Here is a 57671-nt window from a genome sequence, read left to right as displayed (position 1 = left end):
AGGGTTATCACCAACTCATTGTTGGTGTTTTCAACATACGTCAAACTGGTTGTTCCCATTTTAACCGAACTCGCAGTGAGTTCATTGGCAAAATCAAACGTGATGGTATTCATATTTGACAGTGCGGTGTAAGTAGTTGTCACTTTACCGGTGATGAATTTTGCATTCGGATTAATGGTAAACTCCAATTTATGATAGGTAATATCATAGTTCTGAGTATTGGCATTGATTTGAAGATTCATTGTTTTGGACGCCGATTTCATTTCAGCTTCCGCAATGGAGTGTGAAGTGATTTCTCTTTTTTGGGCAAAAGCCACATAAACGCAAAGACAAAACAATAAAACGTAATTTTTTCTCATGGTATTTTAGAAATTTTTGCGAATATACTAATAAAGCACTGTAACAATTATTAAAATTGTGGTAAAATAACCCCTTATAAACAGATTCATAATAATTTACCCTAAAGACTAAGTTTTCAGGCAACTGAAAGGTTTTATCAAACATTTCATTAAATTTGCCTCCTTATAAAGAAAATGCCATGTTACAAATAAGTTACATCAGAGAAAATCAGGAAAAAGTGATTGCCGCTTTGGCCAAAAGACATATGGATGCGAGAGCCTTAGTGGAAACCGTTATCCAATTAGACGAAAACAGAAGAAGCACTCAGGTTGCGCTCGACAATACTTTGGCGGAAGCCAACAAACTATCGGCCTCTATCGGTGAAATGATGAAAAGCGGAGAAAAAGCCAAAGCCGAAATTTTAAAACAAAAAACCAGTCAGCTCAAAGAAACCAGCAAGGAACTTTCGGAAAAACTGGAAGCCTTTGCGGCAGAATTGCAACAAAACATGTACTTGCTGCCCAACCTTCCTGCAGATATCGTACCCGAAGGAAAAACTCCGGAAGAGAACCTGAATGTTTTTCAGGAAGGCGAAATCCCTGTATTGCACGAAGGAGCTCAACCGCATTGGGAATTGGTGAAAAAATACGACATCATCGACTTTGAATTGGGGGTAAAAATTACCGGAGCAGGTTTCCCGGTTTATAAGGGCAAAGGCGCCAAATTACAACGCGCTCTGATTGCTTATTTCTTAGACAAAAATACAGAAGCAGGTTATCAGGAAGTACAAGTGCCGCATTTGGTTAATGAGGCTTCGGGCTATGGAACCGGTCAGTTGCCTGATAAAGAAGGCCAAATGTACCATGTAGGCTTAGATGATTTATACCTGATTCCGACTGCCGAAGTACCGGTTACCAATTTATACCGCGATGTGATTTTGCAGGAAAATGAACTGCCTATTTTGTGCACCGGATATACCCCTTGTTTCCGCAGAGAAGCCGGTTCTTACGGAGCACACGTACGCGGTTTGAACCGTTTGCACCAATTTGACAAAGTGGAAATTGTTCGCATTGAACATCCTGATAAATCCTACGAAGCCCTTGACGGCATGGTAGAACACGTAAAAAGCATTTTAAAAGAATTGCAATTGCCTTACCGAGTACTACGCCTTTGCGGTGGCGATATGGGATTTGCCTCGGCATTGACCTATGATTTTGAAGTATTTTCAACGGCACAAGATCGTTGGTTGGAAATCAGTTCGGTTTCTAACTTCGAAACATTCCAGGCCAATCGTTTGAAACTGCGCTTCAAAGGCAAAGACGGTAAAACCCAATTGGCACATACCCTGAACGGAAGTTCGTTGGCATTGCCGAGAGTTTTGGCCGGCATCATTGAGAATTACCAAACTCCGGAAGGCATTGTAATACCTGAGGTTTTACGTCCTTACACCGGATTTGATATCATTAACTAAAAAAGTTAATCTTTAGCAAACAATGTACTAATCGAGCACAAAAAGTGTTACTTTAGTACATTGTTCGTTTTAACGGAAATTATGAAAAAACTCTTCCTCACCCTATTCTTGTTGGTATCATTTTGGGCTCAGGCTCAAAGCGAGCAGTTGGCCAATAATTATTTTGACCGAGGTGAATTTGAAAAAGCCTTGGTGAGTTATGAAGAATTGCTTAAAGGTCAGGAAGGCAATTTTAATTATTTCCAAAGAGTCATTGAATGTTACCAACAACTGCAACAATTCGAAAAAGCGGAGAAAGCCCTAGAATTGCGTTTAGACAAATACAAACAAAGCAATCTTTTGGTAGAACTGGGGTTTAATTACCAACTGCAAAAAAATCAGGAAAAAGCCAAAAAATATTACGACCAAGCTATTGACAAAATCAGGAAAAATGCCAATGAGGTATACGGTATTGCCTATGTTTTTGAGAAAAAGGCTTTGTTTGATTACGCTTTGCTGGCTTATAAAACCGCTTTGGAAAAAGAACCCCGCATGAGTTTCGGGTTTCAAATGGCAACGCTTTACGGTCAGCTGGGAAATACCGATTTGATGATTGAAACTTTTTTGGATGAATCGGTAAAAAATCCGCAAAACCTGCCTATTATTCAAAACCAATTGTCCCGTTTCATGACCGAAGAAACGGATGCCAGTTTTAACGAAGCGCTGAAAAAGTCTTTACTGATCAGGGCTCAAAAAACCCAAGACATCATTTGGAACGACTTTTTGAGTTGGTATTTTGTGCAAATCAAAGAATACGGCAAGGCTTTTATTCAGCAAAAAGCCATTTATAAACGAAACCCCGATTCTTTTGCCAATATTGTCAATTTGGGCCAAATGGCTATAGAAGACAATGACGAAGATTCAGCCAAAGAAATCCTTACTTTTGTTTTAGACAATACCCAGGATCTGGAGTTGTTGATACAATCGCATTCCTATTTGCTGGAAATGAAAATCAATCATGCATTGGCTAAAGATTATCCAGCCATAACACAGGAATTGGATAATCTGATCAAACAATTCGGCCCCAGCCCCTATACGCTTTCTTTACTGGAACTGCAGGCAAATTTTACGGCCTTTCATTTAAACAATCCCGAAAAAGCCAAAACCATTTTAAAAAATGCTATGGAAATGCCCATTAACCGCTACCAAATGGCAGAGGTAAAAATGGCCTTGGCCGATATCTTTTTGTTTGAAGAAAAATTCAATCAGGCCTTGATTTATTATTCGCAGATAGATGAAGAAATGGGTGGAGACGCCATCGGTCAGGAAGCCAGTTTGAAAACAGCCAAAACCAGTTATTTTAAAGGCGATTTCGAATGGGCTTCACATCAGTTGAAAGTTCTAAAATCAGCACCTTCACAATTGATTGCCAACGATGCTTTGGATTTATTTTTACTGATCAGTGACAATACGGTGGAAGACTCAACCCAAGTAGCCCTGAAGAAATTTGCCCGGGCTGATTTTCTTTTATACCAAAACAAAAAAGCGGAAGCTTTAGCCGGATTTCAATTGATTTTAAAAGAAAATAAAGGCGATGCCATTGAACCGGTCACTTTGCTGCGGATAGGTAAAATTTATGAAAAGATGGGAGATTTTGTCAAAGCTCTTGAGAACTACAACGAAATCATCAGCAAGCACAAAGACTGTATCTATATTGATGAAGCATTATATTATTCGGCTGAAATTTACAACCTTAATCTGAACGATCCGGAGAAAGCCAAACCGCTTTACGAAGAAATGATTTTCAAACACGAAGACAGTATTTATTTTGTAGACTCGAGGAACAAATACCGAAAACTGCGCGGCGACACTAATCTTTAGTAATCGTTTTTGAGCCATAAACTTAAACCCTAAATTTTTTAAAATGATATTATACAACGTTACCATCAACATACACGAAAGTGTTCATGACCAATGGATGCAATGGATGCAGGAAAAACACATCAAAGATGTACTGGCTACGGGGAAATTCTCATCGGCGCGAATGGTAAAAGTTTTAGTCGAGGAAGAAATGGGCGGCACTACCTATTCTATTCAGTACTGCACCGATTCTAAAGAAACATTACAAAAATATTACGACGAAGATGCACCAAGGCTTCGCGAAGAAGGACACCGATTATTTGGCGACAAAATGTTGGCTTTCCGAACGGAATTGGAATTGATTTCGGATCATTAACACCGTGATTGTCATTCCCGCGCAGGCGAGAATCCACTAAACAAAAGCAAAATAAAATGCAATCACTTCGTCAATACTGTGTTTACATTTTAGCCAGCAAAAAAAAAATGGTACCCTATATATTGGAGTAACCAATAGTATTGAAAGAAGAATTGAAGAACACAAAAACAAACTAAACTCAAACTGTTTTACAGCAAAATATGACGTAAAATTGTTGGTTTATTATGAAACATTCCAATATATAAACGATGCTATTGACCGAGAAAAACAACTCAAAAAATGGAATCGTCAATGGAAAATAAACTTGATTGAAGCAGAAAACAAAGACTGGAAAGATCTTTCTGAAAATTGGATTAATTAAAATAGATTCCCGTCTGCAGGGGAATGACAAACAGACTACAATGAGCCAAGTAAAAGCCAAAAAACACCTCGGTCAGCATTTCTTAACCGATGAAAATATTGCCAAAGACATAGCCGACACTTTGGGGTTTCAAGGCTATGACAAGGTACTGGAGATAGGTCCGGGGATGGGAGTTCTTACCAAATATCTGTTGGAAAAACCGGCCACAACTTATGTCATTGAAATTGACACTGAATCTGTTGAGTACCTGAATGCCCATTATCCGAAATTACACGGCAAAATCATTTCCAAAGATTTTTTAAAATACGACATCAACGAGGTTTTTAAAGGCGAGCCGTTTGCCATAACCGGGAATTTCCCTTATAATATTTCTTCCCAAATCGTATTCCGTTGCTTGGATTTACGCATGCAGGTTCCGGAATTTACAGGGATGTTTCAAAAAGAAGTGGCAGAACGCATTTGTTCCAAAAAAGGCAATAAGGTTTACGGCATATTATCGGTTTTGGTACAGGCGTTTTACGATGCCGAATATTTGTTTACAGTCAATGAAGATGTGTTCAATCCGCCGCCTAAAGTAAAATCGGGGGTGTTGCGCTTGTTGAGAAAACCAAATTTCCATTTGCCCTGCAACGAAAAACTATTCTTTAACGTGGTCAAAACAGGCTTTCAACAACGCCGGAAAACCCTTAGAAATAGTTTAAAATCCTTCAACCTTTCGGATAATTTAAAAGAAGACACTATCTTTGACCTCCGTCCGGAGCAGTTATCTGTAGAACAGTTCATCGAACTTACTCAAAAAATAGAAGCCCATGCAGTTTAATATCAGCAAAGAACTCTTAACGCAAATCGAGCAACTCATTCATCAAAAAAATGACCAGGAATTGGCTGTTTTGTTGAATGACATGCACCATGCCGATATTGCGGAGATTTTTGATGAATTAAATATTGAAGAAGCTACTTATATTTTCCGAATTCTGGACAGCGAAATCACCGCTGAAATTCTGCCCGAGCTGGAAGAAGATGTACGTGAAAAAATCCTTCAGGGTCTTTCCGCCAAAGAAATTGCGGAAGAGCTTGATGAATTAGATACCGATGACGCCGCGGATATTATTGCCGAATTGTCGCAAAGCAAAAAAGAAGAGGTAATCTCGGAGCTGGAAGACGTAGAGCACGCCAAAGACATTGTGGATTTGTTGCGCTACAGCGAAACCACTGCCGGAGGTTTGATGGGGAAAGAAATGGTAAAGGTCAACGAAAACTGGAATGTGTTGACCTGTGTTAAAGAAATGCGCATACAAGCCGAAAATGTAACCCGGGTACACTCTATTTATGTTGTAGACGATGACGGAAGACTGAAAGGAAGACTTTCCCTTAAAGATTTATTGACTACTTCTACCAAAACACCCATCAGCGAAGTATACATCAAAAAAGTGGACTACGTAAAAGTAGACACCCCTAACACAGAAGTAGCCCGTATAATGCAAAAGTACGATTTGGAAGCCATTCCGGTCGTAGACGAATTGGGTAGATTAGTAGGTCGCGTCACTATTGATGATATCGTAGACGTAATCAAAGAAGAAGCCGATAAAGATTACCAGATGGCGGCGGGGATTACGCAAGACGTAGAAGCCGGCGATACCGTATTCGAATTAATAAAAGCACGTTTGCCGTGGCTTTTGATTGGCATGGTAATCGAAATTGTAGCCTCTTTTGTTCTAAAAAACAACGAATCGGCATTTCACAAATATGAAACGCTCATCATTTTTGTTCCCTTACTGTCTGCAACAGCGGGAAACATTGGAGTCCAAGCCTCGGCCATCGTAGTACAAGGTTTAGCCAACGGATCTTTAAAAGAATTTAGTCAAAACTACTTTAAAAAAGAATTATTGGTGGCCATGCTTTCCGGAACTATAATTTCACTCTTTCTGTTGGTTTATCATTCTGTAATGTATCAACAATATCAAGTAGGATTAGCTATTTCTATCTCTATTATCGTTGTCATTCTATTTGCGGCCATGTTAGGCACCTTGGTTCCTCTGTTTCTTCACAAAAACAAAATTGATCCTGCCATTGCAACCGGGCCATTTATTACAACCACAAATGATGTATTTGGTATTATCCTTTATTTTGGAATTGCCCGCATGATTCTTGGATTTTAATATTTAACAAATAAAAAAAACCTCTCATTGCTGAGAGGTTTTTCTTTTAGTACCCGGAGTGGGAATCGAACCCACACTCCTAAGAACACGAGTTTGAGTCGTGCGCGTCTACCAATTCCGCCATCCGGGCAATAGACTTTTGGTGTTTTGTGGGTGCAAATGTAAATAAATTTTCTTCAAACTATCAAAAAAATACTTAAAAATATCCTTTCAGACTCGGATTTAATTTCTAAATTTGCACCGCGTTACAGCAACACACAACTAACTAACTACATTCGAGGCGATTATACAGTTGACGGTCTGAATAAAAAAATTCGGTCAAATCGGATAAACACCGCGAATCAAAACAACAAATTACAATGTCGCAACTAGAACCAGAAGCAAAAATTTTTGCGTGTTCGCAAAGCGTCTATTTAGCGGAACAAATTGCCAGTCACTATGGTGTTCCACTAGGTAAAGTTACGTTCTCAAAGTATAGTGATGGTGAATTTCAGCCTTCGTTTGAAGAGTCTATAAGAGGTTTACGCGTTTTTATTGTCTGCTCTACTTTTCCGAGTGCCGACAATTTAATGGAGTTATTGTTGATGATTGATGCCGCCAAAAGAGCCTCAGCCCGACACATCACTCCCGTAATTCCTTATTTTGGATGGGCCAGACAAGACCGAAAAGACAAACCCAGAGTTCCGATTGGAGCCAAGCTGGTAGCCAAGTTGTTGGAAACCGCCGGTGCCACCCGAATCATGACGATGGATTTGCATGCCGATCAAATACAAGGGTTTTTCGAAAAACCGGTAGACCACTTGTTTGCTTCAACCATCTTTTTGCCTTATGTAAAAAGTCTGCAGTTGGAGAATTTGACCATAGCATCACCAGATATGGGAGGTTCCAAAAGAGCCTATGCCTATTCTAAATTTTTGGAATCGGATGTGGTGATTTGTTACAAACAACGCAAAGCCGCCAACGTGATTGACACGATGGAGTTGATTGGAGAAGTAAAAGGGCGCAACGTGATTTTGGTAGATGACATGGTCGATACTGGAGGAACTTTGGCCAAAGCGGCAGATTTAATGATTGAAAAAGGTGCTATAAGTGTGAGAGCCATTTGTACACACGCTATCCTTTCGGGAGATGCGTATGACAAAATAGAAAATTCACAATTGAGCGAATTGATAGTCACCGATTCTATTCCGTTAAAGAGAGAATCGAAAAAAATAAGAGTGGTGAGTTGTGCGCCGCTTTTTGCAGAAGTTATGCACATGGTGCAACACAACAATTCTATCAGTGGTAAATTCCTGATGTAAATCAAGTTGTCGGTTGATGGTTGATGGTAAAATATTAATCGCCAACAACTGTAAACCAACAACTAACAACTAAGTATTTTATTTATTAACTATATATTTTTACAATGAAATCGATTACGATTAAAGGACAAGAAAGAGAAAGCGTAGGCAAAAAAGCTACAAAAGCCTTACGTGATGCTGGAATGATCCCTTGCGTTATTTACGGAGGAGACCAACCAGTACATTTTGCAGCAGAAGAAAAAGCATTTAAAGGATTGGTGTACACTCCAAACGCTCACACTGTTGTAGTTGATTTGAACGGAAAAACTAACAATGTAATCCTTCAGGACATTCAGTTTCACCCGGTATCAGACAAAATTTTACACATTGATTTCTTCCAGTTGAACGACAACAAAGAAATCATCATGGAAGTTCCTGTGAAAATTACAGGTACCTCTCCAGGTGTATTGTTAGGAGGTGATTTACGTTTGAACCAAAGAAGATTAAAAGTAAAAGCTTTACCAAAAAATCTTCCGGATTATGTTGAAGCCAACATCTCTGAATTGCAAATGGGTAACAAATTGTACGTTACCAAATTGGAGACTAACAACTTCAAATTGATGCACCCGGATAACACTGTGGTTTGTCAGGTGAAGATTTCACGTGCCGCTATGAAAGCCGCTCAAGAAGCAGCCAAAGCAGCCAAAGCTCCTGCAAAAGGAAAGAAAAAATAATTCATTTCCAAGTTATAAGAAAAGCCTCGTTGAAAAACGGGGCTTTTTCATTTAGGAGCGACAGGTTCGAGCCTTCTTGGATTCCGTGTTCCCGCCATCCGCACTACGCGGTAGTTACTCCTGTCGGGGCTAAAAACAAACCAAAGGCGCTTTATAAACTTTTGGACACAAATTTTCAAATTAACTCATTTTCAAATTTTCAAATTAGCTACTTTTGCCCCATGAATTGGTTTACCAAATTATTTACTAAAAATATAGTTTCAGAAAATACAGAACCTATGAAAAAGTTCCTCATTGTCGGTCTTGGAAATATTGGTGCCGAATATGTAAATACCCGTCACAATATTGGCTTCAAAGTATTAGACTATGTGGCCCAACAGGAAAACCTGACCTTTGAAACCGCCAAATTAGGAGCCGTAGCCGAATACAACCTTAAAGGAAGAAAACTCATTCTTTTAAAACCCAATACCTACATGAACCTTAGCGGTAAAGCCGTTAAGTATTGGATGGAAAAAGAAAACATCGCCAAAGAGAACGTATTGATTATTACCGATGACTTGAACTTACCCTTCGGCACCATTCGCATCAAAGGCAAAGGCAGCGACGGCGGGCACAACGGACTTAAAAATATCCAACTGCTGCTGAATACCTCCGAATACCCGCGCTTTCGTTTCGGCATCAGCGACGAATTCAAAAAAGGCCAACAGGTAGATTACGTTTTGGGCGAATGGAACGAAGAAGAAAAAGCCAAACTCCCCGAGCGGTATAAAATATCCAAGGAAATCATCGAATCGTTTGCACTGGCCGGATTAGCCAACACCATGAATTCCTTTAACGGAAAATAAGCCCTTGTTGTTTCTGTAAAAAATGTACCTTTGCACCGAATTCTTCCATTTAGAATTCACAACATAATTCTCACTTAACGTTTATAGCATGCAACTGTATAACACTTTAAGCGCAGAAGAAAGAGCCGAGCTTATTGACCAAGCCGGCAAACAAAGACTGACTTTGTCTTTCTATGCGTACGCCAAAATCGAAGACCCACAACAATTTCGTAACGAATTATTCCTTGCCTGGAACGCACTCGATGCGCTGGGTAGAATTTACGTAGCCCATGAAGGCATCAATGCTCAGATGAGCGTACCGGCCGAAAATTTTGAAGCCTTCCGAGACACCTTGGAAGTCTATGATTTTATGAAAGGCATCCGCCTGAATGTAGCCGTAGAACACGATGATCATTCGTTTTTAAAACTCACCATCAAAGTGCGCCACAAAATTGTAGCCGATGGTCTGAACGATGATACTTTTGACGTAACCAACAAAGGTATTCACTTAAAAGCCAAGGAATTCAACCAAATATTGGAAGACCCTAACACCATAGTGGTCGATTTCAGAAACCACTACGAAAGTGAAGTGGGCCATTTCAAGGGTGCCATTACCCCTGATGTGGAGACCTTTCGCGAAAGTTTGCCTATCATCAACGAACAACTGAAAGATTTCAAAGAAGACAAAAATCTGGTGATGTATTGTACCGGAGGTATTCGTTGCGAAAAAGCCAGCGCCTATTTCAAACACCAAGGTTTCAAAAATGTCTACCAATTGGAAGGCGGTATCATTCAATACGCCAAACAAATCAAAGAGGAAGGACTCGAAAGCAAATTCATCGGAAAAAACTTTGTATTCGACAACCGTTTGGGTGAACGCATCACTGAAGACATTGTATCTCAATGCCACCAGTGCGGCAAACCGTGTGACAATCATACCAATTGCGCCAACGACGGTTGCCATTTATTGTTCATCCAATGCGACGAGTGCAAAGCCTTGATGGAAAACTGCTGCTCAACCGAATGCCTTGAAATTACCCATCTGCCATTGGCCGAACAGGTTAAATTGAGAAGAGGCAAACAAGTAGGCAATAAAATCTTCCGCAAAGGCCGTTCGGAAAACCTGCGCTTCAAACACTCGGGAGCGTTGCCTGATGTTCCTTTGGCGAAAGTTCAGGAAACAAAAGACATCCGTCAAAAAATACGAATCAAAAAAGTTTTGGTTGCCCAAGTTGAACATTACTATGTAAAAGCACAAGTAGCCTTATTCATCATAGAAAATCAGGAACTGCAATTGGGAGATAAAATACTGATCTCCGGACCAACTACCGGCAATCAGGAATTGGTTTTAGAACAAATGTTGGTCAACGGTCTGGAAAAAACTCTGGCAAAACCAGGAGATAAAGTAACGTTTCGAGTACCATTCCGTGTTCGTTTGTCAGACAAATTATTTAAAATCACCAGCTAATGACTACTTCAGGAAGAATTGAATTGATGGCTCCTGCCGGAAACTTTGAATCACTCCAAGCTGCATTAGATAACGGTTGTGATTCGGTTTACTTTGGCGTTGAACAATTGAACATGCGTGCCCGTGCCACGGTAAATTTCACATTAGATGATTTACCCGAAATAGCCCGCAGATGCAACGAAAAAAACGTCAGAACCTATCTGACCTTAAATACGATTATTTACGATCACGATTTATCGATTGTAAAAACACTTTTGGCGAAAGCCAAAGAAGCCGGAATTACCGCGGTAATTGCCTCTGACCAAGCGGTAATCATGACCGCCCGGACTATGGGACTGGAAGTGCATATTTCTACTCAATTGAATGTCACCAACATCGAAACGGTAAAATTCTACGCCTTATTTGCCGATACTATAGTCTTGTCAAGAGAACTGAGTTTGCGTCAGGTAAAGAAAATTACGGCCGATATTGAAAAGGAACAAATCAAAGGCCCAAGCGGGAATTTGGTTGAAATTGAAATCTTTGGCCATGGGGCACTTTGTATGGCGGTTTCGGGCAAATGCTATTTGAGTTTGCATTCGCACAATTCTTCGGCCAATCGCGGTGCCTGCAAACAAAACTGTCGTAAAAAATATACCGTTATCGACCAGGAAAGCGGTTTCGAAATTGAAATTGACAACGAATACATGATGTCGCCCAAAGATTTGTGTACCCTTGATTTCTTGGACCAAGTGATTGATTCGGGCATCAAAGTTCTGAAAATTGAAGGAAGAGGACGGGCTGCCGATTATGTTGCCACTGTAATTAAAACCTACAGAGAAGCTATTGATTCGTATTACGAAGGCACATTTACCAAAGAAAAAATCAGTGGTTGGATGGAAACTTTGGCTACCGTTTATAACAGAGGTTTTTGGAGCGGGTATTATTTGGGTCAAAAGTTGGGCGAATGGTCTGATAACCCAGGCTCGAGTGCTACCCAAAAGAAAGTTTACATTGGCAAAGGGATGCACTATTTTCCAAAAGCCAGCATAGCTGAGTTTAAAATAGAGGCCTACGACATCAAAAAAGGCGACAAAATACTCATTACCGGGCCCAGCACCGGAGCTCAGGAAATGGTAGTCGAAGAAATGATGGTAAACGATTTAGCATTAGAAAAAGCCACCAAAGGCGACAGTTGTACTTTGAAAGTGCCGTTCCGCATTCGTCTTTCGGACAAGATGTATAAAATTGTAGAAAACTAATGGTTGTAGTTACCCTGCAGAGAGACAAATGCATTGGTTGCAATTACTGTGTAGAAATGGCTCCGGCTCAATTTCAAATGTCAAAAAAAGACGGAAAATCGGTGTTGTTAAAATCCGTCAATGCCAAAGGATTTTACACCCTAAAATCGGCTGACCATACCATAGTTGAATCCTGCGAATTGGCCGAAAAAGCCTGTCCGGTGAAAATCATCAGTGTTAAAGAAACCTGATATTCGAGGTTTTTTTAAATAAAAATGTACTTTTAAAAAATCTTTCCGATAAAGACATCATGGATATCTATAAAATTCTAAAATTCAATGCTTTCATCAAAAGTCACCGAATCAAATTCTTTGGCTTGTGGCTGTTGAGCATTTTAGACAAACGATATCTGGCCATTCAGTTTGACCCCGTTTTGGCGTGCAACCTGCGATGCAAAATGTGTTATTTTACCGATGACGCCTATGTTCGTGCCAACATGAAAGGTATGTTCAAAGAAGAGGATTTGGAAGCTTTGGCCAAAGTCAATTTTAAAAATGCACTCAAGCTTCAAATTGGCTGCGGTGCCGAACCGACTCTTTTCAAACACAACACCAAACTGATTGAAATTGCCAAAAAGCACAGAGTGCCGTACATCAGCATGGTAACTAACGGGAATTTATTAGACAAAAAAGACATTGCTGATTTTGCCAATGCTGGTCTGAATGAATTCATACTTTCTATGCACGGCGTGACCCAAGAAACTTATGAAGATCTTATGGACAAAGGTGTCTATGAAAAATTTCACGAGGTATTGCAAAACATCACCGAACAAAAGAAACAAAATCCAGGCCTGAAATTGCGCATCAATTATACCTTTAACGAAGATAATTTTCATCAACTGAAAGACTTTTTTACCGTATATGGCCATTATGAAATCGACATTATTCAGCTAAGACCTATTGACAAGATTGGAGAAACAACTTATGCCAATTTCAGTTTAAAAGCCATTGAAAAAGATTACGCTGAAGTTTCGGGTTTTATGAAAAATGAATCGGCCCGAAGAGGCATCACACTTCTCTTTCCTAAAACAATTTTGAGAGAAGAAAACCAGTCGTTGATTGTAAACACCGGAAACAACAGCTCGTATCTGCTGCCTTATACCTACTGTTATGTTTCTCCGAAATTTTACTGGAAAGACGATTTTAACTGGAAAGAGGAAACCTTTGCCGACTGGAAAAGAAGAAACCGATGGAACAGCCTGTTGTTCAGAAACATTTTTGTTTCCAAAAGAAATTTGGAAAAACCCAACCGAAACATGCTAAACTACAGTGTTGAGCTGAATTAATTGCAGCAAAATTCTTTTGAAATTTAAACCAACAAAATACTATCTTTACACTTTTAACGTTTAGGACTAGTAGTCTCGCTGTTGATATACCCGAGACGATCAATATATATTCAATTTATGGCTTGTACAAGTTGTTCAACATCTGATGGCGGAGCGCCTAAAGGATGCAAAAATAATGGGACTTGCGGCACCGATAGCTGCAACAAATTAACCGTTTTTGATTGGTTGGCCAATATGAGTCTGCCCAATGGTCAGGAACCTTTTGACTGCGTGGAAGTGCGTTTCAAAAACGGCCGAAAAGAATTTTACCGCAATACCGAAAAACTGACATTGAGCATCGGAGACATAGTAGCTACCGAGGCATCTCCCGGTCATGATGTGGGAATTGTTACGCTCACCGGCGAATTGGTCAAAATTCAAATGAAGAAAAAAGGGGCAAATTACAACAGTAACGAAATTCCGAAAATATACCGAAAAGCATCTCAAAAAGACATTGACATTTGGAGCGAAGCCCGCGATAAGGAAGAGCCCATGAAGGTAAAAGCCCGCGAGTTGGCTATTGCGCACAAACTGGAAATGAAAATTTCAGATATCGAATATCAGGGTGACGGCTCCAAAGTAACGTTCTATTATACTGCTAATGACCGCGTTGATTTCCGTCTTTTGATTAAAGATTACGCGCGCGAATTCAGCACCCGTATCGAAATGAAACAAGTAGGATTCCGTCAGGAAGCTTCGCGTTTGGGCGGTATCGGTTCTTGCGGAAGAGAATTGTGCTGTTCGACATGGCTGACTGATTTCAGGAGTGTAAACACCTCGGCAGCGCGCTACCAACAATTGTCATTAAACCCGCAAAAACTAGCCGGGCAGTGCGGAAAATTAAAATGCTGTCTGAACTATGAATTAGACACGTACATGGATGCGCTGAAAGATTTTCCTGAATTTGAAACCAAATTAAAAACCGAAAAAGGCGATGCTATTTGCCAAAAACAGGATATTTTTAAAGGGCTAATGTGGTTTGCCTATACTGATAATTTTGCCAACTGGCATGTGTTGAAAATAGAGCAAGTACGCGAAATAGCAGCACAAAATAAACAGGGCAAAAAAGTAAGTTCACTTGAAGATTTTGCTGTTGAAACCACCTCTGAACCGGAAAAAGATTTCAACAATGCTATGGGACAAGAGAGTTTGACCCGTTTTGACCAACCCCGCAACAAAAAGAAAAACAGAAACCGTAACAAAGCTAAAGCCCCGAATCAGAACGGAGATCAAAATAAAGGACAAAACCAAAAGCCACAAGGAAAGAGACCTGTAATCATCAAAAAGAATGAAGATAAAAAATAGTATCCTTTTTGTTTTGCTTCTTTTTTTAGTCATTTCCTGCGACAAAAAAAGAGTTTTTGACGAGTATAAATCTGTTGGCAATGCCTGGCACAAAGACAGCGTGGTTACTTTTGAATTGCCAAAATTAGATGCCGCTAAAGCATACAATATGTATGTTAACATCAGAGATAATGATGATTATCCGTTCAATAATTTATTTCTGATTGTGTCTTTGGAACAACCGAATCACAAAGTAAAAGTAGACACCTTAGAATATCAGATGACCAATCCCGACGGAACATTGTTAGGTGATGGCTTTACTGATATTAAGGAAAACAAACTCTTTTACAAAGAAAATGAGCGTTTTACCCAAAAGGGGGTTTATAAAATCCACATCAGACATGCGGTCAGACAAACCGGAAAAATAGAAGGACTACCCACTCTACCCGGCATAACCGACGTTGGTTTCCGAATTGAATCTACAGAATAAAAATATGGCACAAAAAAATAATACAACCCTCAAAGACATCAACTACTACAAAAAGAAATTTTGGAAGTTGTTTTTTTATGGCCTTGGAATAATGGTTTTGTTTTTTGCTTTGGCCTCTTGGGGCTTTTTTGGAGCAATGCCTTCCTTTGAAGACTTAGAAAACCCCGAATCCAATTTGGCCACCGAAATCATTTCTTCTGACGGAGTGACCATTGGTAAGTTTTATAACGAAAACCGAACGCCAATCAAGTTTGAGGACTTGCCTCCTCATTTGGTAAAAGCCTTGGTCGCTACTGAGGATGAACGTTTTTATGAACATTCAGGTATTGATGCCCGAAGAACGTTTGGTGCCGCCTTAAAACTAGGGTCTGATGGTGGAGCGAGTACCTTAACCCAACAATTAGCCAAGCTGTTATTTCACGGGGAAGGTTCCAGTTTTAAACCATTCCGTATCATTCAAAAAGTGAAAGAGTGGATCATCGCCATTAAATTGGAACGACAATATACCAAAAACGAAATCATTGCCATGTACCTCAACAAGGCTGACTTTGTAAACACCGCTGTCGGAATCCGTTCCGCTTCTAAAGTATATTTCGGAAAAGAACCTCGTGATTTAACCATCGACGAAGGAGCTATGTTTGTGGGGATGCTGAAAAATCCATCCTTGTACAATCCGTTGCGACGTTTAGAAAAAGTACGTCTGAGAAGAAACACCGTGTTAGGCCAAATGGAACGAAACGGTATTCTTGACGAGCAAACTAAAAATAAATTAGCCCAGCAGCCTATCGTTTTACACTTTCACCCCGAAAGCCATAAAGAAGGGACCGCAACTTATTTCAGAGAATACCTCCGCGAGTACATGAAAAATTGGGCCAAAGAAAACAAGAAAAGCGATGGTAGTGATTACGACATTTACAGTGATGGTCTAAAAATTTACACCACCATCGACTCCAAAATTCAGGAACATGCTGAAGAAGCCGTGCAGGCTCACATGAAAAACCTGCAACAGGAGTTCTTTGCCCAGCAAAAAGACAACAAAAACGCTCCTTTCATCAACATTACCGAAGCCGAAACCAAAAGAATCATGGATAAGGCAATGAAAACCTCAGAGCGTTGGAGGGTAATGAAGGATTTAGACAAATCAGACGAAGAAATCATAGCCTCTTTCAACGTAAAGACCAAAATGAAAATCTTCTCTTGGAAAGGAGAAATCGATACCACCATGACTCCAATGGATTCGATTCGCTACTACAAACATTTTTTACAAGCCGGACTAATGTCGATGGAACCACAAACCGGTCATATCAAAGCTTGGGTGGGCGGTATCGATTATAAATACTTTCAGTATGACCACGTAGGTCAGGGAGCCCGTCAGGTAGGTTCAACTTTCAAACCGTTTGTATATGCTACGGCTATTGAACAACTAGGAATGTCGCCTTGTGATTCTATTATCGACAGTCCGTTTATGATTCACAAAGGGCGCCACAACGTAACCGAAGATTGGGAACCGAAAAACTCCGATCGCCAATACCGAGGGATGGTTACTCTTAAAAAAGCTCTGGCTCTTTCCATCAATACGGTATCTGCCAAACTCATAGACAAAACAGGACCGGAAGCTGTAGTAGCATTAACAAAAAAATTGGGCGTAAAATCAGACATACCGGCACAGCCTTCTATAGCTTTGGGAGCTGTTGAAATTACGGTTGAAGATATGGTAGCAGCTTACAGCACCTTTGCCAACCAAGGAGTGTATGTTAAACCTCAGTTCATCAGTCGAATAGAAGATAAAAACGGTGTGGTGCTTTACGAACCCGTACCCGAAACTCACGACGTACTCAACAAAGACATTGCCTATGCCGTGATTAAATTATTAGAGGGAGTTACCGAAACCGGATCGGGTGTACGTTTGCGCACACAAGGCGGCGGTAACGGCGACAACCGTTGGACAGGTTATCCGTATATGTTTACCAATCCTATCGCCGGAAAAACAGGAACTTCACAAAATCAGTCCGACGGTTGGTTTATCGGTATGGTTCCTAATTTAGTGACCGGAGTTTGGGTAGGTTGTGAAGACCGTTCGGCCCGATTCAAAGGGATTACTTACGGACAAGGAGCTACCGCAGCTTTACCTATTTGGGGCTACATGATGAAAAAATGCTACGAGGATAAGGATCTGCAAATTTCAAAAGATCCGTTCCAACGACCGGATAATCTTTCGATTAAAGTGGATTGTTACGAACGCAAGAAAGTAGAGGTTGACTCCAACGCCGTTCCGACGGAAGAAGAGCAAAACCCTGACGAATTCGGATTGTAATTCAATTTTAATTCCGATAAAAATATCCCGTTATCCAAACTAACGGGATATTTTATTTTTATTTCAGATTAGTAACATTAATGACTTCTCCCCCTGAAAAATATCAGCAAAATCAAAGAATCTGAAAAAACTGCTATACACTATCGAAAGTACTGTCTAAATAGAAAAAACCACTGAATCTCTCTTGCAATTCGCTCTGTTTTTCCATTTAATTCCTAAATTTACGGCACTAACAAATTACACAACATGATTAATAAAAAAGTAAACTCGGTTCAAGAAGCACTGCAAGGTATCGAGGATAATATGACCATCATGCTCGGTGGTTTCGGTCTTTGCGGTATACCGGAAAACAGCATCGCCGAATTGGTAAAAAAAGGCACAACAGGATTAACTTGCATTTCCAACAATGCGGGTGTTGATGATTTTGGTTTGGGCCTGTTACTGCAAAAAAGACAAATCAAAAAAATGATTTCTTCCTATGTAGGCGAAAATGCTGAATTTGAACGCCAAATGCTTTCGGGCGAATTGGAAGTAGAACTGACACCACAAGGCACTTTGGCAGAAAAATGTCGCGCCGCACAAGCCGGAATTCCGGCATTTTTTACCCCTGCCGGTTACGGAACTGAAGTAGCCGAAGGAAAGGAAACCCGTGAATTTAATGGCAAAATGCACGTGATGGAACTGGCCTACAAAGCCGATTTCTCTATTGTAAAAGCGTGGAAAGGTGATGAAGCCGGCAACCTGATTTTTAAAGGAACAGCCCGAAACTTCAACGCTTGTATGGCAGGTGCTGCCAAAATAACCGTAGCCGAAGTAGAAGAATTATTACCGGTAGGTTCGCTCGATCCCAATCAAATTCACATTCCGGGAATTATGGTACAGCGCATCTTTCAGGGAGAAAAATTTGAAAAACGCATTGAGCAACGAACAACCCGAAAAAAATAATAGTCATGCTAGGAAAAGAGGAAATCGCAAAACGAATAGCCAAAGAAGTCAAAGATGGTTATTATGTAAATTTAGGAATCGGTATACCGACTTTGGTGGCCAACTATGTGCGTACGGATATTTCAGTTGAATTTCAAAGCGAAAACGGAGTATTGGGCATGGGACCTTTTCCGTATGAAGGCGAAGAAGATGCCGATATCATTAATGCCGGAAAACAAACCATCACCACTTTACCCGGAGCCAGTTTCTTTGACTCCGCTTTCAGTTTCGGAATGATTCGCAGTCAAAAAGTAGATTTGACCATCTTGGGCGCTATGGAAGTGGCCGAAAACGGCGATATTGCGAACTGGAAAATCCCGGGAAAAATGGTCAAAGGAATGGGAGGCGCTATGGATTTGGTCGCTTCTGCCGAAAATATTATTGTGGCCATGATGCACGTCAATAAAGCCGGTGAAAGCAAAATTTTAAAACGCTGTACCTTGCCCCTAACCGGTGTAGGTTGCGTGAAAAAAGTGGTTACCGAATTGGCTGTCATGGAAATCACACCCAAAGGATTCAAACTACTGGAGCGTGCTCCGGGCGTTAGTGTTGAACACATCATAGCCTCTACCGAAGCCGATTTGATTATTGAAGGGGAAATTCCGGAAATGGTAATTTAATACGCTATTTGTATAAAAGTAAAAACCACAAATTCGAAATGAGTTTGTGGTTTTTTTGTTTACTTCCTCGTCGCTAAATATTCTAAAAGAGCCGGAGAAGCATGAGCAAACGTTGGTGGCTGTTCGGCGATGCTTACAGCTCTTTTTTTATTGAGTTTGTATACCAAATCATATTCGGTGGTAAACAAAATTACAGAGAGAAACGGATTGTTTACAAACGGCAACAGTCTTTCAAAAGCCTCATCAATTGAGTAAAACTCAACAATCTCTTCTCTTTGAAATTTATACTTAAGTTCTAATTGCAAAATACCGTCTTCCACTATCGGCCGAATGTAAATATTCATCAAATCGGTATTTCCGATGGTTTTGGCAAACGTTAATTTGGCAAAAGTCCCTTCGTTCAAACTTTCTTTGACTTTCTCGTAAAACTCGGCAAATGTTGTCCTGAATAACATCTTAATGGCTTAAATCGGCAAAGAAATCATTTCCTTTATCATCTGTGATGATGAAAGCCGGGAAATCTTTTACTTCAATTTTACGAACCGCTTCCATGCCTAACTCTTCAAAGTCAAGCACCTCAACCGATAGAATGTTTTCTTTAGCCAGAATCGCGGCAGGACCACCGATGGAACCCAGATAAAACCCTCCGTATTTTTGGCATGCATTCATCACTTCTTTACTGCGGTTACCTTTGGCCAGCATAATCATGCTACCGCCTGCTGCCTGAAATTCATCAACATACACGTCCATTCTCCCTGCGGTAGTTGGTCCGAAACTTCCGGATGGCATACCTTCAGGAGTTTTCGCCGGGCCGGCATAATACACCGGATGGCTTTTAAAATACTCGGGCATTGGTTTACCGGCATCTAATAGTTCTTTGATTTTAGCGTGCGCTATATCTCTTGCCACGATTAAAGTACCGTTTAATTTCAATCTGGTTTTGATGGGGTATTGCGATAATTCGGTCAAGACTTCCTTCATCGGACGGTTTAGGTTTATCACAACCGGTTCTTCCAAATGTGGCGCGGTTTCGGGTAAAAATTGCTTCGGATTGGTTTCGAGTTGTTCTACAAAAATACCGTCTTTGGTAATTTTTCCTTTAATATTTCTATCAGCAGAACAGGAAACCCCCATACCTACCGGACAAGAAGCCGCATGACGCGGTAAACGAATCACGCGTACATCATGGGTTAAATATTTACCGCCAAATTGTGCTCCGATGTGACTTTCCTGGCAAATGAGCTGCACTCTTTTCTCCCATTCCAAATCACGGAAAGCCTGACCGGCCATATTTCCGGTGGTGGGTAAATGATCGTAGTATCCTGCTGAAGCTTTTTTCACGGCAGCCAAATTGGCCTCGGCAGAAGTTCCGCCAATGACAATAGCCAAGTGATAAGGAGGACAGGCCGAAGTCCCCAAATCCATTATGCGCTCGCGGATGAACTCGTCTAGTGATTTTTCGTTGAGGAGCGATTTGGTTTTTTGGTACAAAAATGTTTTGTTGGCCGATCCGCCTCCTTTGGCCAAAAACAGAAACTCATAAGAAGCTCCTTTTTTGGCATAAATATCAATCTGTGCCGGCAAATTAGAACCTGAATTCTTTTCTTCAAACATAGAAACAGGCACGATTTGCGAGTAGCGAAGATTGCGTTTTTGATACGTATTAAAAATTCCTTTGGATAACCATTCGGCATCATCAGCCCCGGTGTATACATTTTCGCCTTTTTTGGCCATTACTATTGCTGTTCCGGTATCCTGGCACGATGGCAATTCGCCTTCAACAGCCACGGCGGCATTTTGCAATAAATTATACGCCACGAAACGGTCATTGTCAGTGGCTTCGGGATCTTCGATAATATTTCTCAGCTTTTGCAAATGGGACGAACGCAACATGAACGACACATCACTCATGGCCGTTTCAGCCAGCAATTCCAATCCTTTCGGATCTACAGTCAGGATTTCGCGCTCACCCAGTTTTTCAATTTTTACATAATCAGAAGAGATTTTTTTGTACTGCGTATCGTCTTTGAGAATCGGATACGGATCTTGGTATATAAAGTCCATTTTTTAAATAAATTTTGAAGCGTAAAGTTACACATTCCTACTCTAAATAAGGAAAGCAAACGGCATAGAAATCAACAGTTTTTTTAAAAAAACCAACTCGCTACAAAGATGGCAGCCACCACGCAAATCAAATCTACTAAAAGCATAGTGCTCAATGTGTATCGGGTATTCTTGACATTGATACTGCCAAAATAAACGGCAATCACATAAAACGTTGTTTCGGCACTGCATTGGAAAATACAACTCAATCGTCCGGTAAACGAATCGGGACCGAAATTGCGCATCGAATCAATCATGAATCCGCGAGAACCACCCGAACTGAACGGACGTAGCATAGCCACCGGTAACGAATCTGTAATTTGTTTGCTCACACCGATATTGGAAAAAACAAAGGAAAGTCCGTTGCTGATAATTTCGAATAAGCCACTGTTTCTGAAAAACGAAATAGCGACCAACATTCCCAAAACATATGGGAAAATCTTCACTCCGGTTTGCAGCCCATTGTTAGCCCCGGTTACGAAAGAATCGAAAATAGTGGTGTTTTTCTCCACAAACTTTTTTTCGTGTAAAAATGAAAATACGAGTGTGAATCCTATGATGGCCACCAACATTAATCCGGAAAGATTAGACGTGAACGCATTCTTGCCAATTAAATCCAATCGGTTGATGTAGAACAAAAGTCCAACAATAGCGCCAATAACAGCCATTAAAGCTACAATCAATGAAGCACTTCTGAAGTTTACTTTTTGTCGGATGCCCACAATGATAAAAGCAGCTATGGTTCCGATGAATGAAGTAATGATGCACGGCAACATCACATCGGCAGGATTACTGGCATTTTCGGCAGCCCGGTAACCAATGATTGAAGTCGGAATCAAAGTCAATCCGGCAGCATGGAGACACATGAACATGATTTGAGCATCGCTGGCTCGGTCTTTTTCCGGATTCAGCTCTTGTAAACTCTGCATGGCTTTGAGTCCGAACGGTGTGGCGGCAGAATCCAAACCGAGGAAATTGGCAGCAAAATTTAGTGTCATATAGGATATAGACTCATGGTTTTTAGGAATAGAAGGAAATACTTTAGCAAAAACAGGGCTCAGTATTTTGGCTAATTTCTCAGAAGCGCCCGAAACAATCAACAATTCCATCAACCCGCAGAAAAAAGCCAAATAAGCGATTAACGGCAAAATTAAATCCATCAAACTGTTTTTACATGTTGGTAGTAACCCATCAGATTTTTGGACACCGCTGTAAATTTTAACGGTTTTACTTTTATAGACATAAGTCGTATCCGGATTGAGGGTGTCTCTGTCGATAATCATGGTTTGCTCGGGTGCCTTTTGAATACTGTCCTTAACAGACTTGGGAACTTGGTGCAGGTATTTTTCAGCAATCAGTATCGGGTCGTCTTTTTTTCCGTTCAGGATGAAATCAACCGAATAACTGTTTGAAGTAACTAAACTGAACACTACAAAAACGATGGAAGAAACAAAAATAGCCAGCCAAAACCTACTTAATACCATAATTTCTTTTTTTGGTAAATGTAACTATTTATCACTTTTATACAGAAAAATTTTCTCCGGAAAGACTACTTTTTACCTCAATTATTTAGGGTGTATTCTTAATAAAATGTTTTATTCATTGCATTAATAATTAATATTTAACCAAAAACCAATAATTAATCAAAATATTAATAGTGTTAGCAATAATGATTTATATATTTGCCCACTTTAAAACCAACACCACTCAAATGAAAAAAAACAACCTGCTATTTTTTCTCTTTTTTGTTTTTCCCTTATCTATTATTGCCCAAAATGAGACCGATATAAAAAAGATAGTGTCTTCTTATGACTTAGATAAGATTAAAGAGAGAGAAGCTTTTTTCAAAAAGAAAGAAGATACCGAAAAACAAAAGGCCATCGTCTACGCCCGAAACCACAATCTACCCATCAGAAAAATAAATGAAGACGGATCGATAAGCGAATTGATGAAAGTTACGCCGAACGGTTTCCCCATATACTATGCCACAGACAATGCTAATGCGGCCAAGTCTACTCGTGCTAACCACTTGAATACCGGTGGTTCGTTAGGATTAGATTTAAACGGACAAGGTATGACGGCCCGTGTTTGGGATGGAGGAACGGTGAGAGCTTCTCACACTTTATTTTCCGGCAGAGTAAGTGTGGTTGATCAACCCAGCAGTACTTCTTATGTAGTACATTCCACTCACGTTACCGGAACCATTATGGCTTCAAATGCAGCTGCTGCCACAAAAGGAATGGCTTATCAGGCATCAGCCAGAACTTTTGAATGGACTAATGATCTTTCGGAAGTGATGAGTGAAGTACAACAAGGAATGTTGATTTCTAATCACTCTTACGGAACTCCGGTAACCAGCAACTCTACCACTCTACCCGCTTGGTATATAGGAGCGTATACATCTGATGCCAGAGATTGGGACGAAGCCGCCTATCTTTCTCCTTATTATTTAATGGTGGCCTCAGCCGGAAACGATGGAACCAACAATAATAACGCCAACCCTATTGCCTTTGGTTACGACAAATTGACCACTAATAAAGTGTGTAAGAACAATTTGGTTGTAGCCAATGCACAAGATGCCGTGGTAGCTACCAATGGCAATTTAACCAGTGTGGCTATTAACTCTTCGAGCAGTCAAGGACCCACCGACGATATGCGAATCAAACCGGATATTACAGGTAATGGTACCAGTGTGACTTCAACAAGTAGTGAAAGCAATACGGCAACCGCAACCTTAACCGGAACTTCAATGGCTTCGCCTAACGTGGCGGGAACTCTACTGTTATTACAACAACACTACAAAAACCTAACAAACAGCTTCATGAGATCAGCCACCTTAAAAGGATTAGCCTGTCATACTGCCGACGATAGTGGTATGGTAGGTCCTGATCCTATTTTTGGTTGGGGATTATTAAATGCCAAAAAAGCGGCTGAAACCTTAACCGGAAACGGACTGACATCATGGGTTTCTGAAGAAAATTTGACTCAAGGTCAAACCTATACCATGACGGTAAAATCAGACGGTACTACCCCTTTGATGGCTTCTGTTACCTGGACAGACGTTCCGGGAAATCCTATAATGGATGATTTAACCGAAAACGATCCTACCCCTCGTTTGGTTAATGATTTAGACATAAGAATAACCAAGGATAACACTACTTATTATCCATGGCGATTGGATATTGACCCAAGCAGTCCGGCTGTTCGTGACGGGGACAACAATGTTGACAATGTTGAATTGGTTAAGATAGACAATCCAAGTGCGGGTATTTACACTATTTCGATCACGCACAAAGGAACATTGGTGGGTGGAAATCAAAATTATTCTCTGGTGGTAACCGGTATAAGTTCCACTTTTTCTTTAACCTCTACCACTCCTGATTTGACGGTATGTTCCGATCAAACCGCTGCCTATACTTTTACCTATAAACAAACAGGTTCAGGCACTACAACTTTCAGCGCCGAGGGATTGCCGGCTGGGGCTACTGCCAGTTTTAATAACAATTCGTTAAATGCTAACGGAACCGTTACTATGACTATTTCCGGTCTGACAAATGTTGCTCCCGGTGATTATTACATAGGAATTAAAGGAACCAGTGCTACTGAGACCGAAACCCGTTTTAAAAAGTTGCGCATCTACAGTTCGGCTTTTCAAAATGTGGTATTAACCTCTCCGACCAATTCTCAAAATGGTCTTTCAACCACCGTAAACTTAAAGTGGGATAATCAGTCTAATGCTGAAAGTTACACGGTTCAGGTGTCTACTTTAGCTAATTTCAGCTCAATGGATATCAATGAAACCGTTACCACTAATCAATTTACGGTTACCGGTTTAAATCAACAAACCAGATACTATTGGAGAGTCATTCCGAGTAATCGTTGTGGTAATGCTACGGCTACTACTGCTGCAATTTATTCTTTTGATACTGGAGTAGTAGTGTGTGGGTCCAGTTCATTTTCGGCTACCAATTTCTCAAATGCTGCAATTTCCTCATCGGCCGATTCTTCTGCAAGTGTACCAATCACAATTACCGGAGGTTACACCATTGGAGATTTGAACGTTCGCATGAATATTACGCACACCTACGTTGAAGACATGACCATATCGCTGATAGGTCCGGCATCCATCGGAAGTCCGAAAATTATTTTACTAAAAGAGCCTTGTGGCGACAATGATAATATCAACTGTACCATGGATGATTCGGGCGGAGTACCTACTTGTTCCGGAAACCCTTCCATTTCGGGGAGTATTGCCCCTTATGATTCGTTGAGTTCGCTCAATACTTTACCGGCAGACGGGGTGTGGACTTTAAGTGTTGTAGACCCTTATAACGGAGACGGCGGAACTATAAACTCTTTTGCGATTGATCTTTGTTATGTCCTTCCGGCAAATTTGTCAACTACTGCGAATGTCTTAGCCAATGTTACGATTTATCCAAATCCTACCAAGGGAATCATCAATATCAGTTTGCCCGAAATGAACGACAAAACGGTTTTAACCTTACACGATATTCAAGGGAGAGCGATACTCAGCAAAACCACGGATAATTTGAATGAAGTGCTTAACATCGAGAATTTACAAGAAGGAGTATATCTGTTATCACTGGAGAATGGGACGGATAAAACTACCAAAAAGGTTATTTTAAATAAATAAACGACAATAGCTGTAAAAAAAGGCTCCCAAGTTGGGAGCCTTTTTTATACATGAATGATTTCGTCTTCTATCAGCAATTCTTCTCTTCTCAACCTGAGGAAAATTTGCGCTACAGCAATCACATCTTTTTCGCAATACGTGATGATGCGGTCGATGTCTTTTTCTACATAAAATACGTGGGCCACCTGGCTGCCGTCTATATCGCCTTTCGGGGATGGTATTCCCAGAATTTTGGTCAGTAGTTTTAAGGATGTAAAATGTTTATAATCGCCAAATTTCCATAACTCCAACGTATCCAAATGCGGAATTTCCCAGGGCTTTTTACCAAAAAGATTCAGTTTGTTCGGAATGGGAATTTGATGGATGATCATTCTTCGGGCAATGAACGGAATATCGAACTCCTTAGCGTTGTGTCCACACAACAAATGTTGTGCCTGACCAAAATGATTGTCGAGCAGTGAAGCAAAGTCTTTGAGCAACTTTTTTTCCTCACCAAAAAATGAGGTGACCCTGAAATTTCGAATATCCTTTTTATTGGCAAAATAACCTACCGAGATGCAAACGATTTTACCAAATTCGGCCCAAATCCCCGCCCGGTCATAAAACTCTTCAGGAGTGTACTCTTCGCGACGTTGATACTGTGTTTTTTGTTCCCACAACGATTGCATTTCATCATCCAAACCGTTGAAGTGTTCTTCCTGAGGAACAGTTTCAATGTCAAGAAAGAGGATATTATTGAGATTTACTTTTTCAATCATGTTATTGAAAATTAAGAATTAACCGACTTAAAAGTAGGAATTAGTTTTTAAATATGAAAGAAAAAGTTTAAAAAAGTGATTGTTGTGGCGATGGATTTTCGTGTTCCAACAACCATTTTTTACGCCACAAGCCGCCGGCATAACCGGTTAGTGATCCGTCGGTCCCAATAACACGGTGACACGGAACGACTATCCACAGCGGATTTTTGCCGTTGGCCGAGGCTACGGCGCGTATGGCTTTGACATCGCCCAACTTTTTGGATAAATCGAGATACGACATGGTTTTGCCAAACGGTATCATCAATAACTCCTGCCAGACTCTTTGTTGGAATTCGGTGCCTTGCGGATTGAGTTTAAAATCAAATTCACGGCGTTCTCCTTTAAAATATTCTTGCAGTTGGACAACGCACTCCTTGAGACTTTCCGGAATTTTGACCGTTCTTTCTCCTTCACTCAATACTGATATTTCGGTGATACCATTAGCATCGCCCACTATTTTGGTGATGCCTAAGGGTGATTCTATAAAAGCGGTTTCCATGAGCTAAAGTTACTAAAGTTCTCGATACATCCCGATTAAAATGAAAAAACTCTAGCCGACGAAAGATGTTATTGGGAAAAGCCAAGAATATAGTCTTCCAAAGCTTTGAGTTCCTCCTCGCTCATTTGCTTGGTAATGGCAAAGTTGGTCTTCATGACTTCGTATTGGCTGGGGTCAACGATAGGTTCGCTTTGTTCCTGAAGAAAGGCCACGATGCTGCCGTTTTTTTCTTTGTAGATTTTGGCAATTTCCTGCAAACTGGGCCCAATCACTTTTTGGTCGGGTTTGTGACAGGCCGTACAATTTCCGGTGCCCTCAAAGAGTTCCTGACCGGAAGGCTTTGTGGCACTTGCTGTTTTATCGATTGGATTTTCGGTTGTTGCCGATTCTTTTTTGCAGGAAAGGAAAAAAAAGAAGGACAGTACTAACACTACGTTTTTCATGGTTTACAAAAATTCATTACAATTCTTCTTTAGCCCCGATGGGGGCAAGCTACCGTGTAGCGCGGACAGCGGGAACAGGGATGACTGATAAATCCCAAGCCATTCGCTACTTGATACAATAACACTTCGACAAACTCAGTGTGGCATTCGTTCGACATTTCGTCTTATCCCAGTGTCATTATTTGTTTAATAAAATGGCGGCTTCTTTGGCAAAATAGGTCGAAATCAAGCTGGCACCGGCGCGTTTGATGCACATGAGTTGCTCCATCATGATGTTGTCGTGGTCGAGCCAACCTCTTTCGGCTGCGGCTTTGATCATGGCGTATTCACCCGAAACATGGAAGACCGTCACGGGAACATTGACTGCATTTTTGACTTCGCGCACGATGTCGAGATACGCGATTCCAGGTTTTACCATGACCATATCGGCACCTTCTTCTACGTCCATCAAGGCTTCTTTTACGGCTTCGATGCGGTTGGCGTAGTCCATTTGGTAAGTCTTTTTGTCCTTTGGCACGACTACATCGGCTTCTCTCGGCGCGCTGTCGAGCGCATCGCGGAAAGGTCCGTAAAAGGCGGAAGCGTATTTGGCCGAATAACTCATGATGCCCACGTTTTGGAACCCTGCGGCATCCAATCCTTGACGCAAACGCAACACGCGGCCGTCCATCATGTCGCTAGGTGCTACAAAATCGGCACCGGCTTGGGCGTGGGAAACGGCCATTTTGACTAAAGCTTCGTTGGTAGCATCGTTGGCAATATCTCCGTTTTCAATGATTCCGTCGTGACCATAAATAGAGTACGGATCTAAAGCCACATCGGGCATGACAATCATTTCCGGACAAGCGGTTTTGATGGCACGAATGGCGCGTTGCATCAAGCCATCGGGATTCCAGGCTTCTTTACCGGTGTTATCTTTTAGACTTTCGTCGACTTTTACATAAATATTCACGGCACGTATGCCTAAGGCGAATAATTCCTTCACTTCTTCGACTGTTAAATCCAACGAGCGACGGAAAATGCCCGGCATGGATGGGATTTCGGATTGATAGTTTTCGCCTTCGGCGATGAACATGGGAAACATGAAGTCGGCCGGACTTAACGTGGTTTCGCGGACTAACGAACGAATGCTTTCGTTAACGCGTAATCTTCTGCCTCTTTGTAATGGGAACATGTTGATTTATGATTTATGATTAACGATTATAGATTTAAGATTTGAATTGAGATTTGATTTATTGATTTTTTCTGCCATCAAAAATCGTTAATCTTCAATCTTGAATTCTCACTCTACAATCCAATTAATGGGTTCTTGCAATATTTTAATTAGTTTTTCTTCTTCACTGCCCGCTTCCGGATGATGGTCGTACACCCATTGCACATGTGGGGGTAAACTCATCAAAATCGATTCGATGCGGCCGTTTGTTTTTAGCCCGAAGAGCGTGCCTTTGTCGTGTACCAAATTGAACTCGACATAACGCCCGCGACGGATTTCCTGCCAGTTGCGTTGGGCTTCGGTATACGGCAATGCTTTTCTTCTTTCCACAATCGGCACGTAGGCTTCGCAGAAACTGTTGCCCACTTCGGTTACGAAATTATACCAATCCTGCATACTCCTTGTGTCTGTGGCTTTGCAATAATCAAAGAATAAACCACCGATACCGCGCGCTTCGTTTCTGTGAGCGTTCCAGAAATAAGCATCGCATTGTTTTTTGTATTTCGGATAAAACTCCGGATGGTGTTTGTCGCAAGCGGTTTTACAGGTTTGGTGAAAATGTTTCGCATCTTCTTCAAACAAATAATACGGCGTCAAATCCTGTCCGCCACCAAACCAGGAATTGATTACGTTGCCGTGATCGTCATACATCTCGAAGTAGCGCCAATTGGCATGCACCGTGGGTACCATTGGGTTTTTCGGGTGAATGACTAAACTCAATCCGCAGGCGAAAAAATCGGCTTCGCCTACACCAAACATCTTTTGCATGGTATCGGGTAATTTGCCGTGAACGGCAGAAATATTGACCCCGCCTTTTTCGAAAACCTGCCCGTTCTCGATGACACGGGTTCTGCCACCACCGCCTTCCGGTCGTTGCCAAAGGTCTTCCCGGAATTTCGCTGCGCCATCTACGGCTTCCAAAGCGGCACAGATTTCGTCTTGAAGGTTTTGGATGTATGGATAGAATTTGTCTTTCATTATGGTTGTCGGTTGTTGGTTGTTGGTTGTCGGATAGAATGTGAACTCCGACAACTGGTAATCAAACAACTATGATTTATATTCTTTCACTGCTTCTACAAACGCCTTGGCGTGGTCTACCGGAATGTTCGGTAAGATGCCGTGACCCAGGTTGACGATGTAATTGTCTTTGCCGAATTCGTCTATCATTTCATACACCATTTTTTTGATGGTCGGGATTGGCGATAACAAACGGCTTGGATCAAAGTTTCCTTGGAGCGTAATTTTTCCTCCGGATAAATAACGGGCATTACGCGCCGAACAGGTCCAATCAACGCCTAAAGCGGAAGCTTTGGATTTGGCCATATCTCCGAGGGCGAACCAACAGCCTTTTCCGAATACAATCACTTTGGTGTCCTCGGCCAAGGCTTCAACGATTTGGTTGATGTATGGCCAAGAGAATTCTTTATAGTCTTCGGGAGATAACATGCCGCCCCAAGAATCGAAAATCTGGATGGCGTTACAGCCGGCTTTTACTTTTTCTTTTAAATACAAAATGGTGGTGTCGGTGATTTTTTGCAACAAGGTGTGCGCCGCTACCGGATTGGAAAAACAAAATCCTTTGGCCGCATCAAAACTTTTAGAACCTTTGCCTTCTACCGCATAACAGAAAATGGTCCAGGGTGAACCGGCGAAACCAATCAACGGCACTTCGTCGTTCAGCATTTCTTTGGTCAGTTTTACCGCATCCATCACATAGCCTAAGGTTTCCTCAATATTGGGGACGAACACCTGGTTGACTTGTTCCATGGTGCGGATTGGGTTGGGGATGATGGGGCCCAAGTTGTCTTTTAATTCGACATGGATTCCCATGGCACGGGGTACCACTAAAATATCCGAGAACAAAATGGCGGCATCCGGTTTTACGATGCGAATGGGTTGCACGGTGATTTCGGCGGCCAATTCCGGAGTTTCACAACGGGTGAAGAAATCGTATTTGTCGCGCAACGCCCGGAATTCAGGCAAGTATCTTCCGGCCTGACGCATCATCCAAACCGGTGGACGTTCTACCGTTTCATTATTTAAAGCTCTTAAAAAAAGGTCGTTCTTTATCATTTTAATTGTTATAATAGTCTATACATTTCATCAACACGCTTTCCACTGTAGGCTGGTTGGCGATTATAATATTGGGGGTTGCATATTTCAGGGCTTCTGCTGTGGTGGTGCCTATGCAAAAGCAAATTTCATCTTCGATTCGGTTTTCCTTCAAGTAACTTTCAACACCTGACGGACTGAAAAACAAAATGCCATCCGGTTGGAAGTCGACTTTATGCGAGGTTAAGATTGTTTCATAAACCTCAACTTCATCCAACTTAATTTGGGCTAATCGCAAAGCATCGGGTAGGATGTCTCTTCTCAAATTTCCGCAGAAAAAAGTAAAAGAACTTTTAGAATATTGGTTACAAATTACAGAAGCCAATTCGGCTGCATAATCCGAACAAGCCACTACATGAAACCCGTTTTGCTCAAGTAGTCTCTTGGTTTTGGTTCCCACGCAAAAACATTTTCGAGTTTTGAACTGGCTTATTTCTTCATTTCTAAGAACGCTTTCCACCGCATTTTGACTGGTAAAAATCAGGTAATCATTGACGGTTTTCAGAACAAAGTCTTTGCTTCTTATTGCGATAAAATCTTCGTCGGCTACTATAAACCCGGCATGTAACACCTTTAGCTTCTTTTGTTCCGGAAGTTTTTTGGTTGATTGTATGCGAATTGGGTTTGTCATTCTTATTTATTGGGTTTTAACTGCTTCCTTAGTTCTATCATGAGTTCCTCTCCACCATTTTCCAAGATTTCCCGGGCAGCATGAAACCCTAATTTTTTCCATTCCGACACATCAACTACTTTGGTTGTTTCCAGCTTTTGTTTTCCGTCTAAAGACAGCAATGCGCCTTTAAATTCGATTACGTCTTCTTGCTCATTGTATTTGGCTAATGCGCCTATTGGTGCTGTACAACCCCCTTCCAATGTTCGCAAAAACTGTCTTTCGATATAGGTACAAATTTCGGTTTCAACGTCATTTAATTGCGAAACCGCATCCACTGTAAAATAATCATTTGCCATAGCCACCACGACCATAGCGCCTTGTGCCGGTGCCGGAATCATCCAATCAAGATTGATGAAGGTTTCCGGTTTTAGGTTGATGCGTTCCAAACCTGCAGCAGCAAAAACAGCTCCGCTCCAATCGTTATCTTTAAGTTTTTGCATGCGGGTATTCACATTTCCGCGCAAATCTACTACTGCGTGATTAGGGTATTTATGCAACCATTGGGCCTGACGTCGTAAACTTCCGGTGGCAATAGTACCTATGCTTTCCAGAAAATCCAGACTTCCTTTGTGCACCAAAATATCCAAAGTATTAGCTCTTTCCAAAACGGCCGCCTGTACAATTCCGACGGGTAAAGCTGTTGGGACATCTTTCATAGAATGAACGGCAATATCTACCTGACCATTAATCATGGCAATGTCCAGTGTTTTAGTAAAAATTCCGGTGATACCGAGTTCGTATAACGGTTTGTCAAGTATGATGTCGCCTTGCGATTTTACTGCTACAATTTCGGTTTTATAGCCTAAATCCCTAAGTTTTTTTTGAACAGTATGGGCTTGCCAGAGTGCGAGTTCGCTGTCGCGGGTTCCTATGCGTATGGTTTTTTCAGTCACTTTACTGGGTTTGATTTTTTCTAAACGCTACGTTTTAAAAAAATGATTTTTCTTGATCTAACTGAAATACCTTTTCAATCCACTCAATGCCTTCATCCATAGAATCGCCGTCTTTGAGATGATTCACAAACTGATTGGTGATTTTTTGGATGATGCGGTTGCTGATGAGTTCGGCTTGTTCTTCATCAAAGTTGGGTAACTTTTTGCGTTGTACATTCAGTTCACCTTCTTTGATGGAGTTTAGCTTTTCTTTTAAAGCCTGAATGGTTGGAGCAAATTTTCGGTTTTTGTTCCAAGCCAAAAAATCGGTTTTTATTTCCTCTATGATCGCTTCGGCTGCAGGAATGTGTTGTTTGCGGTTTTCTAAAGTTTCATCGGTGATTTGAGAGAGATGATCCAGATGAATTAACGTTACACCATCTATCTCCTGAACATTTTCATGTACGTTTTTCGGAATCGACAAATCCAAAATCAACAATGGCTTTTTCAGATTCAGGATGGCCTTGTCAATGGTTGGGTTTTGTGCACCGGTAGCCACTACGACTACATCAGCCTTCTGCAGTTCCAATTGTAAATCGGCATAATCTTTTACAACCAAATCCAATTTTTGAGCCAATTTTTCGGCTTTATCTTTGGTGCGGTTGATTAAGGTAATTTGCTCATGTTTGGTATGTTTCACCAAATTTTCACAAGTATTTCTGCCTATTTTCCCGGTTCCGAAAAGGAGAATATTTTTGTTGGCAATATCTGCCACATTTTTGATGATATATTGCACCGAAGCAAAGGAAACTGAAGTGGCTCCTGATGAAATTTCGGTCTCAGTTTTGATTTTTTTGCTGGCTTGGATGACTGAATTGACTAATCTTTCCAAAAAAGAATTCACCAAACCATTCGATTTGCTTTCGGCAAAGGCCGTTTTGATTTGACTGATGATTTCAAAATCACCTAAAATCTGGCTGTCTAAACCAGTTCCCACACGAAACATGTGGTTAATCGCTTCCTGATTTTTATAGATATACGCGACTTCCTGAAATTCCTGAACGGTTCCTTGGCTGTTTTCGCAAAGCAATTTAATTAATTCGTAAGGGTGATTGGCAAAACCGTAGATTTCGGTTCTATTGCAGGTTGATGTAACGATTAAAGCTTCTATTCCTTCCGCTTCGGCTTGTATCAACAACGTAGATTTGGCTTTGGCGTCTAAACTGAACTTCCCTCTTGTGGCGGCATCGGCTTTTTTATAACTCAAGCCAACGGCATAAAAAGAAGTGTGTTTTGACATATTAAAATTTTCCATAGATGACTTTTCCTAAAAAGTTCAACAAAATTATCACTATAGCATTTATAAAAATAACGCTCAAAGTACTTTTTATATCGCTCTGAGATATTTTGACAGCGAAATACCTTTTTTGCGTTATTTATTTTAAATTTGCAATGAAATCAAGTCTTTCAAACCTTCTTATGTAGATTAATTCTAAATAATAATTCAACTTGATCTCGAAAATACACACGAAAAAATATCGCTATGGGTTCTCAGGAAATTATAACTATTGAAAATGATTTTACCCTAATTCGGTTTCAAAATGATGAGAATGAAAATTATCATGTTAAGAAACACATCCAACAAGGGTTGATACAATTCCATTTTGGCATCAAAGGCAAAGCGAAATTTGTTTTCAATCAGGGTAATTATGCTTTGGATTTAAAAGAAGAAAAGTCGTTGCTGTTTTACAACCCACAAAAAGAACTGCCTCTGGATTTGGAATTAGCACCTAATTCCTGGGTAATATCGGTGATTGTTTCCATTCAAAAATTCCATTCGTTGTTTTCTTCCGAAGCTAACCATATTCCTTTTTTGAGCAAAGAAAATGAAGGAAAAAAATATTATAAAGAGGACAATATAAGTCCGTCAATGGCTATAGTGTTGAGTCAAATGTTTCATTACACGCTAAATCCTTCCATCAAAAATTTGTATTACAAAGGAAAAGGGTATGAATTGTTGAGTTTGTACTTCAACCGAAATGAAGACCCGAATGCTGAGCAATGTCCGTTTCTGACTGACGAAGACAATGTCATGAAAATCAAAAAAGCCAAAGAAATCATCATTGCCAACATGGCTGAACCACCCGGATTGGAGGAACTTTCGGAACAAGTGGGGCTGAGTTTGAAAAAACTGAAAATGGGATTCAAGCAAATTTACGGCGATACCGTTTATGGTTTTCTTTTTGACTATAAAATGGATTATGCAAGACGATTATTGGATTCGGGCTCCTATAATGTGAATGAAGTCGGACTTAAAATCGGGTACAGCACCGGCAGTCATTTTATTGCCGCTTTCAAAAAGAAATTTGCCACAACCCCAAAAAAATACCTGATGTCTATCAATCAAAATACGGTGTAACATCAATCCCATATATATGGGTATCAAGAAAAAATTAAATACAAATAAAGCCAAAAAAGAAGTTTCATTACTTTTATAACCACAAAACCCTTCCCGGGTTTGAAACCCAGGAAGGGTTAATTTCTTAAAATAAAAAGCATGAAAGGAGTACTATTAGTCAATCTCGGGTCGCCCGAAAGTCCCACGCCAAAAGATGTAAAACCTTATTTAGATGAATTTTTGATGGACAAATACGTGATAGATGTTCCGTATTTGTTGCGCGCGCTCTTGGTTCGCGGCATTATTTTGCAAACCCGCCCGAAAAAATCGGCCGAAGCCTACAGTCAGATTTGGACCGATGAAGGTTCGCCGCTAATCGTCATTTCCAAAAAAATGCACCAAAAAGTAGCTAACATGGTGGATGTTCCGGTGGCTTTGGCCATGCGTTACGGCTCGATGACCATTCAAAAAGGCTTGCAGGAATTGAAAGATAAAGGTGTAACCGATGTGATGTTGTTGGCTTTATATCCACAGTATGCTATGGCTTCTACCACGACCATTTGGGCTTTGGCCGATGAATTGCAACAAAAGCATTTCCCGGAAATGAAGATTACCAAAGTACCGGCATTTTACAACAAGCCCGATTTTATCAAGGCTTTGGCCAATTCCATCAAAAACCACTTGGAAGGCTTTGAGTACGACCATTTATTGTTTTCGTATCACGGCATTCCGAAGCGTCATATACGCAAAACAGATGTAACCAAATCCCACTGTACCATTGACAACAAATGTTGTGTAACCCCTTCGCCGGCGCATGAGTTTTGCTACCGGCACCAATGTTATGAAACCACGCGACAAGTCGTGGAATTGTTGGGCATTCCCGAAGGCAAATACAGCCAAACATTTCAATCGCGCTTGGCGGGCGATAAATGGTTAACGCCTTACACTGATGTGGAAATCAATAAAATGCCTGAGAAAGGCATCAAGAAATTGGCGGTAGTGACCCCAGCTTTCGTTTCGGATTGCTTGGAAACTCTGGAAGAAATTGCCATGCGTGCCAACGAAGAATTTAAAGAACACGGCGGCGAGGAGTTTTTGGCGGTGCCTTGTTTGAATGATGAAGACGAATGGTGTGGTGTAGTTGCGAACTGGATTAAAGACTGGAGTAAGTAATTTCATGGAACTTTACAACTACATAAAATCCCTGCACCTCATCTTTGTCATCACTTGGTTTGCCGGACTGTTTTATATTGTTCGTTTGTTTGTATACCAAATTGAGGCCAATGACAAACCTTCGCCCGAGCGTGAAATTTTGCTAAAGCAATACAAAATTATGACTTATCGGTTGTGGTACATCATTACTTGGCCCAGTGCTGTGTTAGCGACTATCTTTGCCTTACTGCTCTTACACCTGATGCCTGAGTGGCTGCAAATGCCCTGGATGCAGGTAAAATTAGGCTTTGTAGTGTTGCTGTTTGCGTATCATTTTAAGTGTCACCAGATTTACAACCAACTGCAAAACGACAAGTTCAACTACAGCTCCAACTTTATGCGGTTGTGGAATGAAGGCGCTACTATCATCTTGTTTGCCGTAGTGTTTTTGGTGATTTTAAAAAACGCTTTCAACTGGATTTTTGGTGTAGTCGGCATCATTTTATTTTCGATTTTGATAATGTTAGGTTTTCGATTTTATAAAAAAATTCGAGAGAAAAACCAAAACTGAACACTATGTTAAACGGCTTCAAAATGTCAATGTTATCCCTTCGCATCAGGATTTTCCTGTCGATGATTATATTGATTGTAATTGCTTCCGTTTTGATGGCCTCTATATCAATCATCCAATTTAAAAACGAAGCCAAAGAATACCACCAAGAACGCTTAGACCGTAAAGAAAATGCCATCAAAGAGCACATTAATTATGTGCTTTCTACTACGACCTACCCGTTGACGCAAGCCAATCTGCCTTTGATTTTTAAAGATAAAATTCATGAACTGGCCGACATTCACAATCTTGACATTAACATTTATTCCTTAAACGGGAAACTCTTAAAATCTTCCAAGGCGACATTTTCGGTTGATAAAGTAGCGCCACCCATTCCGAAATACATCATCAATCTGGTCGAATCATCGGTCGAAAAAAGGTATGTTGACATTAAAAATGTAAACGGAGTTAAAAACCGTTCTTCTTACAGCCAAATCAAAGACGACAAATTCAAACCGCTCGGGATTTTGAATATTCCCTATGTAGAAGACGATGGCTTTTATGAAAATGAATTGCAGCAATTCCTGTTGCGTTTGAGTCAAGTGTATTCCTTTATGTTGATAGTAGCCTTTGCCCTGGCCTATTTTCTGTCTACCTATATCACCAAATCGCTCAAGACCATTTCTGACAAAATCAACGAAACGAGCCTGAACCAAAAAAACGAAAAGATTGTCATAGAAGCCAACAGCAAGGAAATCAATTTGCTCATTAAAGCTTATAACGGCATGGTGGACAAACTGGAAGAAAGTGCTTCAAAACTGGCCCAAAGCGAACGCGAACAAGCTTGGCGCGAAATGGCTAAACAAGTCGCTCATGAAATCAAAAACCCTTTGACACCCATGCGTTTGACGGTGCAGAATTTTCAGCGGAAGTTTGATGCCAATGACCCCGAACTGAAACAGAAACTCAACGATTACTCTAAAACGCTGATTCAGCAAATTGACACCATGAGTGCGGTAGCTTCGGCTTTTTCAAACTTTGCTTCGATGCCGGCGCAACAAAATGAAACCCTAAACGTGGTTCAAGTAATCGATCTGGCTTTGGATATTTTCAACGAAGATTTCATCTCATTTGAAAGCAGCAACAATTACATCGTTACCAAACTGGACAGAACCCAATTGATCCGCATCATTACCAATTTGGTCAAAAATGCCATTCAATCGATACCCGAAGAGCAGGAAGAAAAACACGTCTGGGTTTCAGTCAATGAAGTGGATGGCTTTGTGATTATTTCGGTAAAAGACAACGGCACCGGCATTGAATCTGAACACGCCGAACATATTTTTGAACCGAAATTCACCACAAAAACCAGTGGCATGGGACTTGGCTTGGGAATTATTAAAAACATCATCGAAAATTACAAAGGAACCATTACATTTGAAACCGAACTGGGAAAAGGCTCTACCTTCAGCGTATCCCTTCCCATTGTTAAATAAAAACACTACATCATGAACTTTGAAAACATACTTGTAGCCGAAGAAAACGGCATCGGACAAATTACCATCAACCGCCCGTCAAAATTGAACGCGCTCAATATGGCGACCATTCAGGAATTGCACAACGCATTGGAAAGTTTGGAGGCCAATGAAAACATCAGGACTATCATTATTACCGGTGAAGGCGAAAAAGCATTCGTGGCCGGCGCTGACATTTCGGAATTTGCTAATTTTTCGGTAGAAGAAGGTGCACAGCTGGCCGCTCAGGGACAGGAATTGTTATTTGATTTTGTAGAAAATTTAAAAACGCCGACTATAGCAGCCGTAAACGGTTTTGCCTTAGGTGGCGGATTGGAACTGGCCATGGCCTGTCATTTCAGAATTGCCTCCGATAATGCCAAAATGGGATTACCCGAAGTATCCTTAGGCGTAATTCCGGGTTATGGCGGAACACAACGTTTACCGCAACTCATAGGCAAGGGTCGCGCTATGGAAATGATCATGACTGCCGGAATGATTAGTGCCGAAGATGCTTTCCGTGTCGGATTAGTGAATCACGTGGTGCCTCAAGCCGAACTTTTATCGTTTACCAAATCATTGGCCCAACGCATTATGAAAAACTCCCCTATGGCCATAAGCAAGGCTATAAAAGCCGTAAATGCTAATTTCAAAGAAGGGGTAAACGGCTATGAAACCGAAATCAGAAACTTTGGTAAATGCTTCGGCACCGAAGATTTTAAAGAGGGGACTACTGCCTTTTTAGAAAAAAGAAAAGCAGAATTCACAGGAAAATAATTAGTTTTGGTCACAGTTTACAATCTTATTAAAAACTGTAAACTGTGGCTGCCAACTGAATTCTAACACTCTCCATCCCATTCGGCATAAAACTGCGACAGGAAATTTTCCATGTAACGGTGGCGTGCTGTTGCGATAGTTTTGCCCGTTTCGGTATTCATTTTGTCTTTTAAGAGCAACAGTTTTTCGTAGAAATGATTGATGGTAGGCGATTCGGATTTTTTATATTCCTCCTTGCTCATAGTTAAATTAGGTTGAATGGCCGGATCGTAAATCACCCTGTTTTTGAATCCTCCGTAGTTAAAGCAACGTGCAATTCCGATAGCACCAATAGCATCGAGTCGGTCAGCATCCTGCACAATTTGAAGTTCTTTTGAACTGAATTTTTTTTCAAAATTTCCGCCTTTGAATGAAATATGGTCAATAATGTTGATGACATGCGCAATTATTTCTTCGGCTACCCCTTCTTTTTCCAGAAAATCACGAGCTATTTTAGGTCCAACCGTTTCATCGCCATCGTGAAATTTACTGTCGGCTATATCATGAAGTAAAGCCCCTAATTTCACGACAGTTAAATCACAGGTTTCTTCCTGAGCAATCAGTAGGGCATTTTTATACACGCGTTCAATATGAAACCAATCGTGTCCTCCTTCGGCATTTTCGAGCTGTTGTTTTACAAAACGTATGGTATTATCAATTACTGACATAAAATTTCGGAATAAAAAATCCTTTCTGTGGGAAAGGATTGGGTTTGTTATTTTATCATGGCGGGTTGTACCCAGGAAAATATTTTCTCTTCGCCCGGAGTTACCATACGCTCCGCAATTCGGGTCATTCGCGCCGGTAATTTCAATAAATAATCACGGGCTTTTTCGGCCTCATCGGTCAAATTTGACAATTTATCAATTTCCCATTTTATGTTTAATTTTTCCAAAATATCAACATAATCCATGGCTGTATAAACGCCGATGCGTTGGGCTGATTCTGAGAATTTTTCAAAAGCTGCCCCGATACTTTCTCCCGATTCGCGAATTAAATTGGCCGGCATGGTGATTTTTTTCTTCATCATGTATTCAAAAGCCAACAACATCTCGCTGGGATCAATTTTAAAAATACGGTTTACGAATTCGCTGTAAGCCAAATGGTGACGCATTTCGTCACCGGCTATGATTTTACAGATTTTAGACAATTTATTATCTCCGTATTTCTTTGCCAATTGTGCCACGCGGTTGTGCGATACATAAGTAGCCAATTCCTGAAAACTGGTAAATACAAAGTTTTTATAAGGATCTCTTCCGGTTCCGGGATCAAAGCCGTCATTGATTAAATACTGAGTCGTAATTTCTACCTCGCGCATGTTCACGCGTCCTGACAGGTATAGGTATTTGTTGAGTAAGTCACCATGGCGGTTTTCTTCACCTGTCCAATGACGTAACCATTTGGCCCAGCCATTATCACCACCCGCGGTTTTTTGATTTACTCCCTCAACATCCATCAACCAGGTTTCATAGGTAGGCAATGCTTCTTCGGTAATGGTGTCACCCACTAAAACCACCCAAAAATCATACGGCAATTCTTTGGCCAATTCACGCAATTCTTTTACATTTTCTAAAAAATCATCGTTTTCAGAATTAGGAAGCAAATCGGTAGGTTGCCAAATTTTTTCGACCGGAATTAAAAATTCATCTACAAAGCTGTCGATGTCTTTTTCCAGAAATTGCATGACTTCAAGTCTTATATTTTTTTGAGGCATTATTTAATTTTTTATTGATTGTTTGACCGCTTGCTCCGTTTTTTCCATTAACTCTTCAAATGAAAAAGCTGAAACAGCCATAGGCTCATGGATAATAAACTGCAAATGGTTTCCTAATCCCATGGGAAAGGCTCCAAATTTAACCATTTTCCACGAATTATTAATGGTAATGGGTACAACATAAGCAGATGGCGCGTATTTACATAAGATTTTTAGTCCGCTTTGCGCGAATTCTTTAGGTTTTCCGTTTTTGCTTCTGGTTCCTTCCGGGAAAATTACTGCGGAACGTTTGTACTTTTCAATGTATTCCGACAATCCTTTGATGACCGGAATGGCCTGTTTAGGATCTTTACGGTCAATCAAAACCGATCCGCCATGCCTTAAATTGTAGGAAACGCTCGGAATGCCTTTTCCCAGTTCTTTTTTGCTGACAAATTTGGCATGGTGCTTTCGCAAATACCATATGATTCCGATAATGTCGTACATACTTTGATGATTGGCCACAAAAATCACAGGGACATTTTGAGGAATTCGTTCTCTGTTTTCAAACGTATACGTGGTTCCCAAAAGATTAGTGCATTTGGTTAAAAAGAAGTTCAGATAGTCAACGCTTTTTTTGTGTGCCTGATACCCAAAAACATTCAAACAAACCCATTGAATAGGATGAAAAATGACTAATGTCAACCCAAAACACAGGTAGTATATTACCGAAAGGGGATACGAAATAAGTTTTTCCATAATGTGAAAATTGAGGACAAAAATAGGCAAAAATCGAGGGACGTGACTCAAAAATCATATCAAAATTTAACGAAACATATACTTTTTGCTCACTTATTTTACCTGTGAATCAGCTTATCTTTAAATTCGCGGAATTAGTTTTCCGACCTTTAAAATAATTTGTTCAAAACTCCTCTGTTTTGTATCCTGTTCCATCAAAAAAAGCATTATTTTTATGCCACTAAATTTTTAAAAAATGAGTTCAGAAAAAGAAGCAAAATTAAAAGCATTACAACTTACCCTTGATAAATTAGACAAAGCTTACGGCAAAGGAACCGTGATGAAAATGGGCGATAAAGCGGTAGAAGAAGTAGAAGTGATTCCGTCAGGATCCTTGGGATTGGATTTGGCTTTGGGCGTAAACGGTTATCCTAAAGGAAGAATTATAGAAATATACGGACCTGAATCTTCGGGTAAAACAACCCTAACCCTACATGCTATTGCTGAAGCTCAAAAAGCGGGTGGTATTGCTGCATTTATTGATGCTGAACATGCCTTTGACAGACATTATGCTGAAAAGTTGGGCGTTGATGTAGAAAACCTGATCATCTCTCAACCGGATAACGGAGAGCAAGCATTGGAAATTGCCGAAAACCTGATTCGTTCCGGGGCTATTGACATTGTAGTGGTTGACTCGGTTGCTGCTTTAACCCCGAAAAGTGAGATTGAAGGTGAAATGGGAGATTCCAAAATGGGATTGCACGCCCGTTTGATGTCACAAGCCTTGAGAAAATTAACCGGAACCATCAGCAAAACCAACTGTACGGTTTTCTTTATCAACCAATTGAGAGAAAAAATAGGTGTCATGTTTGGCAATCCCGAAACGACCACCGGAGGGAATGCTTTGAAATTTTACGCTTCAGTTCGTTTAGATATTCGCCGTTCTTCTCAAATTAAAGACGGAGAAAACGTAATAGGGAACCGAACCAAAGTAAAAGTAATCAAAAACAAAGTAGCACCTCCTTTCAAAACTGCTGAGTTTGACATCATGTATGGTGAGGGTGTTTCAAAAACCGGAGAAATTCTGGACTTGGCCGTAGAATTTGAAATCATCAAAAAAGCAGGTTCTTGGTTCAGTTATGGCGACACCAAATTAGGACAAGGAAGAGATGCTGTCAAAGTTCTGATAAAAGACAACCCGGAATTAGCCGATGAATTGGAACAAAAAATCAAAGATTACATCAAAGAGAACAATGCCTAATACCAGAAACCCGAAAATTTTCGGGTTTTTTTATTACCTTAACGCAACCATTTGTTTGAAAAAACATCTAATCACAAAATTGATTGACATCATGAAACGAATCATTTCACTTATAGCCCTGTTTTTTATTTTTAATTCCTGTTCAACTGATAACGGAGACAGTTATTTGTTTGAATTACTGCCTGTAACCAGTGTTGACATGCCTGCTGAATTTACCGTTGGAGGCACCTACCAGATTACAATGCATTACAAACGACCAACGTCCTGTCATTTTTTTAACGGAATCTATTACGATAAAAAAGTTGATCCGGAAACTTCCAAAAACATAAGAACCATAGCGATAGAAAATGCCGTGGCGCAAAAAAGCGGTTGCCAAACGCTTACAAACAATGAAGTAGAGTATTCGTTTAATTTTCAGGCCACCAGCACCAATCCTTATATTTTTAAGTTCTGGAAAGGAAAAGATGCCGACGGAAATAATGTCTTTTTAGAAGTTGAAGTGCCTGTAAATTAACCCCCAACAATTTTTGCAAATTGGATTTAAAACAACTCATAAATGATTGCAAAAACAACAATAGGAAAGCACAAGAACAGTTATACAAATTATATTCTTCAAAACTGTTTGCTGTTTGCCTAAAATATTCGCGCAGTTACAGTGAGGCTCAAGACAATTTGCAGGATGGCTTTTTGATCATCTTTAATAAAATAGAACAATTTTCATTTAAAGGTTCGTTTGATGGTTGGTTAAAACGAATTATGATTAACCATGTTTTACAGCAATACCGAAACCAAACCTTTCTGAGCTTAGTAAATGAAGATGTAGCAGATGATTGCGAAATTGATTTAGACGACGACAACATTTCTTTGGATTATCTGCTTAAAATAATTCAGGAGTTGCCCGACAGGTACAGGCTGGTGTTCAATCTGTACGTTTTAGACGGGTATTCACACCAGGAAATTGCCGAGATGCTATCCATTAATATCGGAACTTCAAAATCAAATTTGGCTCGTGCCCGTATGATTTTAAAGGCAAAAATAGAACAACAAAAAAACGAAATAAACAAAACTTTTCCTTCTGCAAGATGAGTGAAAGAAAAAACATAGACCGACTGTTTCAGGAAAAATTCAAAGACTTCGAGGCTAATCCCGCCGATGAAGTTTGGGAAAATATTGAAGCAAAGTTAAATGAAAAGAAGAAAAGAAGAATCATCCCTTTTTGGTGGAAATCATCAGGAGTGGCGGCATTGTTTGTACTGGGATTTTTATTGACGAAATCGGTCTATTCTCCAAATAATCAAACAAAGGATGCTGTTGTTGGTACGAATGCTGTACCGGCGGCATCAGAAGCCTCAACGCCAAAAGTTATAGAAAACCGCACAACTATAAAACAACCGGGTCCCACTTCTTCTGAAGCAATAGTAAACAATAGTTCATCTGCTCCTGAAAAGAGTGAGACTTCTTCAGACAAGGTTATTACTATCCCAAAAAACAATTCAAAAACTATTGTAACTCACTTTCAAAAAGCTTTAGTTGAAAATAACTCTGACCAAATTCATTCTTCGAAAAAGAAACGTCAAAACCGAAATTCAGACGCTTTAGTGCCGGAAACTATTGTGGAAAAAACTTCCGAAAAAATATCGCAATCTGAAGAAAACAATAGCGTGGCTTTAGCAGAAAAAGAACATACTGAACCCAAATTTACCCCAAATAACTCAAACAATGTAACGGCATTAACCGGTGAAAAACCACTAAATCTTGATAGTTTAAAAGAAGCTATCACATCAAACTCAAAAATTGTAACACCCGAAAAGAAAGTTAACGACACCGTCAAAATTGCCGGGGTTGCTACGAATGAGTTGGAAGAATTGCTTAATGAAAAAGAAAGCAAAGAAAAACAGCTACCCAAAGAAAACAGATGGCAAATTACCTCAAATGTTGCTCCTGTTTTCTTAGGTTCTGTTGGAAACGGCTCTCCGATTGGTTCTGAGTTTGAAAATAATTCAAAAGAGTACAACACCAGTTTCAGCATGGGAGTTGGGGTGAGTTATGCCGTCAACACTAAATTATCGGTACGAACCGGTATCAACAAAATGAGTGTAGATTACAACACCAATAATATTGCCTTTTTTGTAGCTATCGATGATCAGGGAATGAATAACATTAGTCCCACTTTAGGCGGAAAAACCATTCATGTCGAAGATGCCGAGACACCTGTTGACAATTTGCTCCCGTTTGAAAATAATTTTGTGCAAAGAAATGAAGGCTATATGAATCAAAAAATGGGCTACTACGAAGTGCCCGTTGAGTTAACCTATGCACTGATCAACAACCGTTTCGGTGTAAAAGTAATAGGCGGCGTCAGCACTTTTTTCCTGAATGAGAACAAAATTTCACTCGTTTCAGAAAACATGAGTACCGAATTGGGAAAAGCCAACAACCTGAACGATGTGCATTTCAGCACCAATTTGGGATTAGGTATAAAATACGGTTTTCTGAAATCTTTTGAATTCAACGTAGAGCCCACCGTTAAATACCAATTGAATACTTTTACTAAAAACGCCGGTAATTTCAAACCATACTTCTTTGGAATCTACAGTGGCATTAGCTATAAATTTTAATTTATGATTGTTTAAAATTAGTTAAGTGGTGTTATTGCTTTAGGGTAATAACAGAAAAGAGTTCCGAATTATGGAACTCTTTTTTTATGCGTTGTATTCTTGCAGTTGTTTTAAAATTACCTGACGAACATCCTCTTTTAGAGTTTTTCTGTATTCCGGTTTTTGGTTTTTGGTTTCAAAAAAACGATGGATTTTGACGCGCATTATTCCGGGACTTCCACTGAAAAATGTATACGAAAACCTTTTTTTATTGTCGGCAAAACTCATAGGAACAATAGGAATCTGATGTTCTACCGCCAAGCGAAACGCACCGTCTTTGAATTCATCCAACAGTATCGATTCATCATCGGGAACACCGCCTTCGGGAAAAATACAAATGCTTAATCCCTGATTTAATCTTTTTTGAGCTCTTTCAAAAACGGCCATACGGCTCTTTGAACTTTTTCTGTCCACTAAAATACACGTACGTTTATAGAAAAATCCGAACAACGGAATTTTTGCCAACTCTTTTTTGCCCACAAATACGAATGGATTTTTTACAATCGAAAGCATCAGCATAACATCGGTCATCGAAGTGTGATTGGACACAAACATATAGCTTTTGCCTTCGATAATTTTCTCTTCGGATTCTAAAACCACTCTGAATCCCATGCCAAACAAAATGATTTTGGCCCAAATTCGTGCCATGATAAAAAAGTAAGGATACCATTTTTCAGAAAGAATCGAAATGAATAAAAACGGAAACATCACGATTATCGGAATCGCCATCAAAATGTAAAACCAAATGCGATAAAAAATCCAAAAAACAATTTTCAGTGCTTTCATATGGTCAAATGTAATGAAAGGTATGCAGTTTTTAATACAAAGCCTTAACTTTGCAGTCAGAAAATAGTTGAAAATGCCAAAAATACTAACCGGAATTCAAAGCACAGGCACGCCCCATTTAGGAAATTTATTGGGTGCTATTTTGCCTGCCATCGAAATGTCAAAAAATCCAGCTAACGAATCATTTCTTTTCATAGCTGATTTGCATTCTGTTACACAAATCAAAAACGGAAACGAACTTCGTCAAAACACTTACAGTACAGCCTCGGTGTGGCTCGCTTGCGGATTGGATGTCGACAAAGTGATTTTTTACCGTCAGAGCGATGTACCCCAAACAGCTGAATTGTCCTGGTATTTGAGTTGCTTTTTCCCGTTTCAACGTTTGACATTGGCACATTCCTTTAAGGACAAAGCCGACCGCTTGGAAGATGTAAACGCCGGATTGTTTTCTTACCCTATGCTAATGGCAGCCGATATATTGCTGTACGATGCACAATTTGTTCCGGTAGGAAAAGATCAGATGCAACACATCGAAATTACTCGTGACGTAGCCTCGCGTTTCAATCATCAGATGGGAGAAACCTTTGTACTTCCTGAAGGAAAAGTGCACGAAGAAACCATGTATGTTCCGGGAACCGACGGTTTTAAAATGAGTAAATCAAGAGGAAATATCATCAACATCTTTTTAGAAGATAAAGCTTTGCGCAAGCAAATCATGAGTATTGAAACCGACAGTACTCCGCTGGAAGAACCTAAAAATCCGGATACCTGCAAAATATTTGGTTTGTATAAGTTAATTGCCAATGCTGAGCAAACAGCCGAGATGCGTACTAAATATGCTAATGTTAACCGTGATTTTGGTTATGGCCATGCCAAACAAGCGTTATTTGAACTGATTACCGAACGATTCAAAACTGAAAGAGAAAAATACAATTACTACATGAGTCATCAGGATGAAGTGAATGCTTTATTAAAACAAGGAGCAGCAAAAGCCGGAAATATAGCCGATACCGTATTAAAAAGAGTGAGAGAAAAATTGGGATTTGAATAAAATTTCTACATTTGATAAAAATCTCTTTTTTTATGAAAAAAACCGTTTTACTGCTTGTACTGTTTTTGAGCGCTTTTAACACCTTTGCTCAGGAAATAAAATATACGGAAGATAAGAACCTCGAGCTGGGTAAATTTTTAGCGAAGATTCACGCTACTAACTCGTTCGGATTCAAAAACCATTTGATAAAGACCTATGTAGTTAATAACGATTTGGGATATACCAAAGACGATTTACCGGGAGCCAAACAATTTTTATACATTTCCGACAGCGAGTTGGGCAAAGAAATTACTACCAAACTATACAAAACAGATGGCTTATTGAATATTGAAGTAATAGATGTTGCTGAAGTTCCGGGAGGATTTGAGGTGAAAATAGCTCAGGGTCCGAATGATGACAAAACAGATGAAATATTCATCCTCAAAACAGCTAAAAAAGAATAATCTCTAACAAATGAGAACTTGATGAAGGCAAAAAACAAAATCGTTTTTTGCCTTTTTTAATTGATTCGAAGAATGCCGTCTTTCAATGAAACGGATGCATCTTCTCTGAGCACATAATCAGTCTCTAAAATTTCTTTGGTTTCCGGGAGCAATTCACTGAATCGGTATTCAATCACCGAGTGATTTCTGATGAAGAGATGCTTACTCTTAGTTTGAAATGTTGCCAACTGTTTCCCCAGATAAAAATTAAAAACAGCGTTGACATCGGATGGCCTTTTATTGACTTCTATAGTTTTTCCCGATTTGATATAGTATGCCGCTTTGGGAAGTTTTATCGTGTCATAAACCATCGCATTTTCCAGCAAGATCATATCGCAATTGGTGTGGTTACTGATTTTTACTGTGGAGTTGCTTTCGCCCTGAGGCATGCTTTGGTAAAATGTTTCAAACGGATTTTCACCTGTTTTTATGTCATTAATCCTTGTTAACTGTTTGATTTCCTCTTTTTTATAATCGGATAAAAAAACGAAAAAACTGTCAATTTGAAATTTCATCCGAGTATAGTAAGGGTCGATTGAAGGTGGTTCCGCATTGTACTCTTCCGTTGACGCATCATAATCATAGTCAACCGTCCTGTTTTGAAACGGATGGAATGCATTAAAAAAGATGACTCCTCTGATGAGCACAAACACCAAAACCACCGCAAGAATCAGGTAATTGCGATTTCTTTTAGAGATAGCCGGAGTGGGTATTATCTCTGATGAATAATTGTTCTCCCTGATTAATTCAGCCAGTTCATCATCATCTGCTTTAAAATTATTGACTGCAATAAATGATTTACCGGCCAATTCGGAACTTGGATTCTGTTGATACATCTTGCTGATGAGTGTCAGCATACTTTTAAGCTGTTCTTCGATATCCTGATTTTTGATGTAATTCAGGAACACGTAAAAATCGCCTTCCTTTACAAACAATATCTTTGAAAAATCACTGTAGGGCGGAGACAAAGCAATGCGGGCTAATTCTAACTTATGGGAAGCCAACTGCCGGATTTCCGCCAGTTGCTCCTCGGAAAGTGCAGGTTTGGTTTCGAAAAAAGCAGCAATCTCCCTGAAATTATTGGCGGCTATATATTGGTTGAAATTGATGTCCATGCTGTAACGTAGTATAAAAACAAATGTAAATTATAATTCTATTGTAAATTAAATCGCTTCAAATAATTTGCCCGGCAAAGGTCTAATGACGCCTTTAAGCTCCATATTTAAGAGGATAGAGGAAATTTTAAAAATCGGGAAATCGCATTCCAAAGCCACTACATCGAGCAGTTGCTTGCCACTTTTCTGAAGGTAATCATAGATTTTCTGTTCTTCATAATCCAACGAAACAAACAACTGCTTTTGAACTGCTTTTGTGGTTGTCTGATTCAGTTCCCAATTTAAACTGTATACCAAATCTGCCGCCGAAGTCAGTACATTGGCACGTTGGGTTTTGATTAAATCATTGCAGCCCTGACTGTATTTGTCTGAAATCCTACCCGGTACGGCAAACACATCTCTATTGTAATCGTTGGCCATATTTGCCGTTATTAACGAACCTCCTTTTTCGGCGCTTTCAATTACTATGGTGGCTTCGCTCATCCCGGCAACAATGCGGTTTCGGCGAACAAAGTTTTCCTTATCCGGATTAGAAGTACTCCAAAATTCAGTTATAAAACCACCGTTTTGTTCTATTTTGGCTACGTATCTTTTATGAGATTTGGGGTAAATTTGATTCAACCCATGCGCCAAAACACCTATCGTTTGCAAATCATTTTCAAGGGCAGCCTGATGGGCAACAATATCAACACCGTAAGCAAATCCACTAACAATAACCGGATTGAAAATGGCTAAATCTTCGATGAGTTTTTTACAGAATTCGGCTCCATAAGACGTAATCTGTCTGGTTCCTACTATGCTCAGCATTTTGCGATTTTCAAAGTTTACCGCACCCGAAGCAAAAATCAAAACGGGTCCGTCTACACAGTGTTTCAGCCTCTCCGGATAATTCTCATTTTGGTAATAAAAAACGGTGATGTTGTTCTTCTCCAAAAAATCCAATTCGAGTTCCGCATTTTCAAAAACGACTTTGTTTTTTAAGTTTCTTACCAAAACTTCACCAACCCCGTCAATTCCTTTGAGTTGTGAAGCTTTAGACGCAAAAACACTTTCTGCTGAACCACAGTGATTTATCAGTTTTTTGGCTACAATATCGCCAACGCCTTCTACCCGCAACAGTGCCAATATGTAAAAAAGTTCTGCTTTATTCATATCACTAAAGTACTACAAAATATTTTATTTTAGTCTAGGATTGTTAATAAAAATTGTGAATAATTTTTTGATACTACTATTGTTTCTCTAAATTTGTTAACATGAAGATTGAACCTTACATATCCCAATTATTATATCGTTATCAATGTGTTACCGTTCCCGGATTTGGTGCTTTTTTGACCGAATTCCAATCGGCGCAGCTGGATGAAAATGCTCATTCGTTTTATCCTCCTAAAAAATTGATTTCTTTCAATCCTTTCATCAAAAACAACGACGGATTATTAGCCAATCATTTGGCGCAGGCCGAAAAAATCACCTACGAAGTAGCGGTAAGTGTCATTCAGAATGAAGTATCAAACTGGAAAACTAAAATTCAGGAATTTGGTCATTTCACGGTAAAAAACATCGGTGAATTCCGTTTGAATGCCGAAAAAAATATAGTATTCGTCCCGGCGGATCAAATTAACTATCTGAAAGAATCTTTTGGATTGAGTTCCTTTATTTCACCGGTCGTAAAACGAGAGGTATACAAAGAAGAAGTTGAAATTGTTGAAGAAACTGCTCCAATTCTTTTCACTCCTGAAAAAAGAAAAAGCAACAAAGCACTGAGATATGCTGCTATTGTCACCGTTTCATTAGGTTTAACAACTGCATTGGGATATAAATTATACGACAACTATCTGAAACAAATCGAACAGGAAACCCTGCTTGTACAATCGAATGTTCAGAAAAAAATAAACCAAAAAATACAGGAAGCTACCTTTTTTATTGAAAATCCGCTACCGGCAGTAACACTGACTGTTCCTAGTGAAAAGATGCCTTATCATGTGGTTGCAGGGGCTTTCCGTTTGGAATCGAATGCGGAGAAAGCTTATCAATCTTTACTGAAATTAGGCTTTAAAGCCAAACGATTACCCGCCAACAAACACGGCTTGTATCCGGTGCTTTACGGAAGTTATCCTTCCTACTCAGAGGCCCGAGAAACCATGAAAAGCATTCAAAAGCTGGACAATAAAGATGCTTGGCTGCTGATAGAAGAATTATAAAATTATCCCGAGAAATCGGGATTTTTTATTTTCAGTAATTACCTTTGCTAAAAACTTCACATGACTCCAAAACATCCTTCCGAATCGTTGACTATTTTGACTGATTTAGTTTTACCAAGTGAAACCAACCCGCTGAACAACCTTTTTGGTGGTGAATTACTAGCCCGCATGGACAGAGCAGCAAGTATTGCAGCCAGAAGACATTCGCGCAGAATCACGGTTACGGCTTCAGTGAATCACGTGGCTTTTAATCGTTCCATTCCATTAGGAAGTGTAGTAACCGTTGAAGCCAAAGTTTCCCGGGCCTTTAATTCGTCTATGGAAATCTTTTTAGATGTTTGGATTGAAGATCGGGAATCAGGCATCAGAACCAAAGCGAACGAAGCCATTTATACTTTTGTTGCCGTTAATGAAACCGGACATCCGGTAAGTGTTCCTGCTATAATTCCGGAAACCGAACTGGAAAAAGAACGTTACGATGCCGCACTAAGAAGAAAGCAATTGAGTTTGGTACTGGCCGGAAAAATGAATCCGCACGATGCCACCGAGTTGAAAGCCTTATTTTTATAACATAAAAAAAGCCCCGAAATTCGGGGCTTTTTTATTACATATTATACAACCACGAAGCCGGATTGTTGTATGTCGTATTTTGTAAAATCAGGAACTTAAGAACTGTTTTGCCGGTATCTCCGTTGGTTCTGATTTTACCCAAAATTTCTTTGGTTGACACCTTATCGCCTATGCTTACATTAACACTGCTCAGGTTTTGGTACACAGTGAAAAAATCTCCGTGTTGGATAAAGACCGCTATGTTTAAAGGAGAAAGTTTAATTACTTTGGTCACTTCGCCACCAAAAACAGCTCTCGCCGAAGCACCATTTTCTGTAGTAATTTCAACGCCACTGTTGTGAACCGTTAACGTTTTGTAAATTGGGTGCGGTTGATCTCCGTAAGGCAACGTCACGACTCCTTTTTCTACCGGCCATGGGAGTTTTCCTTTATTGGCTCTGAAATTATTAGCTATTAGCTGACCTTCGGGTGTTAGGACAATTTTAGCCGAAGTCTCAACTGCCTTAGTTGACTCTGCGGTAGTCGTTTTTGGGTTGGCTTTGGCCTTGGCAGCTGCTGTTCGTTTGTTGGCCGCGGCAATGGCTTCCCGGATTAATTTTTGAATCTGTGCGTCAATCTTCTTGGTTTCCTGTTGTTTTTTCTTGATTTCAGCTACAATTTTTCCTTTCTCTTTCTTGATTTGATTAGCTATTTTTTCCTGTTCCTGTTTCTCCTTTTCAAGATCTTGTTTTTCTTTTTCGTTTTCAGCTATCAATTTTTCTTTGTCCGATTTTTGAGCCCCAATTTTATTGTTGTACTCTTCCAATTGCTTGGTTTTACTCTTTATTTCCTCTCCTTGCATTTTTCGGTAACTCGCATATTGTTTCATATACTGGGCTCTTTTATAGGCCTGAAGAAAATTTTGGGACGACAGCAAAAACATGGCTCTGCTCTGTTCCGATCGGCTTTTGTAGGACTTCAAAATCATTTCGGCATAATCCTTTCTCAATTCATCTAAATCGCGGTTAAGCTGATTAATTTTGAGTTGATTGACGTAAATATCGTTACTCAGCAATTTGGTTTGCTTTTCAGTGGTTTTGATGAGTTTTTCTTTAAGTCCGATTTTTTCTTTTTGAATCATCAATTGAGACACAACCGATTTCTCTTTGCTTTTCATCGATTGCAATAATTCTTCTTTTTCCTGAATTTCCAATTGAATTTTAGCCTTACGCTCCTCCAGTTGTTCCTGCGTCAGCGATTGGCACCACGCTGGTGTTGCTAAGCAAAAAAATAAAAAAAGTAAAATGAATCTCGGCATGGTACGGGTTGTTTTGGCAAATTTACTTAATAAAAATTCGTTCATAATCTCCGGGAACACTGTAAGGAAAAGAAAGATCTTCGTTGAATGTTATGTTGTTATATTCTATTGAAATTTCTGTTTTTTGCGATTTTTGGAAAGCGTTAATCAATAAACTCGCCGGCAAATACGTTGCGGAAACCTCTTGAAAATTGGGATAGTTCACCTCAAAATCTCTTTCGAGCACCGGCTGAACAATTTCTTGCTTTTTCAACAAATAATGTTCTCCTTCAAACAAAAAAGACTTCTCAGTCTGATTGTCAATTGTTTTTAATTTATAAAACCGCTCAACTATAGAGCTGGTATATTTTCCTTTGGTCAAGTCATCAATCGGTTTTCCGAGTAATAGATTTTGCACTTTTTGAAAATCCAAATCAGTGCCCAACCACTTGCTCAACGAGGCATAATCTCCTTCAAAAAAAGTACCGTTGATTTTTTCATAATACTTCACTTCATTGGGCGTTATCAAAGCCTTAGCCATAGTAATTCCCAAAAAACGGATGCTGACCAATATCTTTTCATCCTTTTTTATTTTAATTTCGGCCGAAACGTTTTGCGACTGATTCTCGTCTCGGTACTTGGCACTGGCTCTAATGTATAACGATGAAAAATCGATTTTAGTATTGTAGTGATTTTCTATTATTTTTTCGGCACTCAAAACATCAGCCGCTTTCCCTTCGTTTAAAACCGCTTTTGTTTTACAGGAAACAAGCAAAAGAACCAATAAGGCACACCCTAACTTTTTCATTATTTCTTTTGTTTATTGATTAGCTCGTTGGCTTTGGTAAAATATTTTTCTTTCTTTTTCATATCGCCTAACCCATTGTAGGCTTCGCCCAGTTGGATGTTGAAATTAATTTCGAGGGCGGTATCTTCTATCACAAAGTCTAAACCGGCTTCTAACTGATTGGCCGCTTTTTTGAAATTTTTCAATTGGTTGTTTGCCAAACCGGCATAGTAATAAAACTGAGGCTGTGTCGGGAAAAACTGGATCAACTCTTCCGCTCTTTTTTCCACCGCTTCAAATTGTTGGGTTTCTACGTAGGATTGCAGCAGCAATTGCTGAGTTTCTACATCGTCTTCATTATTTTTTAAATGCATTTCAAAATACTTTGCCGCTTTGGTGAAATTGGTTTTTGCATAATAGAATTTGCCGATTTCTTTGGCCACTTTTATCTCTTTATCATTATCAAAATAAGCGATGGCTTTGTCTAAATCGGGTTCGTATTTTGGATTGTTTTTGGCAAAAATCAGAAACTCATTCAGTATTCTGTGTTTTATTTTTTGATCGATTTTTTTGCTTGGTAATACAATATTCATCGCCTTGACAGCATTATCGCCATCATTATTATTCAAATGAAATTTAAACAAACTCACCTGAGCCCAATCAGACGTTGGAATGGCCTGCTCCAGTTTTTTGGCAATTTCCATGGCTTTTTCTTCCTGATTGCTTTGCGAATACATGTAAATCAAAGCAATATAATTAGATTCGTCTTTGGGGTTTTTCTTGATTTGATTTAAAAGATTGTTCTTTTCTGCCGCCTGGTATTTGGCATCTTTTAAAATATCAGCTTTATACAGTTCCCGTTTGTCTGTTTTCCCGAACTTTTCGTTTAACTCATTGATAAGATCTAAGGCCTTGTCAAATTGTTGGGTATTCATATAAAGTGAGGTTAAATCTTCTTTATAGTCTTCTTTGAATTCCACCAACTTTTCAACTATGGGAATGGCTTTGTTGTAATCGTGTTGTTCGTAACAAACGTCGTACATACCCACCCATGCCCAACGGTTTTTGGGATCCATTTTGGTCACTTTTTCAAAGTTGTCATAAGCCTCTTTGTATTTCTTTTGCGCCAGGTAATTTTTCCCCAATTCAAAATAAACAATGGGATCATCCGGATTGGCTGTTTCACATTTTCGGAGCGATTCTATGGCTTTATCGTAGTTTTCAATCCCTTTTTGTTTTAACGCTTCATAAAAATTATCTTCAAATCCGTTATCCAACACTACTACCTCGTGTGGTTCGGTTTGAGCCAAAACAGCGTTAGGAGTACCAATGGTACCCAACAATAAAAGCCCGTAAATCTGAAGTTTTTTCATTGTACGCCAAATCGTTTTATCCTTATTCTAAAACCGAGTAATCTCCTATACTGATGCTTTTAAAATCGCCATCAAAACTGGCGTGATTGCCAATCATTGCATTGTCTAATTTAGCATTTTTGATGTGAACATGCGTTTGTATCAAACTGTTTTGAATTTTACTGTTGGTAACGTGAGTTCCTTTTCCTAATGATACATTTGGTCCAACAATAGAATTAATCAACACCACGTCCTCTCCTATGTAACAGGGAGGAATAATAGTCGAATTTTCCAATCTTACATCATAATCAACCAAATGTTCTCCGTCATTATGTAAAAAATGCAACATTCTTGAATTGGTTTCAACCGTTACGTCTTTGTTCCCGCAATCCATCCATTCATCGACCTTGCCCGGCACAAATTTCATGCCTTTTGCCATCATTTGTTTGATTCCGTCATTAATTTGGTATTCCCCACCGTGAATAATATTATTATCAAGCACCGACTGCAACTCGTTTTTCAGCACAGCAACGTCTTTAAAATAATAAATTCCAATCACGGCAAGGTCTGAAACAAATTCTTTTGGTTTTTCTACCAGCTCTACAATTTCGTTGGCTTCGTTCAAATTAATCACGCCAAAAGCTTCCGGTTGGTCAACTTGTTTAACCCAAATTACGCTATCGGCATTTTGGTCTAAATCAAAATCGGCACGAATCAAAGTATCGGCATAGGCAATTACCGCCGGGCCACTGAGTGAATCTTTGGCACACATGATGGCATGTCCGGTTCCCAACGCTTCATTTTGATAATAAATAGTTCCTTTGGCACCCAACTTTTGAGCTATGGCGATCAAATCTTCTTCTACTTTTTTGCCAAAACTTTCATGAATCACAAAAGCAACTTCTTCAATATCCTGATTTAAAACTCCGGCTATATCTTCTACCAAACGGTGAACGATTGGTTTGCCCGCAATGGGAATCAAAGGTTTAGGAATGGTTAGTGTGTGAGGACGAAGACGTGAACCGCGTCCTGCCATGGGAACTATTATTTTCATTATTTGTTGTATTAAGATTTGAGTATTAAGTAGTAAGACTGTATACTCTATAATTTTTTATTTTACCGCTTATTGCTGCTGCCACCTACTAACTACTTCACTCCTGTGCTGCCAAAACCGCCTTCTCCTCTTGACGTTTCCGATAATGCTTCCACCTGAATCCACTCGGCACGTTCGTGTTTGGCAATTACCAATTGGGCAATTCTTTCTCCGTTTTCGACTACAAAATTTTCATTGGATAAATTTACTAAAATCACGCCGATTTCACCACGATAATCCGCATCAACCGTTCCGGGTGAATTAAGGACAGTAATCCCTTTTTTGGCGGCTAAACCACTTCTTGGCCTGACTTGAGCTTCATACCCTACGGGTAGTTCAATAAACAAGCCTGTTTTTACGATGGCTCTGTCTAAAGGTTTAAGTGTTATGGGTTCTGATAAATCAGCACGCAAATCCATTCCGGCTGAAGCTATAGTTTCATAATTGGGCAACTCATGTTGCGATTTATTGATGATTTTAATGGTCATTATTTACGTTTTATTATTCTGAGTAAAGTTTCTTTTTCGCTGTAGTAAATAAAATATAAAAACAGGATTAACAATACTGCTTTGATATAATAATTCTCTCGGACATAAGGAATGTAAAATGATACCGCCGAAAACAAAACGGTGAGTCCTAAATAACTGAATATTTTATTAAAATCATACGGAATCGGGTATTGTTTTTGTCCCATTTTATAAGAGATAATCATCATACTTCCGTAGGCTGCAATAGTTGCTATGGCAGAACCATAGTAGCTCATACTGGGAATCAACAGCCAATTCAGGAACAAAGTAACTCCGGCTCCCACCAATGAAATGTAGGCTCCGATTTTGGTTTTATCAATGAGTTTGTACCAAACCGAAAGATTGGTGTAAATGCCTAAAAAGAAATTGGCCAGCACAATCAACGGTACTACTTTGATGGCATCCCAATAGATGGCTTTCGGGACCAGCGGTACTTTCAGTAAATCAATAAAAGCAATGACAAAGAGGCAAATGAAAGAACCGAAAATCACAAAATATTTGGTAATCGTGGCGTAGGTTTGCTGCGCATTCTCGTTACTGGCATGGCTGAAGAAAAAAGGTTCAATCCCCAGAGTATAGGCGGTTCTGAACAAGACCATGAACATCCCTATTTTGTAACAGGCCGAGTAAGCACCAATTTCAGACAGGGGAACATGCATCCAATCTAAAAGAATTTTATCAAAATGCTCATTGATGGCAAAAGCAATTCCCGCGAATAAAATGGGTAATCCGTAGCTCATCATCCTTTTCCAAAGCAGTTTATCGAACTTCCAGGAAATTCCGGTATAATTGGGAATCAACACCAATAATGTTGCTAAACTGGCCATTAAATTAGAGATGAAAATATAGCCGATTTGGTAGTTTTCAAAGTAAATGGTTTTGAAAAATCCGTCCGGATTTTGCTCGGCCAGTTTGGGCAAAAAAGCTAAAAAGAATACGTTCAACAACAAATTGACGGTAACATTTCCCATCTTGATGACCGAATACTTGATGGGTTTTCTCTCTGCTCGCAACTTAGAAAAAGGAATGATTGCCAAAGCATCTAAGGTCAATATCCAAATCGTGTAGGTAATATATTCCACACTGATATCAGCCCAATTTCCAAGGGTCTTTCGGGACAAAAGGGCCAATCCGAGAAATGC

Annotated in this window: 57 protein-coding genes and 1 tRNA gene (2 of these 58 cut by a window edge); 32 read left to right on the top strand and 26 right to left on the bottom strand. The window is 39.9% G+C overall.

What is annotated here, in order from left to right; all coding sequences use genetic code 11:
• On the bottom strand, positions 1 to 359 hold the beginning of the coding sequence (locus EZL74_RS02075; RefSeq protein WP_131474927.1) for a M1 family aminopeptidase. The gene continues 1561 nt to the left of window position 1, outside the view; only the first 359 of its 1920 coding nucleotides appear in the window; its start codon is at positions 357 to 359; its stop codon lies beyond the left edge, outside the window.
• Between the two features lie 179 nt (positions 360 to 538).
• Here EZL74_RS02075 and serS point away from each other — a divergent pair, with 179 nt between their 5' ends.
• From serS to mgtE, 6 genes are all read left to right on the top strand, one after another.
• Positions 539 to 1810 (top strand): serine--tRNA ligase, encoded by a 1272-nt coding sequence (gene serS / locus EZL74_RS02070; protein WP_131474926.1) that lies wholly within the window; start codon positions 539 to 541, stop codon positions 1808 to 1810.
• Positions 1811 to 1891: 81 nt separating this feature from the next.
• Positions 1892 to 3670, top strand: coding sequence for a tetratricopeptide repeat protein (locus EZL74_RS02065; RefSeq protein ID WP_131474925.1), 1779 nt, complete (start codon positions 1892 to 1894; stop codon positions 3668 to 3670).
• A gap of 43 nt (positions 3671 to 3713) precedes the next feature.
• Positions 3714 to 4025, top strand: coding sequence for a DUF4286 family protein (locus EZL74_RS02060; protein ID WP_131474924.1), 312 nt, complete (start codon positions 3714 to 3716; stop codon positions 4023 to 4025).
• A 61-nt stretch (positions 4026 to 4086) separates the two neighbouring features.
• Positions 4087 to 4386: a GIY-YIG nuclease family protein gene (locus EZL74_RS02055; protein WP_317125793.1), complete on the top strand. Its 300-nt coding sequence runs from the start codon at positions 4087 to 4089 to the stop codon at positions 4384 to 4386.
• Between the two features lie 40 nt (positions 4387 to 4426).
• Positions 4427 to 5206 (top strand): 16S rRNA (adenine(1518)-N(6)/adenine(1519)-N(6))-dimethyltransferase RsmA, encoded by a 780-nt coding sequence (gene rsmA / locus EZL74_RS02050; protein ID WP_131474923.1) that lies wholly within the window; start codon positions 4427 to 4429, stop codon positions 5204 to 5206.
• On the top strand, positions 5196 to 6545 hold the full coding sequence (gene mgtE / locus EZL74_RS02045; RefSeq protein ID WP_131474922.1) for a magnesium transporter: 1350 nt from the start codon (positions 5196 to 5198) through the stop codon (positions 6543 to 6545). Before rsmA ends, mgtE begins: the two co-directional genes overlap by 11 nt.
• Before the next feature lie 50 nt (positions 6546 to 6595).
• Here mgtE and EZL74_RS02040 read toward each other — a convergent pair.
• Positions 6596 to 6675 (bottom strand) — tRNA-Leu (locus tag EZL74_RS02040).
• Between the two features lie 229 nt (positions 6676 to 6904).
• Here EZL74_RS02040 and EZL74_RS02035 point away from each other — a divergent pair.
• From EZL74_RS02035 to EZL74_RS01980, 12 genes are all read left to right on the top strand, one after another.
• On the top strand, positions 6905 to 7846 hold the full coding sequence (locus EZL74_RS02035; RefSeq protein ID WP_131474921.1) for a ribose-phosphate pyrophosphokinase: 942 nt from the start codon (positions 6905 to 6907) through the stop codon (positions 7844 to 7846).
• 104 nt (positions 7847 to 7950) lie between these two features.
• Complete coding sequence (locus tag EZL74_RS02030) at positions 7951 to 8559, top strand: 50S ribosomal protein L25/general stress protein Ctc (RefSeq protein WP_131474920.1); 609 nt, start codon at positions 7951 to 7953, stop codon at positions 8557 to 8559.
• A gap of 221 nt (positions 8560 to 8780) precedes the next feature.
• A complete protein-coding gene (pth, locus tag EZL74_RS02025) occupies positions 8781 to 9404 on the top strand; it encodes an aminoacyl-tRNA hydrolase (RefSeq protein WP_131474919.1) in 624 nt (207 codons plus the stop codon).
• A gap of 88 nt (positions 9405 to 9492) precedes the next feature.
• A complete protein-coding gene (gene trhO, locus EZL74_RS02020; protein ID WP_131474918.1) occupies positions 9493 to 10851 on the top strand; it encodes an oxygen-dependent tRNA uridine(34) hydroxylase TrhO in 1359 nt (452 codons plus the stop codon).
• Positions 10851 to 12092 carry a peptidase U32 family protein gene (locus EZL74_RS02015; RefSeq protein ID WP_131474917.1) on the top strand — a complete coding sequence of 414 codons (1242 nt, stop codon included), beginning with the start codon at positions 10851 to 10853 and terminating at the stop codon, positions 12090 to 12092. The genes trhO and EZL74_RS02015 overlap by 1 nt, the downstream gene beginning before the upstream one ends.
• Positions 12092 to 12322 (top strand): ferredoxin, encoded by a 231-nt coding sequence (locus EZL74_RS02010; RefSeq protein ID WP_131474916.1) that lies wholly within the window; start codon positions 12092 to 12094, stop codon positions 12320 to 12322. The genes EZL74_RS02015 and EZL74_RS02010 overlap by 1 nt, the downstream gene beginning before the upstream one ends.
• 59 nt (positions 12323 to 12381) lie before the next feature.
• On the top strand, positions 12382 to 13416 hold the full coding sequence (locus tag EZL74_RS02005) for a radical SAM protein (protein WP_131474915.1): 1035 nt from the start codon (positions 12382 to 12384) through the stop codon (positions 13414 to 13416).
• A 117-nt stretch (positions 13417 to 13533) separates the two neighbouring features.
• Positions 13534 to 14760, top strand: coding sequence for a PSP1 domain-containing protein (locus EZL74_RS02000; RefSeq protein ID WP_131474914.1), 1227 nt, complete (start codon positions 13534 to 13536; stop codon positions 14758 to 14760).
• A complete protein-coding gene (locus EZL74_RS01995; RefSeq protein WP_131474913.1) occupies positions 14744 to 15229 on the top strand; it encodes a gliding motility lipoprotein GldH in 486 nt (161 codons plus the stop codon). Before EZL74_RS02000 ends, EZL74_RS01995 begins: the two co-directional genes overlap by 17 nt.
• Before the next feature lie 4 nt (positions 15230 to 15233).
• Positions 15234 to 17543 (top strand): penicillin-binding protein 1A, encoded by a 2310-nt coding sequence (locus EZL74_RS01990; protein WP_131474912.1) that lies wholly within the window; start codon positions 15234 to 15236, stop codon positions 17541 to 17543.
• A gap of 246 nt (positions 17544 to 17789) precedes the next feature.
• A complete protein-coding gene (locus tag EZL74_RS01985; RefSeq protein WP_131474911.1) occupies positions 17790 to 18488 on the top strand; it encodes a CoA transferase subunit A in 699 nt (232 codons plus the stop codon).
• A 5-nt stretch (positions 18489 to 18493) separates the two neighbouring features.
• On the top strand, positions 18494 to 19147 hold the full coding sequence (locus EZL74_RS01980) for a CoA transferase subunit B (protein WP_131474910.1): 654 nt from the start codon (positions 18494 to 18496) through the stop codon (positions 19145 to 19147).
• Positions 19148 to 19206: 59 nt separating this feature from the next.
• On the opposite strand, the gene EZL74_RS01975 is transcribed toward EZL74_RS01980, so the two are convergent.
• The 3 genes from EZL74_RS01975 to EZL74_RS01965 all read right to left on the bottom strand — a co-directional run bounded on the left by EZL74_RS01975 (position 19207) and on the right by EZL74_RS01965 (position 22734).
• Complete coding sequence (locus tag EZL74_RS01975; RefSeq protein WP_131474909.1) at positions 19207 to 19602, bottom strand: hypothetical protein; 396 nt, start codon at positions 19600 to 19602, stop codon at positions 19207 to 19209.
• A gap of 1 nt (position 19603) precedes the next feature.
• Positions 19604 to 21211 (bottom strand): fumarate hydratase, encoded by a 1608-nt coding sequence (locus EZL74_RS01970; protein ID WP_131474908.1) that lies wholly within the window; start codon positions 21209 to 21211, stop codon positions 19604 to 19606.
• An 83-nt stretch (positions 21212 to 21294) separates the two neighbouring features.
• Positions 21295 to 22734, bottom strand: coding sequence for a nucleoside recognition domain-containing protein (locus tag EZL74_RS01965; protein WP_131474907.1), 1440 nt, complete (start codon positions 22732 to 22734; stop codon positions 21295 to 21297).
• Between the two features lie 227 nt (positions 22735 to 22961).
• On the opposite strand from EZL74_RS01965, the gene EZL74_RS01960 reads away from it, so the two are divergent.
• Positions 22962 to 25904, top strand: coding sequence for a S8 family serine peptidase (locus EZL74_RS01960; RefSeq protein WP_161971678.1), 2943 nt, complete (start codon positions 22962 to 22964; stop codon positions 25902 to 25904).
• A gap of 44 nt (positions 25905 to 25948) precedes the next feature.
• On the opposite strand, the gene EZL74_RS01955 is transcribed toward EZL74_RS01960, so the two are convergent.
• The 9 genes from EZL74_RS01955 to hemA form a co-directional block, all read right to left on the bottom strand.
• Positions 25949 to 26662, bottom strand: a complete 714-nt coding sequence (locus EZL74_RS01955; RefSeq protein ID WP_131474905.1) for a 3'-5' exonuclease — start codon at positions 26660 to 26662, stop codon at positions 25949 to 25951.
• Positions 26663 to 26729: 67 nt separating this feature from the next.
• The gene (locus EZL74_RS01950; protein ID WP_131474904.1) at positions 26730 to 27200 is read right to left on the bottom strand and encodes a methylated-DNA--[protein]-cysteine S-methyltransferase; all 471 of its coding nucleotides are present in this window, start codon (positions 27198 to 27200) and stop codon (positions 26730 to 26732) included.
• Between the two features lie 68 nt (positions 27201 to 27268).
• Positions 27269 to 27643 (bottom strand): c-type cytochrome, encoded by a 375-nt coding sequence (locus EZL74_RS01945; protein WP_131474903.1) that lies wholly within the window; start codon positions 27641 to 27643, stop codon positions 27269 to 27271.
• A 178-nt stretch (positions 27644 to 27821) separates the two neighbouring features.
• On the bottom strand, positions 27822 to 28817 hold the full coding sequence (hemB, locus tag EZL74_RS01940; RefSeq protein WP_131474902.1) for a porphobilinogen synthase: 996 nt from the start codon (positions 28815 to 28817) through the stop codon (positions 27822 to 27824).
• A gap of 108 nt (positions 28818 to 28925) precedes the next feature.
• Complete coding sequence (gene hemF / locus EZL74_RS01935; RefSeq protein WP_131474901.1) at positions 28926 to 29834, bottom strand: oxygen-dependent coproporphyrinogen oxidase; 909 nt, start codon at positions 29832 to 29834, stop codon at positions 28926 to 28928.
• A gap of 69 nt (positions 29835 to 29903) precedes the next feature.
• Positions 29904 to 30929, bottom strand: a complete 1026-nt coding sequence (gene hemE, locus EZL74_RS01930) for a uroporphyrinogen decarboxylase (RefSeq protein WP_131474900.1) — start codon at positions 30927 to 30929, stop codon at positions 29904 to 29906.
• A gap of 1 nt (position 30930) precedes the next feature.
• On the bottom strand, positions 30931 to 31599 hold the full coding sequence (locus EZL74_RS01925; protein WP_131474899.1) for a uroporphyrinogen-III synthase: 669 nt from the start codon (positions 31597 to 31599) through the stop codon (positions 30931 to 30933).
• 2 nt (positions 31600 to 31601) lie between these two features.
• A complete protein-coding gene (hemC, locus tag EZL74_RS01920; protein WP_131474898.1) occupies positions 31602 to 32534 on the bottom strand; it encodes a hydroxymethylbilane synthase in 933 nt (310 codons plus the stop codon).
• Between the two features lie 34 nt (positions 32535 to 32568).
• Positions 32569 to 33828, bottom strand: a complete 1260-nt coding sequence (gene hemA, locus EZL74_RS01915; protein WP_131474897.1) for a glutamyl-tRNA reductase — start codon at positions 33826 to 33828, stop codon at positions 32569 to 32571.
• 228 nt (positions 33829 to 34056) lie between these two features.
• Here hemA and EZL74_RS01910 point away from each other — a divergent pair, with 228 nt between their 5' ends.
• The 5 genes from EZL74_RS01910 (at position 34057) to EZL74_RS01890 (ending at position 38904) form a co-directional block, all read left to right on the top strand.
• Positions 34057 to 34932, top strand: a complete 876-nt coding sequence (locus tag EZL74_RS01910; RefSeq protein ID WP_131474896.1) for an AraC family transcriptional regulator — start codon at positions 34057 to 34059, stop codon at positions 34930 to 34932.
• Positions 34933 to 35070: 138 nt separating this feature from the next.
• Positions 35071 to 36084 carry a ferrochelatase gene (gene hemH / locus EZL74_RS01905; protein ID WP_131474895.1) on the top strand — a complete coding sequence of 338 codons (1014 nt, stop codon included), beginning with the start codon at positions 35071 to 35073 and terminating at the stop codon, positions 36082 to 36084.
• Positions 36085 to 36088: 4 nt separating this feature from the next.
• The gene (locus tag EZL74_RS01900; protein WP_131474894.1) at positions 36089 to 36634 is read left to right on the top strand and encodes a CopD family protein; all 546 of its coding nucleotides are present in this window, start codon (positions 36089 to 36091) and stop codon (positions 36632 to 36634) included.
• Positions 36635 to 36696: 62 nt separating this feature from the next.
• A complete protein-coding gene (locus EZL74_RS01895; protein ID WP_131474975.1) occupies positions 36697 to 38109 on the top strand; it encodes a sensor histidine kinase in 1413 nt (470 codons plus the stop codon).
• A 12-nt stretch (positions 38110 to 38121) separates the two neighbouring features.
• Complete coding sequence (locus tag EZL74_RS01890) at positions 38122 to 38904, top strand: enoyl-CoA hydratase/isomerase family protein (RefSeq protein WP_131474893.1); 783 nt, start codon at positions 38122 to 38124, stop codon at positions 38902 to 38904.
• A 62-nt stretch (positions 38905 to 38966) separates the two neighbouring features.
• Here EZL74_RS01890 and EZL74_RS01885 read toward each other — a convergent pair whose 3' ends face one another.
• The 3 genes from EZL74_RS01885 to EZL74_RS01875 are packed head-to-tail and all read right to left on the bottom strand — an operon-like array spanning position 38967 to position 41395.
• Positions 38967 to 39611, bottom strand: a complete 645-nt coding sequence (locus tag EZL74_RS01885) for an HD domain-containing protein (RefSeq protein ID WP_131474892.1) — start codon at positions 39609 to 39611, stop codon at positions 38967 to 38969.
• A 47-nt stretch (positions 39612 to 39658) separates the two neighbouring features.
• Positions 39659 to 40657 carry an acyl-ACP desaturase gene (locus EZL74_RS01880; protein WP_131474891.1) on the bottom strand — a complete coding sequence of 333 codons (999 nt, stop codon included), beginning with the start codon at positions 40655 to 40657 and terminating at the stop codon, positions 39659 to 39661.
• Positions 40658 to 40660: 3 nt separating this feature from the next.
• Complete coding sequence (locus EZL74_RS01875; protein WP_131474890.1) at positions 40661 to 41395, bottom strand: lysophospholipid acyltransferase family protein; 735 nt, start codon at positions 41393 to 41395, stop codon at positions 40661 to 40663.
• A gap of 235 nt (positions 41396 to 41630) precedes the next feature.
• On the opposite strand from EZL74_RS01875, the gene recA reads away from it, so the two are divergent.
• The 4 genes from recA to EZL74_RS01855 all read left to right on the top strand — a co-directional run bounded on the left by recA (position 41631) and on the right by EZL74_RS01855 (position 45253).
• A complete protein-coding gene (recA, locus tag EZL74_RS01870) occupies positions 41631 to 42635 on the top strand; it encodes a recombinase RecA (protein ID WP_131474889.1) in 1005 nt (334 codons plus the stop codon).
• A 91-nt stretch (positions 42636 to 42726) separates the two neighbouring features.
• Positions 42727 to 43149 carry a hypothetical protein gene (locus tag EZL74_RS01865; protein ID WP_131474888.1) on the top strand — a complete coding sequence of 141 codons (423 nt, stop codon included), beginning with the start codon at positions 42727 to 42729 and terminating at the stop codon, positions 43147 to 43149.
• A 20-nt stretch (positions 43150 to 43169) separates the two neighbouring features.
• Positions 43170 to 43721, top strand: coding sequence for an RNA polymerase sigma factor (locus EZL74_RS01860; protein WP_131474887.1), 552 nt, complete (start codon positions 43170 to 43172; stop codon positions 43719 to 43721).
• Positions 43718 to 45253 carry a porin family protein gene (locus EZL74_RS01855; RefSeq protein WP_131474886.1) on the top strand — a complete coding sequence of 512 codons (1536 nt, stop codon included), beginning with the start codon at positions 43718 to 43720 and terminating at the stop codon, positions 45251 to 45253. Before EZL74_RS01860 ends, EZL74_RS01855 begins: the two co-directional genes overlap by 4 nt.
• 84 nt (positions 45254 to 45337) lie before the next feature.
• On the opposite strand, the gene EZL74_RS01850 is transcribed toward EZL74_RS01855, so the two are convergent.
• Entirely contained in the window at positions 45338 to 46078 is a 741-nt protein-coding gene (locus EZL74_RS01850; RefSeq protein WP_131474885.1) for a lysophospholipid acyltransferase family protein, read from the bottom strand.
• A gap of 73 nt (positions 46079 to 46151) precedes the next feature.
• Here EZL74_RS01850 and trpS point away from each other — a divergent pair, with 73 nt between their 5' ends.
• Positions 46152 to 47129: a tryptophan--tRNA ligase gene (trpS, locus tag EZL74_RS01845; RefSeq protein ID WP_131474884.1), complete on the top strand. Its 978-nt coding sequence runs from the start codon at positions 46152 to 46154 to the stop codon at positions 47127 to 47129.
• Between the two features lie 32 nt (positions 47130 to 47161).
• Positions 47162 to 47572 carry a hypothetical protein gene (locus tag EZL74_RS01840; protein ID WP_131474883.1) on the top strand — a complete coding sequence of 137 codons (411 nt, stop codon included), beginning with the start codon at positions 47162 to 47164 and terminating at the stop codon, positions 47570 to 47572.
• A gap of 56 nt (positions 47573 to 47628) precedes the next feature.
• Here EZL74_RS01840 and EZL74_RS01835 read toward each other — a convergent pair whose 3' ends face one another.
• Both EZL74_RS01835 and dprA read right to left on the bottom strand, forming a co-directional pair.
• Positions 47629 to 48726, bottom strand: a complete 1098-nt coding sequence (locus EZL74_RS01835; RefSeq protein WP_131474882.1) for a hypothetical protein — start codon at positions 48724 to 48726, stop codon at positions 47629 to 47631.
• Positions 48727 to 48774: 48 nt separating this feature from the next.
• On the bottom strand, positions 48775 to 49878 hold the full coding sequence (gene dprA / locus EZL74_RS01830) for a DNA-processing protein DprA (protein ID WP_131474881.1): 1104 nt from the start codon (positions 49876 to 49878) through the stop codon (positions 48775 to 48777).
• A gap of 101 nt (positions 49879 to 49979) precedes the next feature.
• Between dprA and EZL74_RS01825 the strand changes: the two genes are divergently transcribed.
• Entirely contained in the window at positions 49980 to 50924 is a 945-nt protein-coding gene (locus tag EZL74_RS01825; protein WP_131474880.1) for an HU domain-containing protein, read from the top strand.
• A 60-nt stretch (positions 50925 to 50984) separates the two neighbouring features.
• A complete protein-coding gene (locus tag EZL74_RS01820) occupies positions 50985 to 51494 on the top strand; it encodes an acyl-CoA thioesterase (protein WP_131474879.1) in 510 nt (169 codons plus the stop codon).
• A 34-nt stretch (positions 51495 to 51528) separates the two neighbouring features.
• Here EZL74_RS01820 and EZL74_RS01815 read toward each other — a convergent pair whose 3' ends face one another.
• The 6 genes from EZL74_RS01815 to EZL74_RS01790 all read right to left on the bottom strand — a co-directional run.
• Complete coding sequence (locus EZL74_RS01815) at positions 51529 to 52791, bottom strand: murein hydrolase activator EnvC family protein (RefSeq protein ID WP_131474878.1); 1263 nt, start codon at positions 52789 to 52791, stop codon at positions 51529 to 51531.
• Between the two features lie 22 nt (positions 52792 to 52813).
• Entirely contained in the window at positions 52814 to 53578 is a 765-nt protein-coding gene (locus tag EZL74_RS01810; RefSeq protein ID WP_131474877.1) for a DUF4292 domain-containing protein, read from the bottom strand.
• Complete coding sequence (locus tag EZL74_RS01805) at positions 53578 to 54930, bottom strand: tetratricopeptide repeat protein (RefSeq protein WP_131474876.1); 1353 nt, start codon at positions 54928 to 54930, stop codon at positions 53578 to 53580. Before EZL74_RS01805 ends, EZL74_RS01810 begins: the two co-directional genes overlap by 1 nt.
• Positions 54931 to 54952: 22 nt before the next feature.
• Positions 54953 to 55963 (bottom strand): sugar phosphate nucleotidyltransferase, encoded by a 1011-nt coding sequence (locus EZL74_RS01800; RefSeq protein ID WP_131474875.1) that lies wholly within the window; start codon positions 55961 to 55963, stop codon positions 54953 to 54955.
• A 92-nt stretch (positions 55964 to 56055) separates the two neighbouring features.
• Positions 56056 to 56490, bottom strand: a complete 435-nt coding sequence (dut, locus tag EZL74_RS01795; RefSeq protein ID WP_131474874.1) for a dUTP diphosphatase — start codon at positions 56488 to 56490, stop codon at positions 56056 to 56058.
• Positions 56490 to 57671, bottom strand: partial view of a lipopolysaccharide biosynthesis protein gene (locus EZL74_RS01790; RefSeq protein WP_131474873.1) — the 3' portion only. Its footprint extends 279 nt past the window's final position; the window shows 1182 of its 1461 coding nt (coding positions 280-1461); its start codon lies beyond the right edge, outside the window; the stop codon is at positions 56490 to 56492. The genes dut and EZL74_RS01790 overlap by 1 nt, the downstream gene beginning before the upstream one ends.

It is taken from the genome of Flavobacterium silvisoli (assembly GCF_004329815.1).
In the GTDB taxonomy this organism is placed as follows: Bacteria; Bacteroidota; Bacteroidia; order Flavobacteriales; family Flavobacteriaceae; genus Flavobacterium; species Flavobacterium silvisoli.
The sequence above is the reverse complement of the archived record's forward strand: the minus strand, read 5'-3'. Positions and strand labels throughout refer to the sequence as shown.

Excerpts from the sequence above, each read along its gene's own strand:
- EZL74_RS01970 (WP_131474908.1), bottom strand. The coding sequence starts at position 21,211 with ATGGACTTTATATACCAAGATCCGTATCCGATTCTCAAAGACGATACG.
- EZL74_RS01825 (WP_131474880.1), top strand. The coding sequence starts at position 49,980 with ATGAAGATTGAACCTTACATATCCCAATTATTATATCGTTATCAATGT.
- pth (WP_131474919.1), top strand. The coding sequence starts at position 8,781 with ATGAATTGGTTTACCAAATTATTTACTAAAAATATAGTTTCAGAAAAT.
- EZL74_RS01805 (WP_131474876.1), bottom strand. The coding sequence starts at position 54,930 with ATGAAAAAACTTCAGATTTACGGGCTTTTATTGTTGGGTACCATTGGT.
- EZL74_RS01895 (WP_131474975.1), top strand. The coding sequence starts at position 36,697 with ATGATTATATTGATTGTAATTGCTTCCGTTTTGATGGCCTCTATATCA.
- EZL74_RS01900 (WP_131474894.1), top strand. The coding sequence starts at position 36,089 with ATGGAACTTTACAACTACATAAAATCCCTGCACCTCATCTTTGTCATC.
- EZL74_RS01975 (WP_131474909.1), bottom strand. The coding sequence starts at position 19,602 with ATGTTATTCAGGACAACATTTGCCGAGTTTTACGAGAAAGTCAAAGAA.
- dprA (WP_131474881.1), bottom strand. The coding sequence starts at position 49,878 with ATGAATAAAGCAGAACTTTTTTACATATTGGCACTGTTGCGGGTAGAA.
- rsmA (WP_131474923.1), top strand. The coding sequence starts at position 4,427 with ATGAGCCAAGTAAAAGCCAAAAAACACCTCGGTCAGCATTTCTTAACC.
- EZL74_RS02010 (WP_131474916.1), top strand. The coding sequence starts at position 12,092 with ATGGTTGTAGTTACCCTGCAGAGAGACAAATGCATTGGTTGCAATTAC.
- hemH (WP_131474895.1), top strand. The coding sequence starts at position 35,071 with ATGAAAGGAGTACTATTAGTCAATCTCGGGTCGCCCGAAAGTCCCACG.
- mgtE (WP_131474922.1), top strand. The coding sequence starts at position 5,196 with ATGCAGTTTAATATCAGCAAAGAACTCTTAACGCAAATCGAGCAACTC.
- EZL74_RS01995 (WP_131474913.1), top strand. The coding sequence starts at position 14,744 with ATGAAGATAAAAAATAGTATCCTTTTTGTTTTGCTTCTTTTTTTAGTC.
- trhO (WP_131474918.1), top strand. The coding sequence starts at position 9,493 with ATGCAACTGTATAACACTTTAAGCGCAGAAGAAAGAGCCGAGCTTATT.
- EZL74_RS02065 (WP_131474925.1), top strand. The coding sequence starts at position 1,892 with ATGAAAAAACTCTTCCTCACCCTATTCTTGTTGGTATCATTTTGGGCT.
- EZL74_RS01855 (WP_131474886.1), top strand. The coding sequence starts at position 43,718 with ATGAGTGAAAGAAAAAACATAGACCGACTGTTTCAGGAAAAATTCAAA.
- EZL74_RS01945 (WP_131474903.1), bottom strand. The coding sequence starts at position 27,643 with ATGAAAAACGTAGTGTTAGTACTGTCCTTCTTTTTTTTCCTTTCCTGC.
- dut (WP_131474874.1), bottom strand. The coding sequence starts at position 56,490 with ATGACCATTAAAATCATCAATAAATCGCAACATGAGTTGCCCAATTAT.
- EZL74_RS01985 (WP_131474911.1), top strand. The coding sequence starts at position 17,790 with ATGATTAATAAAAAAGTAAACTCGGTTCAAGAAGCACTGCAAGGTATC.
- EZL74_RS02030 (WP_131474920.1), top strand. The coding sequence starts at position 7,951 with ATGAAATCGATTACGATTAAAGGACAAGAAAGAGAAAGCGTAGGCAAA.
- EZL74_RS01810 (WP_131474877.1), bottom strand. The coding sequence starts at position 53,578 with ATGAAAAAGTTAGGGTGTGCCTTATTGGTTCTTTTGCTTGTTTCCTGT.
- EZL74_RS02015 (WP_131474917.1), top strand. The coding sequence starts at position 10,851 with ATGACTACTTCAGGAAGAATTGAATTGATGGCTCCTGCCGGAAACTTT.
- EZL74_RS01925 (WP_131474899.1), bottom strand. The coding sequence starts at position 31,599 with ATGACAAACCCAATTCGCATACAATCAACCAAAAAACTTCCGGAACAA.
- EZL74_RS02060 (WP_131474924.1), top strand. The coding sequence starts at position 3,714 with ATGATATTATACAACGTTACCATCAACATACACGAAAGTGTTCATGAC.
- hemE (WP_131474900.1), bottom strand. The coding sequence starts at position 30,929 with ATGATAAAGAACGACCTTTTTTTAAGAGCTTTAAATAATGAAACGGTA.
- EZL74_RS01885 (WP_131474892.1), bottom strand. The coding sequence starts at position 39,611 with ATGTCAGTAATTGATAATACCATACGTTTTGTAAAACAACAGCTCGAA.
- EZL74_RS01880 (WP_131474891.1), bottom strand. The coding sequence starts at position 40,657 with ATGCCTCAAAAAAATATAAGACTTGAAGTCATGCAATTTCTGGAAAAA.
- trpS (WP_131474884.1), top strand. The coding sequence starts at position 46,152 with ATGCCAAAAATACTAACCGGAATTCAAAGCACAGGCACGCCCCATTTA.
- EZL74_RS01890 (WP_131474893.1), top strand. The coding sequence starts at position 38,122 with ATGAACTTTGAAAACATACTTGTAGCCGAAGAAAACGGCATCGGACAA.
- hemF (WP_131474901.1), bottom strand. The coding sequence starts at position 29,834 with ATGAAAGACAAATTCTATCCATACATCCAAAACCTTCAAGACGAAATC.
- EZL74_RS01960 (WP_161971678.1), top strand. The coding sequence starts at position 22,962 with ATGAAAAAAAACAACCTGCTATTTTTTCTCTTTTTTGTTTTTCCCTTA.
- recA (WP_131474889.1), top strand. The coding sequence starts at position 41,631 with ATGAGTTCAGAAAAAGAAGCAAAATTAAAAGCATTACAACTTACCCTT.
- EZL74_RS01965 (WP_131474907.1), bottom strand. The coding sequence starts at position 22,734 with ATGGTATTAAGTAGGTTTTGGCTGGCTATTTTTGTTTCTTCCATCGTT.
- EZL74_RS02035 (WP_131474921.1), top strand. The coding sequence starts at position 6,905 with ATGTCGCAACTAGAACCAGAAGCAAAAATTTTTGCGTGTTCGCAAAGC.
- EZL74_RS01955 (WP_131474905.1), bottom strand. The coding sequence starts at position 26,662 with ATGATTGAAAAAGTAAATCTCAATAATATCCTCTTTCTTGACATTGAA.
- EZL74_RS02005 (WP_131474915.1), top strand. The coding sequence starts at position 12,382 with ATGGATATCTATAAAATTCTAAAATTCAATGCTTTCATCAAAAGTCAC.
- EZL74_RS01875 (WP_131474890.1), bottom strand. The coding sequence starts at position 41,395 with ATGGAAAAACTTATTTCGTATCCCCTTTCGGTAATATACTACCTGTGT.
- EZL74_RS01840 (WP_131474883.1), top strand. The coding sequence starts at position 47,162 with ATGAAAAAAACCGTTTTACTGCTTGTACTGTTTTTGAGCGCTTTTAAC.
- EZL74_RS01865 (WP_131474888.1), top strand. The coding sequence starts at position 42,727 with ATGAAACGAATCATTTCACTTATAGCCCTGTTTTTTATTTTTAATTCC.
- EZL74_RS01800 (WP_131474875.1), bottom strand. The coding sequence starts at position 55,963 with ATGAAAATAATAGTTCCCATGGCAGGACGCGGTTCACGTCTTCGTCCT.
- EZL74_RS01835 (WP_131474882.1), bottom strand. The coding sequence starts at position 48,726 with ATGGACATCAATTTCAACCAATATATAGCCGCCAATAATTTCAGGGAG.
- hemA (WP_131474897.1), bottom strand. The coding sequence starts at position 33,828 with ATGGAAAATTTTAATATGTCAAAACACACTTCTTTTTATGCCGTTGGC.
- EZL74_RS01980 (WP_131474910.1), top strand. The coding sequence starts at position 18,494 with ATGCTAGGAAAAGAGGAAATCGCAAAACGAATAGCCAAAGAAGTCAAA.
- EZL74_RS01910 (WP_131474896.1), top strand. The coding sequence starts at position 34,057 with ATGGGTTCTCAGGAAATTATAACTATTGAAAATGATTTTACCCTAATT.
- EZL74_RS01820 (WP_131474879.1), top strand. The coding sequence starts at position 50,985 with ATGACTCCAAAACATCCTTCCGAATCGTTGACTATTTTGACTGATTTA.
- serS (WP_131474926.1), top strand. The coding sequence starts at position 539 with ATGTTACAAATAAGTTACATCAGAGAAAATCAGGAAAAAGTGATTGCC.
- hemB (WP_131474902.1), bottom strand. The coding sequence starts at position 28,817 with ATGTTCCCATTACAAAGAGGCAGAAGATTACGCGTTAACGAAAGCATT.
- EZL74_RS01815 (WP_131474878.1), bottom strand. The coding sequence starts at position 52,791 with ATGCCGAGATTCATTTTACTTTTTTTATTTTTTTGCTTAGCAACACCA.
- EZL74_RS02000 (WP_131474914.1), top strand. The coding sequence starts at position 13,534 with ATGGCTTGTACAAGTTGTTCAACATCTGATGGCGGAGCGCCTAAAGGA.
- EZL74_RS01850 (WP_131474885.1), bottom strand. The coding sequence starts at position 46,078 with ATGAAAGCACTGAAAATTGTTTTTTGGATTTTTTATCGCATTTGGTTT.
- EZL74_RS01990 (WP_131474912.1), top strand. The coding sequence starts at position 15,234 with ATGGCACAAAAAAATAATACAACCCTCAAAGACATCAACTACTACAAA.
- EZL74_RS01950 (WP_131474904.1), bottom strand. The coding sequence starts at position 27,200 with ATGGAAACCGCTTTTATAGAATCACCCTTAGGCATCACCAAAATAGTG.